The sequence below is a fragment of the Aequorivita aquimaris genome (assembly GCF_001573155.1).
Classification (GTDB): Bacteria; Bacteroidota; Bacteroidia; order Flavobacteriales; family Flavobacteriaceae; genus Aequorivita; species Aequorivita aquimaris.
The window spans coordinates 173014-230684 of sequence record NZ_JRWG01000002.1 but is presented as its reverse complement, the minus strand read 5'-3'; the positions used below and the strand labels follow the sequence as shown (position 1 = coordinate 230684).

Genomic DNA, 57671 nt, shown 5'->3' with positions numbered 1-57671 from the left:
TCCGGTAACGTTATAGCTGTTTCCTAAATCGTTGGTACCGCTTTTACCTACGGTTAAAATATAAAACCAGAAGTTTTGTACCCCAGAGTTTATGTGTACCCCGCCATTATCGCCTGAGCCGGAATACCAATTGGTTCCCAAATAAGTGTCTGGATCGCCGTAGGCATTTGGGTTGCTCATGGAGCGAAGTGCACCACCGCTTCCGCCAGCACCAATGTCATCACCCATTAGCCAATCGTTTGTGCCAGAGGCAAACTTTTCAATGGATTCCCCAAAAATATCTGAGAACGATTCATTCAAAGCTCCCGATTGGTAGCTATAAACAAGGTTTGCGGAATATTCGGTAACGCCGTGCGCAATCTCGTGGCCACAAATATCCAAGGATACCAATGGGCCGTAGTTTACGCCATCACCGTCGCCGTAAGTCATTCTGCTACCGTCCCAAAATGCATTCACATAATTTGAGGAATAGCTAACGTAGGATTTTATAATGGCTCCCGCATTGTTATAGGAATTTCTTCCGTGTTTTTGGCTGAAGTATTTGTGAGTACGCTCCGCACCAAAGTGCGCTTGAACACCTGTAGGATTGGAAGTAAAGCTAGTTGAACTGCTTGTAACGTCCACCGCATTGTTATAGTTGGTGCCGTTATTCATGTCAAAGGTCTGAATTCCGTTACCATCAGCTGTTTGACGCAAACGGTATGGGCCAGAGGCATTATCGGCCGTAAAGGACACCGTGCCGTTATAAAGGCTGGTTCCCGTTGCGGGCACATTGGCATGGTGAATACGCTTGTTTTCAAAAATGAATTGTCCCGTTTTCGCATCAATATATACATCGGCTCTGTAAAGGGGTGCCGTTGCGTAAATATCAAACTTATAGGCAAGTCGGTTGGTTTCAGAAATATTCTTCATTGCAGGGAAAATCACCAATTCACCCGTGGGCTTTTGATAATCTGCCAAAGCTGCTTCCGAAGCATTTTGCCACATATATTTTGTAGCACCCACGTGAGCCATAGCACTGTTCAAAGCTTGCGGGCCAGTAATAGAAGCTGTAACACTAAAATCATCTGCAATGGGGGAATAAAATGAATTCAGTGTCTGTACCATTCCATTTTTACTGCTCAATGTTACGGTTGCAAATTCCACTTTTACACCATTAAAATACTGCTGCATTTTTTGGTGGGTAAAGCCTAAAGGATCTTGTTCTTGTTTTAGCGTAGTGAAGGAAGTTTGTGGGGATGGATTTAAAACTTCCTTGAAAATTTGGGAGGAGTTTTGAAGCGAATAGGATTGCGAGGCATCAAAAACTACTAGACTTGGTGGTTCTTTTACGTTTCTCTTTTCATCTTTTTTGTCTTGGGCAGAAACCACCCCGGAAAACGCAAAGATGATCAACGAAAATAGAAAAACGATTTTGTTAATTTTTTTCATAATAAATAAGATTTAGTGAATAAATAGGTTTGATGTTTTGTTAAACAACTATTAAAAGAACGATAATTTTAGATAAGATGAAATTTTATTCGATGAAATGCGCTTAAAGGGTTCGTATTTGCTTTTATCCTATCTTTGGATTTATGAAAATTGTACCCCTATTATCCGTTAATGAGCTCAGCGTTTCCTTTGGAAATAAGAAAGATGTAATTGAGGTTTTGCGTAAAATTTCATTTGAAGTTTTTGAAAACGAAATCTTGGGAATCGTGGGGGAATCTGGATCGGGTAAATCGGTCACCTCTCTTTCGATTATAGGACTGTTACCAAAAAAACAGGCGAATCTTTCTGGAGAAATAATTTTTGGGAAACGCAATCTTCTGAAAGTTACGGAAAAGCAATTCCGCCAAATTAGAGGCAAGGAAATAGCAATGATTTTTCAGGAACCAATGAGTGCCTTAAACCCTTCATTAAAATGTGGTTTTCAGGTTGCTGAAATTCTTCGGCTTCATTTAAAAGTGAATGCTTCCGAAGCAAAAAAGGAAACCATATCACTATTTGAAAAGGTAAAGCTGCCAAGACCTAACGATATTTACAACAGTTATCCGCACCAAATAAGCGGCGGGCAAATGCAGCGGGTGATGATTGCCATGGCCATTGCCTGCAAACCAAAACTGCTGATTGCCGACGAACCCACCACGGCGTTGGACGTAACCGTGCAAAAGGAAATCCTCTCACTTTTGAAATCCATTCAGCAGGAAACAAAAATGGCGATGATTTTTATCTCGCACGATTTAAGCTTGGTTTCTGAAATTGCCGACAGGGTGGTGGTAATGTATAGAGGCGATATTGTTGAAACCGCAACTACCGAAGAAATTTTCAAACACCCAAAAGCGGAATATACCAAAGCGCTTTTGGCGTCACGACCGTCGCTAAGTGTTCGTTTGGCAAAACTGCCCACCATTGCCTCCATTGCCGATAAGAGCTTTGTCCCGCGGGAAGTGAAGGCTACCGAACGCGCAAAGAGACACAAACAGATTTATACCAAAGTGCCTATTTTGGAAATTTCCAATTTGGAAAAATACTATTTCAGCAATGTTGGAATCTTTGCAAAGCCCGAAATAGTAAAAGCCGTGGACAGCGTTAGTTTTTCGGTTTTTGAAGGAGAAACATTGGGGCTCGTGGGCGAATCGGGCTGCGGAAAATCTACTTTGGGAAAAACCATTCTTCAACTTGAAAAAGCAACTTCGGGAAGCATAAAATATAGGGGAAAGGAACTTACAAGGCTTTCAAAAGGTGAAATCAGAAATCTTCGGAAGGAAATACAGATAATCTTTCAGGACCCCTATTCATCGCTAAACCCGCGTTTAATGATAGGCCAGGCACTGATGGAGCCGATGGAGGTCCACGGTTTGGGAAAGACTAAAAAGGAAAGAAAGGATCGGGTGCTAGCCTTGCTTGAAAGAGTGGGATTGGATGAGAGTTATTTTTACCGCTATCCGCACGAACTTTCGGGCGGGCAACGGCAGCGGGTAGGCATTGCGCGCACGATTGTGGTGGAGCCCAAACTGGTAATTTGTGATGAATCGGTTTCCGCTTTGGACATTTCGGTGCAGGCGCAGGTGTTGAACCTGTTGAATGAATTGAAAAACGATTTCGGTTTCACCTATATATTTATTTCGCACGATTTGGCGGTGGTAAAATATATGTCGGACCAGCTTTTGGTTATGAACAAAGGAAAGATAGAGGAATTGGGCGATGCTGATGAAATTTACGAAAATCCGCAGACAGCATATTCAAAAAAACTTATTGAGGCAATCCCGAAGGGAATTTAAAGCGTCTAAAAATTAAGCAATAAAAAACCCGTTCTAACCTCACGAAGAACGGGTTTAATAATTTATCTGTGTTTATGACAGATTTGGGGCATAAACAACCATAAAAAAAGATTAGACCAATAAAAACACTTTCTTAAAAATGAAAAGCACATTTTGTACTAATTCCTTTGTGCCTTTAAAGGATCTAATTACTTTTTCCATATGAGGTTAAGTTGGTAAGATTTGGGACTGCTAATATGTGAAGGAATTTTCAATAAAGCGATAAAAAGCATTAATATTCGATGAAATGCACTAAAATTTAACATATCGAGAGTTTTACACCTTTTTTTATCATAAAAAAACCATGACAGTGCATGGTTTGATATTTTAAAATTTGAAAATGATGTTAAAATTTCATCTCTGCAATTTCTCCGTTTATTATCAAATCGCCCTCGGTGGCTTGCTGGATTTCTTCTATGGAAACTTCCGGAGCGCGTTCAAGTAAATGGAATTTTCCATCCTTGATTTCAAGTACAGCAAGATTTGTAACTATTTTTTTTACACAATTTACACCGGTAAGCGGCAAACTACACTCTTTTAGTAATTTTGATTCGCCCTCGCGGTTGGTGTGCATCATTGCTACGATAATATTCTCAGCCGAAGCTACGAGGTCCATGGCGCCGCCCATTCCCTTTACCATTTTACCGGGAATTTTCCAATTGGCAATATCACCATTTTGTGAAACTTCCATAGCCCCGAGAATGGTAAGATCTACGTGCTGTCCGCGGATCATCCCAAAACTCATAGCCGAATCGAAGAAAGATGCGCCGGGCAAGGCGGTAATGGTCTGTTTGCCGGCATTGATCAAATCTGGGTCTTCTTCGCCTTCATACGGAAAAGGGCCCATGCCGAGGATTCCGTTCTCGCTTTGGAATTCCACGCTTATGTCGTCGCGCACAAAGTTTGCAACCAGCGTAGGGATGCCGATTCCCAGATTAACGTAGTAACCGTCCTTTACTTCTTTCGCTATTCTTTGCGCTATTTGTTCTTTAGTTAAGGCCATTAGTTTCTTTTTCTAACTGTTAGTTGCTCAATTCGCTTTTCGTATTTTTCCCCTTGAAATATCCGTTGGACAAAAATTCCCGGGATATGGATTTGGTTGGGGTCCAATTCCCCAGCGGGAACCAATTCTTCCACCTCGGCAACGGTTATTTTTCCAGCACCGCACATGGCTGGGTTGAAATTTCTTGCGGTTCCCTTAAAGATGAGGTTGCCGGCTTCATCGCCCTTCCAAGCTTTTACAAAGGAAAAATCTGCCTCAAAGGCCTTTTCCATCACATACATTTTTCCGTGGAATTCACGGGTTTCCTTTCCTTCGGCCACTTCGGTTCCATAACCTGCGGGCGTGAAAAAGGCAGGAATACCACTTCGGGCGGCTTCACAGCGTTGTGCCAAAGTGCCCTGTGGAATGAGTTCAACTTCCATTTCGCCACTGAGCATTTGGCGCTCAAACTCGGCATTTTCTCCTACATACGAAGAAATCATTTTTTTTATTTGATGTTTTTTCAACAGAAGGCCAAGCCCAAAATCGTCAACCCCTGCATTGTTAGAAATACAGGTTACGTTCTGAACATTTCGCCTTACCAATTCTGAAATAATATTTTCTGGGATGCCACAGAGACCAAAGCCGCCGAGCATAAAAGTCATTCCGTCTTCAATGCCTTCACAGGCTTCGCGAACGTTTGCAACTGTCTTTTTTATCATTTTTTAAATTTTCTGAAAATTACGAAATTTCGACCTATAAAAAAACCCCACGGCGCTTCAAAACGCGTGAGGTTTTTTATAATTGAAAAAGGAACATTCTTTAAAAATCGAATTCATCCGGAATTTCCTCTACATCAGGATTTCCTTCACGCCATTTGGAACAATCAGTTTCAATGGAAAGATTTGCTGGGCGTTTAAAACTTCCTGTTGAAACATCCAAATCCTCATCGGCATAACAACTTTTCATATACATTGCCCAAATGGGTAATGCCATTGTAGCCCCTTGTCCGTAGGCAGTAGAACCAAAATGGGTTGCGCGGTCATCGCCGCCAACCCAAACGCCAGTAACCAAGTTTGGAACCATGCCCATAAACCAACCATCGCTGTTATTCTGCGTAGTTCCGGTTTTACCGGCAATAGGATTTTTGAAATCGTACGGATATCCCGTAACAGCTTTTTTATAGATTGGCGAATTAACTGCCCACGTGCCCCTTAGGCGCGCCCCAGAACCGGATTGTGTTACCCCTTCCATCAAACTTACGGTAACGTAGGCCGTTTCATTGCTGATTACGTCTTTGGTTTTGGGAACATTTTGGTAAAGCACGGTTCCATTTTTATCTTCTATTCGCTGAATTAAAATAGGTTCTACATAAACCCCTTCATTTGCGAAAGTGCTGTACGCCCCAACCATTTCATAAACCGAAACATCAGGTGTTCCCAAAGCTATGGAAGGCACTGCGGGCATATTTTCGGTATCTACGCCCATTTTTGCAACTAAGTCAATAACAGGCTCTGGTCCTACGCGATCAATTAATCGTGCCGTAATTGTATTTATTGAATTTGCCAATGCGTATTTTAGGGTTACCATTCCACCATATCCACCTCCAGCATTTTTAGGTGCCCAAGGTTTCAATAAATTATGTTTGCCAGCAGGAATGGTGTACATTGTATTTGGTAAGGTATCGCAAGGCGACATATGCATTTGGTCAATTGCGGTGGCATAGACAAATGGTTTAAAGGTAGAACCAATTTGACGCCTTCCTTTCTTTACCATATCATATTTAAAGCGTTTGTAATCAATACCTCCTACCCAGGCTTTCACTTCTCCGGTTTGGGGAGTCATTGACATCATTGCTGCCTGTAAAAAAGATTTGTGGTAACGGATGGAATCCATAGGGGTCATTACTGTATCAATCTCACCTTTCCATGAAAAAATACGCATAGGTACTTTCTTTTTAAAGCTACTAATGATTTCTTCCTCGCTTTTTCCCTGTTTTGTCATTTCGCGCCAACGGTCACTTTTGCGCATGGCTGAGTTTAATATTCCTTCCGTCTCTTTTTCCGTGATATCACGAAATGGTGCTGTTTTATTGTTTTTGTTCTGTTCGTCAAATGCTTCTTGCAGATGTGCTATATGTTTTCTTACGGCTTCTTCGGCATATTCCTGCATTTTACTATCTATGGTTACATACACCTTTAAACCATCTTGATAAATATTGTATTTGCTGCCATCGGGCTTGGGGTGTTCCTTAATCCAATCTTCCATAAAATGACGGGCATATTCACGGAAATAGGTCGCGCTTCCTTCGTCATGGCCCTGTGGTGTGAATTTTAAGCCCAAAGGAAGCGCCTGTAATGAATCCATCACTTTTTCTGAAATGAAATCATACTTTTCCATTTGGGCCAAGACCACATTTCTCCTATTCAAAACCAATTCCGGTCTTCGGTTAGGATTGTAAAGAGATGAATTTTTGAACATGCCCACCAACATTGCAGCTTCTACAGTTGTTAATTGTGAAGGTGGTTTGTCAAAATATATGTTTGCGGCGCTCTCGATACCTACGGCTTGATTTAGAAAGTCGTACTCGTTAAAGTACATTGTGATTATTTCCTCTTTTGTGTAACGGCGCTCTAGACGTGTAGCGATAATCCACTCTTTTACTTTTTGAATAACTCGCTCTAATTTGTTTGATGCCCTTTGGTCTGTAAAGAATAATTTTGCCAACTGTTGGCTTATGGTACTTGCACCCCCACGGCTGCCCAAAAATGCGACAGCGCGAATGGTTCCTCTTCCGTCAATACCCGAGTGGTCATAAAAGCGCACATCTTCTGTCGCTATCAAAGCATTCACTAAATGATCGGGCAGGGTGTCAAACGGAACGGGCGTTCTGTTTTCTTTATAAAACTTTCCAATGGTTTTTCCATCGGAAGAAATAATCTCAGTAGCAAGATTTTTTTCAGGATTTTCAAGACTGGTCTCATCGGGAAGACTTCCGAATACACCCCAGGAAGCCAAAAGGAAAAATAAAATTATAAATAGAACGAAGCCTGCAAATAGCTTCCAAAATGTTCTGATGTGGTGGCTCACATCAGCTTTGTTTTTCTTTTTCGGAGATGTCTTTTTCTTAGTTGCCATATTGTTTTTACTGTTTGGAGGCTTCTTCAATACTGAAACCTACATCTGTAATGCCTTCGAGTTTTGTAACGCCCTCCACATCGCCATTATTGCGCATAGCTTGGGCTATATCAACGGTATAAATGCCGTCCTCAAAAAACTGGACATTTTCCTTATACCAAAGTTTGTTTTCCTTTATATTGCCTATGCCCTGGCCCATCCACGAACCATCGGGTTGAGCCATTCTGTATTCCAAAGTGTCCGTGACAGTTTTTCCGTGGGGAAAGGTCATATTTACAATTAAGAAAAGGTTGTTGTATCTATACTCGTTTGTGTTGCGAATGTTCAAAAATAGATTGTATTTTTTGAGCGAATCGAGTTGGGGAAGCTTAAACTGCACAACTTCATCTGCACCCCAATGGCCATCCATAGCCTGTGATTCACTAAATACGGTGTTTGACTCGCAGGAAACGAGCATGACCACCGTCAAAAAAAGTGCCATTAATCTATTCATTTCTCTTCGGCTTCGGATTTCTGGGCTTGTTGCTGGGTTTGTTACCGGTTCTTTTGGGTGCCTTGTTTCGAGGCTTATTTTTTTGGGCGGTTCCGGCAGTGGCTTCGGCTTTTCCACGATTTTTATTGCGGCTCTTCTTTCGTCGTTTTTTACCTTTTTGCTTTGGTTGGTCAAAACGGGTCAAACTATCCTGGCCCACCACATTGCTGAAAGGTTCTTTCTCTGCCTTGGGGCTTTCAATAATAAATTCCTCCAGCGCCAAGGGCTTCTTGCCTTTTTTATTGAGTTCTATTATTTCATTGGCCTTTTCAGCCGTAAGCTCATGCCAATTTGCAAATTCATTTTCATAGGCATACCAGAGCAGTCCCTTAAAAATATCTATCTTTTGACAAGTGGCATTTCCTTTTTCGGTTTGAAGTTTGGTTTCGGTATTTGGAAATGATTCCAAGGCTTCCAAATAGGTATCCAGCTCATAATTCAAGCAGCATTTCAACTTTCCGCATTGCCCGGCAAGTTTTTGTGGATTCAACGAAAGTTGTTGATAGCGCGCCGCGGAAGTATTCACCGACCGGAAATCCGTCAACCAAGTAGAACAGCAAAGTTCGCGGCCGCAACTGCCAATACCGCCCAAACGTGCGGCTTCCTGGCGGAAACCCACTTGTTTCATTTCAATACGGGTATTGAAGGTGCGGGCAAATTCCTTTATCAATTCGCGGAAATCGACCCGTTCTTCGGCGGTATAATAAAAAATGACCTTAGAAGCATCGCCTTGAAATTCCACATCGCTGATTTTCATCTGCAGTCCGTGGCGGATGGCAATTTCGCGCGAACGCTTTTGTACATCGGCCTCTTTATTGCGAACGCCTTGCCAAATGTCTATGTCTTTTTGTGAAGCCTTGCGGTAAATTTTCGGCAGGGCTTCCACCTTTACTGGAACTTTCTTCTTTTTCATTTGTACGCGCACCAGTTCACCGGTAAGCGTAATAATGCCAATGTCGTGGCCCGGCGAAGCTTCGGTGGCAACCACATCGCCAATACTTAATGTAAGGTTTTCTGGATTTTGGAAGAATTCCTTTCTTCCGTTTTTAAAGCGCACTTCCACCGCATTGAAGGGTTCCATGTCGGCGGGAAGTTGCATATTTGAAAGCCAGTCAAACACCGTAAGTTTATTGCAGCCATCGGTTCCGCAAGTACCATTGTTCTTGCATCCCTTTGGCTGTCCGTTGGCGCCCGTGGCACAGCTGGTACAGCCCATATTTTTTATATATAAAGCCCTTTTCCAAATGAAGAGGGACGAAAATTAAACAAATAAATGAATCAGTAAAGATACCAATAATATTTTCGATTTAGGATTGACGATTTTAGATTTTTGAAGCCCCTAACCCAATCCTGCCAAAAGTCCCCACCCTAACCCTCTCCAAAGGGGATGGAATAATAACCCTGTTTCTCCCCTCCTTTGGAGGGGCGGGGGGAGGACTACTTTTTAAACTTCAACTTCTCCGAACGCCCTTTTTTAAAAATCTTATTACTGTTCGGGATGCCCTGGCGCAGGCGTTTCTGCTCTTCGTAGGGCAAGTGGATTATCTCGATACATTCTTCGGAACAACAGTTTTCCATTGCCACGGCACATTTCTCACATTGAATAAAAAGCAAGTGGCAGGCCTCGTTGGCGCAATTGGTATGCGTGTCGCAGGGTTCACCGCATTGGTGGCAGTTTGAAATTACATCATCTGTAATGCGTTCGCCACGGCGATGGTCAAAAACGAAATTTTTTCCGATGAATTTATTTTCCAAACCTAAATTTTCCACTTGGCGTGCGTATTCAATAATGCCGCCCTCAAGCTGAAATACATTTTTAAAACCCTTGTGTTTATAGTAAGCGCTGGCTTTTTCGCAACGGATGCCGCCCGTGCAGTACATTACCAGTTTTTTGTCTTCTTTGTGGTCTTTTAAATCTGCCTCGATTATATCCAATGAATCGCGAAACGTATCCACATCTGGCGTGACGGCGTTTTTGAAATGACCAATTTCGCTTTCGTAATGGTTTCGCATATCTACCAAAACCACATCGGGATCTTCAATAAGTTCGTTGAATTTTTGCGCATCCACGTGGATTCCCTTATTGGTAACGTCGAAGGTTTCGTCATTCAAGCCATCGGCAACAATCTTGTCGCGCACTTTTACTTTCAGTTTTAGAAATGACTTCAAATCTTGCTCAATGGCAATGTTCAAACGTACGTCTTTCAGAAAATAAATACCGTCAAGAAACTCCTTAAATTCCTTAAAACGCTTCGCCGGAACGGAAAGCTGGGCGTTTATGCCTTCGTGGGCTACGTAAATTCGGCCCAAAACGTCCTGCTCGTGCCAGGCAACAAAAAGATGGTTACGGAAAAGATGCGGATTGCCAATTTTGGCATATTGATAAAAAGAAAGGGTTAGCCGTTCCTCGCCGGCCTGTTCCAACAATGCTTCCCTCTCTTTTGCACTTAATTTGTTGTACAGTTGCATGCTATACTTTTTTTTAGGTGAAAAGAATTGATTTTTTAAGTTGCAAAAATACAGGTTTTAAGGAAATAGGGGAGATTAAAATCTTTTTAATAGCTAATTAGCGCCAGCCAGCAATCCTACGATCAGCTCATCCAGCACTTTGAAGGCCTAATAGCTGTCCTGGCATCAGAACCAAGCTACGCCCCAAACGAAACAGAACTGCAAATTACCAGCCTACAGGCAAAGGCACAAGACCTAAAGGACAAAAACAACCAAGTGGCCACCGCTTACACCGCCGTAAGCAACGCCCGTCTGGAAAGAAATAGAATTCTCTATCAAGAAAATACAGGCCTGGTAGATACCGCCCTAGGTGTAAAAAAATACATCAAGTCCGTGTACGGAGCCGCCAGCCCAGAGTACAATCAAATAAAAGGCATAAAATTTAAAAACTACAAAGATTGAAAACCTAACACCTCGTGCCACATAAAGCACAACGCGTTCAGCAATAGGTAGTATGCTTAATCAGCAAGGTTCCGCTTTTTAGCTACACGCTACCACTTTTATACATATGGCTTCCGCTTTAACAAGTATAGCTATCACTTTAACAAATATGCTCTCCGCTTTTTATATAATGGCGTTCGCAACAACAAATTTTGCGTTCGCCATTTATATTCTTGCGTCCGCATTAACAAATAACTGCTTGGCTTTAACACTTCTCGCGTTGGCTTTAACAAATATTGCACCCGCTTTCATATTAGTACCTTCCGCTCTCAAGAAAGTCTTGGTTCTTTCAGCAAACTTTGCTGCGCTTGTCGTAATAAGCGGTGTTGATTCTTTTTTGTTAACAAAAATCGTTTCTCCCTAGATTTTACTTTTGCCCCAAGCACAAAGAAATAGTATCTTAGCTACTTAAAAATTCCATCATAAAACATACTGAAAATGAGCACCGAAAAAGACGCAAAACTAAAAGCACTAAAGCTTACTCTCGATAAACTAGACAAAACCTACGGCAAGGGCACCGTAATGAAAATGGGCGATAGCGCCGTAGAAGATGTAGACGTAATCCCAACCGGTTCCTTAGGTCTCGATGTTGCTCTGGGCGTAGGCGGTTATCCACGAGGCAGGGTCATTGAAATTTATGGCCCAGAATCTTCCGGTAAAACCACATTAACCCTCCACGCAATGGCAGAAGCCCAAAAAAAAGGCGGCATTGCAGCCTTCATTGATGCAGAGCACGCTTTTGACAGAATCTATGCTGAAAAACTAGGGGTAGACATTGAAAACCTTATCATTTCACAACCAGACAATGGCGAGCAGGCTTTGGAAATCGCGGACAACTTAATACGAAGTGGCGCCATAGACATTGTGGTTATTGACTCCGTAGCCGCACTTACCCCAAAAAGCGAAATAGAAGGCGAAATGGGCGACAGCAAAATGGGCCTTCATGCACGTTTGATGAGCCAAGCTTTAAGAAAACTTACCGGTTCCATCAGCAAAACAAAATGTACGGTAATCTTCATCAACCAGTTGCGGGAAAAGATAGGCGTAATGTTCGGCAACCCAGAAACTACAACAGGTGGTAACGCTTTAAAATTTTACGCTTCCGTGCGTTTAGACATACGTCGTTCCACACAGATTAAAGATACCGAAAGTAACGCCACCGGTAACAAGACCCGCGTAAAAGTGGTTAAAAACAAAGTGGCGCCTCCCTTCAAACAAGCAGAATTCGACATCATGTACGGTGAAGGAATTTCAAAGGTGGGCGAAATTATCGACCTCGGCGTAGATTTCGAAATTATCAAAAAAGCAGGCTCTTGGTTCAGTTATGACGATACCAAATTGGGGCAAGGTCGCGACGCGGTTAAAAACCTACTGCTGGACAATCCAGAATTAATGGACGAGCTAGAAAAGAAAATCAAAGATGCCATTGCCGCGATAAACCAATAAAATTTTTATGTTACCTACGCAACCCTTTTGATAATGTGGTATCTACAAAATGTAGGAGCCTTGATTATTACGGTTGCCCTCTGAAATAAGAGGTATTTACAACGGAACAATAACTCACGGTACCGCATTTGACGTTAGACGAGCTCATAGAATTATGCAAAAAGCAAAATGCCACGGCGCAGGGCGAATTGTACAAACAGTACAACAGAATCCTTTTCGCCATTTGTCTTCGATATTCGCCTAACTATACTGAGGCTGAGGATAATTTGCAGGATGCTTTTATTACTATTTTTAAGAAAGTAGGGCAGTATAATGGCAAGGGTTCCTTTGAAGGCTGGATGAAACGGGTAACCGTAAACACAGTACTTCAAAAATACCGTAAACAACGAACCTTTGAAATTGTTGATGAAGGACAGATTGAAGACGAAGCTGAGGTAGAAATTGAAAGCGAGGATATTCCGTTGGATTTTTTGCTGAAAATTGTGCAGGAGCTTCCCGATAGATACCGATTGGTGTTCAGTATGTATGTAATGGACGGCTATCAGCACAAAGAAATTGCAGAAATGTTAGGAATCAGCGATGGAACGTCTAAATCAAACCTAGCACGCGCCAGAATAATCTTAAAAAATAAAATTGAAGAGTATAATGCTAAAAACGATAACACTTAAAAGCATTATTTTGAATTGTTTAGATTAAATAAGCCCCTGCGTTTGGGTAGGGGTTTTTGAAAAATTTCCCTTTAAAAAGGGTGAGAATGAAAGAAAAGAAAAACATAGACAACATTTTTAACGAAGGCTTCAAAGATTTTGAGGCCACTCCTTCGCCGCGCGTTTGGGAAAATATCCAGGCCGAGCTTAAAAAGGATAAAAAAGAACGAAAAGTTATACCCCTGTGGATAAAACTTAGCGGTGTTGCTGCGTTGCTTGCCCTTTTGTTGACCGTGGGAGATTCTCTTTATAATTCCACAGATGCAGAAATTCCTTCGATTACTGATGAAAACGTGATTAAAACCGAAAAGGAATTACAGCAGAACTCTTCTGAAATAGAAAATGATGCAAATGCAACTCAGGTAGCTTCTGAAGACAAAACGCTTCAAAATGATGCTGCAGGAGATGAAAGTGTTTCCGAGAGTGATTCATTCAAAAGTAAAAGTGAAGAAAAATCTTCAAATAAGTTCTTCAAAAATTCTTCTATAGCTTCCAATAATTCTGAAAAAGAAGCTTCAAAGGCAACAGAAAATCAAAAGAGCAATTTAATTGGGAGGGATCCTTCTAAAAATGCTCTGAACGAAGGAATAGTTTCTTCAAAAAACAATTCTGAAAAGACTGATATTGGCAAAAACGATAAAGAAGAAAAACTTATTAATAAAGACAAAATTTTCGATGCCAAAAAAGAAGCTGTCGTTCTTAATGAAAGTCCAGATAAGCTAACTTCAGAAAAAAACTTGGTGAAAACCGAGAAAGAAATAACAGAAGAGTCCAAAAACAAAAAATCAATCTTTGACGCTATTGCAGAGAAAGATGAAGAAATAGTTTCCCAAAAGAAAAAGAAAGAAAAACCAGAGCACCGCTGGAACGTAGCTCCAAATGTTGCTCCCGTATATTATAGCAGCTTGGGTAACGGTTCTTCCATTGATCCTTCCTTTGCGGACAATCCGCAAGAGGGCGATGTAAACATGAGTTATGGCGTGCAGGTAAGTTATGCCATAAGTAAGAGGTTGAGTGTACGTACTGGGGTTAATAATGTAGATTTAAGTTATAGCACTACTGGTATTGAAGTAGGTACCGGTCCAGTGGCCGTTGCATTACGTTCCGTTGATTACGGAGGGCGGGAAATTGTTGTGACAGCCTTTGATAAAGGAGCCTTGGCAAATAATGGACCCTCAAACGGTTTTGGAGATATTACTCCCAAATCTACGCAGGGAGATGCTCGATTGATACAAAATATAAATTATTACGAAGTGCCTGTAGAACTTAAATATTCAGTTATCGACAATAGGTTTGGTGTAAATGTAATAGGTGGTTTAAGCACTTTGTTTTTAGGAAATAACGAAATTTCAGTAAAGGCTGATAATTTCAATAGTGTGTTGGGAGAAGCCAATAATCTCTCCTCTGTAAGTTTTTCAACTAACGTCGGGCTGGGTCTGGACTATAAATTGTCCAAAAAATTTACGTTTAATATTGAGCCCATGTTTAAATACCAGCTCAACCCTTATACCGATTCTTCTGTAAACTTTAAACCATATTATTTAGGTGTTTACAGCGGATTGAGTTTCAAGTTTTAGGTTAGTTTTTAGTTGAATGTGTTTGATATACTTCAAACAAAATGATTGCAAAAGACCGTCCTCCGCCATAGGACGGTTTTTTTATTGCTAAATTTTACACCGTTGGTTTAAGTAATTCACTTAAAATTACTTGCCGTGTCTTGCTTTTCAATTCTTTTCTGTTTTCTAAGGTCAATGTTGCAGTAGGAATTATTTTGTGCACTTTTACGCGCATCCTGCCCGGCCCACCTTTAAAAAACGAATACGGAAAGCGTTTTTTATTGTCGTGAAAGGTCATTGGTGCAAGCGGTATTTTGTGCTCAATAGCAAGCCTGAAGGCGCCATCCTTAAATTCATCCAGTAATAATGAAAGATCCTCCGGCACTCCGCCTTCGGGGAAAATACAGACACTTAAACCCTCGTTCAAACGTATTTCTGCTCTTCGGAAAGCTTCCACACGGCTTTTAGTGTTTCCGCGGTCTACTAAAATACAAGTGCGTTTGTAAATATATCCGAATAATGGAATCTTTGCCAATTCCTTTTTGCCCACAAAAACGAAAGGATTTTTTGTGGCATAGAACATCAACATAATATCGGTCATCGAAGTGTGGTTGGCCACAAACATATAGCTCTTTCCTCTTTCATATTCCACTTCACGTTTTATTATAGTGTAACAGCCAATTCCATAAATAATAATAGCAGACCAAGCTCGGGCAACCTTGAAGAAAAAAGGATACCAGGAATTTTTCAGAATGCTTATTACCAAGAACGGAAAGAGCAGGATAGTGGCCAAGGCGACTATCAAATAAAACCAGATACGGTAAAATGCTGAAAAAATTTGTTGAATTAGCTTCATGGAGGTTCAAAAGTAATAATTTGAACGATGCGAATAAATCAAAAAAAGTACCTTTGCTGAAATTTTTTTAAACCATGTCAAGAATACTTACAGGAATACAAAGCACAGGCACTCCTCATCTCGGAAATCTTTTAGGCGCAATCGTTCCAGCCATCGAAATGGCAAATGACCCCAAGAACGATTCTTTCCTTTTTATTGCAGATATGCACTCATTAACGCAAATAAAAAATGCTGATACACTTCGCACAAATACATATAGTGTTGCCGCAACTTGGTTAGCTTTTGGGTTGGATATTGAAAGGGTGGTGTTTTATCGGCAGAGCGATGTGCCACAAACTACTGAGCTTTCGTGGTATTTGAGTTGCTTTTTTCCGTTCCAAAGATTGACGTTGGCACATTCCTTTAAAGATAAGGCAGACCGTTTGGAAGATGTAAATGCAGGGCTTTTTACCTACCCCATGCTTATGGCGGCAGATATCCTCTTGTACGATGCCGAAATAGTCCCCGTGGGGAAGGACCAAATGCAGCACATTGAAATAACGCGCGATGTAGCGTCACGTTTTCATGCGCAGATGGGTGAAACTTTTGTGATGCCCGTTGGCAAGGTTCAGGAAGAAACAATGTATATTCCCGGCACGGATGGTACTAAGATGAGCAAATCCAAAGGAAATTATATCAACATATTTTTGGATGATAAAAAACTTCGGAAGCAGATAATGGGTATTGAAACCGACAGTACGCCGATGGTAGCGCCGAAAAATCCTGATACCTGTAACGTTTTTGCACTGTATAAAATTCTTGGCACTAAAGAAGAGGTTGTGCAAATGCGAAAAAACTACGAGGCAGGAAATTACGGCTACGGCCATGCAAAACAAGCCTTATTTGAATTGATAACCGAAAAGTTTTCTGAAGAGCGCACTCGCTATCACTATTTTATGGATAATCTTCCTGAAATAGATGCGGCTTTGAGCACAGGTGCCGAAAAAGCCAGAAAAGTTGCCGATGATGTTTTGAAAAGAGTTCGGGAGAAAGTGGGTTATTAATTAAATTTTAATGTCCGGTCGAACGCTGTCGAGACCTATTCCAACGCCTATAAATAGTGAGTTCTCGACAGTGCTCGAACTGATATCTTTTTAAACCAATTGAAACAATTTGCCCGGCAACGGTCTAACAACACCTTTCAATTCCATATTCATCAAAATACTGGCGGTTTTGAACGCGGGAATGTTACATTCCAAGGCGATAATGTCCAGCAGTTCTTTTTCCTTTTCCTTTAAAAAACGAAAAATTACTTTTTCTTCTTCATCCAATTCCACAAAGAGTTGGATCTGTTTTGGTTTTTGATCTTCTTTCAACTCCCAACCCAACATATAAATTATATCTGCAGCGCTCGTGAGTAGTTGTGCTTTTTGTTGCTTTATCAAATTATTGCACCCCCGACTTTGACTATCTGTGGCTCTTCCGGGAACTGCAAACACTTCACGATTATATGAATTTGCAATATCTGCTGTTACCAAGCTTCCCCCTTTTTCAGCAGATTCTATGACAATTGTCGCTTCAGAAAGACCAGCGATAATTCGGTTTCTTTTTAAGAAATTTGCAGGAACAAACTGATCACTGCTCCAAAATTCTGTTATTAAGCCTCCATTTTCTTGAATTTTTGACAAGTATTTTTTATGTTCTTTTGGGTAAATTTGGTTGAGTCCATGCCCCAAACAGGCTATATTTTGTATATTTTCTTTTATCGCCGTTTTGTGCGCACATACGTCTACTCCAAAGGCTAAGCCAGAAACAATTATTGGGTTTAGTGGCGCAAGCGTTGAAATTAAATCCTCACAAATAGATTGTCCATAACTTGTCATTTGGCGGGCGCCAACGATACTGATTATTTTTTTATTTTTAAGGTCAATGTTTCCTTTTTTGAATATTAGTACTGGGCCATCAGTACAATGCTTTAAATTTTCAGGATAATCCTTGTCCAAAAAATAGCTGTATTCAATTTTGTTGTCCTCAATAAATTGAATTTCCTCATCAGCTTCCTCTAGTTGAATTTTTGAATTAAATCCATTTAAAGTAAATAGCCCGATGCCGTCAATTTTGGCGAGATTGCTTTTTTTCTCTTTGAAAACTGCTTCCGCAGAACCCATTTTCCGCAATAGTTTTTTTGCTGAAATGTCGCCCAGATTTGGAATTCGCTGCAAGGCAAGCGTATAGCGCAGTTCGGTTTTTGAAAGCATATTTTTGAGAATTACAATCGGGGGAGTTTCTAAAAATACGAAAATTTTGAGTTGTTGATAAATTACCAAAACAAAAATTGGATTGCCTCCAAAAAACGCTAATTTTGTTAATATGCAACTTACAACCTACATAGCCGACCTGCTCTACCGATACGAATGTGTGATTATTCCTGGTTTTGGGGCGTTTTTGACGCGATACAAATCTGCGCATATTGACGATACTTCCAACACCTTTCATCCACCCTCTAAAATTGTTTCCTTCAACAAACAGTTACAGGCCAACGATGGTTTGTTTGCAAACTATGTGGCTTCGGCAGAAAAATGCAGTTATGAAACGGCATTGCAGCAAATAAGAAGTTTCACGGCTCAAATCTCAAGAGAACTTTCGGAGGGAAAAACAATTTCTTTCAAAAATATAGGTGAGTTTTCGTTTAACGAAGAAAAATCACTTCAGTTTGAACCGTTACAGCAACAGAATTTCAGTACTTCGGCTTTTGGTCTATCTTCTTTTGTTTCACAAAAAATAAGCCGCGAGGCATACAGAGAAACTGTTGAAGCTATAGAAGAAAAGACGCCCATACATTTTACGCCTGAAAGAAGGAAGGCTAAACCCTACCTTAAATATGCGGCAATTGCGGTCATTGCACTATCAGCAATAGGTTTCGGGAGTTTGAAGCTTTATGAAAGTCAGGTTCAAAAATTTAACTATGCGGAAAGGGAAAAGGCCAATAGTCTTGTTGAAAACCAAATACAGGAAGCAACTTTTGTAATTGAAAATCCACTGCCGGTGCTTAGCCTGCAAGTTCCAAAACATACGGGATTGTACCATATTGTTGCCGGGGCGTACCGTATGGAAGCAAATGCTGAAAAGAAGGTCTCACAACTGCGTGAAAAAGGCTATTCTCCTTTAAAAATGGAGGTTAATCGCTATGGGCTGCATCAAGTTCTCTATGCGAGCTTTGATGACAAGTTGGAAGCACAACGAAAACTTTATGAAATTCAGAGATCTGAAAATGCCGATGCTTGGCTTTTGATTCAAGAGATTCAGTAAAATCTCTTTATTGTCCTGTTTTTTCTTTCTTCATTTTTCACTTCTCTATATTCCGAACTTAGGTATCTTTGCAAAAATTTTCACAGATGCAATCTAAAACACCGCAACAATCTTTGACTGTTTATACAGATATGGTTTTGCCCAGCGAGACCAATCCAATAGGAAATATGTTTGGAGGCGAACTATTGGCAAGAATGGATCGTGCGGCCAGTATAGCTGCTCGTCGCCATAGTCGTAGAATTGTAGTTACGGCTTCAGTAAACCATGTAGCGTTCAACAAAATGATACCTTTGGGGAGCGTTGTAACAGTGGAAGCAAAAGTTTCCAGGGCCTTTAGTAGTTCCATGGAGGTTTACATGGACGTTTTTATTGAAGATCGTGAAAGTGGTGAAAGAAGCCTTTCAAACGAAGCAATATATACATTTGTGGCTGTGGATGAAATGGGCAATCCAGTACGTGTTCCCGAAATTGTCCCAGAGACCGAACTGGAGAAAAAACGTTTTGAGGCGGCTCTTCGCCGTAAACAATTGAGCCTTGTACTTGCTGGAAAAATGAAGCCCAAAGATGCTACAGAGCTAAAGGCTTTATTTCAATAACTTTCATACTATTTTCATAAACTATTGATTCCGTTAGCCTTCTGAGGGGATGGTTTTATGTTAAAATGAAATATTTTCCCAAAATCATGATTGCTTTAATGCTGGTATTAAATATATTTGGAATCCTTTCATGAAATTTTCTGTTAATTTCATAAAAGGATTTTTTTAAATCTATTATCAAATCCATAGCAATTATGAAAAAAACTACAATTTTTTCTTTTCAAAGTATCTGTTTTTTGGCGTTGACACTTGTATTTTCAATGTCCTTTGCTCAAAATTCAACTGACATCAAGTTTCAGGGCGAAACCATTGTAATGCCTGAAAACATTACGAGCTTTCAATGGAGCCAAATGCCAGAATCTGCAAGGCTTAACAACGGTTATGTGGGCTGGGTTCAATTCTATGAAACGCCAACGCAGAACGTTCAAGATCTGTTTGAACAAAACAATTTGGAGCTTTTGGAGTATATTCCGCACAAAACATATCTTTTTTATTTTCCTGAAAATACTTCAATTTCATTTTTAAGAGCTAATGGGGTGCGTACAATTGTTCCTGTTGATGGAAAGGCAAAACTTTCTTATCAATTAAAAAATCCACCTTATGAGCATTGGGCTATGGATGGTGACAATATTTTGGTAACTCTTCAATATCACAAAAACGTGAGCAATAACTATGTAATCAACCAATTAGCACAACAACAGATAATTGTTAAGGAAGATCATAAAGAATACCAAACCCTAGATTTGTCGATTCCAAATAATTGTTTGGAGACAATTTCAAATTTATCTTTTGTTAAGTGGGTTGATCTTGTGGTTGCTCCAGCCGTAAAGGATGATACAAAGGGAAGAAGTCTTCACAGAGCAAATAATTTGGATACACAAACGGGAGCAGGAAGAAATTACACCGGAGAAGGTATTGGCGTAATGGTACGCGATGATGGACGTGTTGGCCCACATATAGATTTCCAAGGAAGATTAACAAACCTTACAGCTGTTTCAAATCAATCACATGGTGATGGCGTGGGTGGAATTATGGCAGGAGCCGGTAACTTGGTGCCACAATACCGCGGTATGGCAGCTGGGACCGATGTTTATGTAGTAAATTATGTAAGTGACTTTTTGGATACTCCTACATTAACTTTGATCAACGATGGAAGTGTTCAAATCACAAACTCATCATATAGTAACGGCTGTAATGCAGGATATACCAGTATAACAGAGACGGTAGATCAACAAACACTTGATATTCCCACATTATTACATGTTTTTTCCGCAGGAAATTCAAACAATAATAATTGCGGTTATGGAGCTGGTAATCAGTGGGGAAATATTACCGGTGGCCATAAGCAAGGCAAGAATGTAATAGCAACTGCAAATGTATTTTATGATGGCTCATTAGTAAATTCTAGTAGCCGTGGTCCAGCACATGATGGAAGAATTAAACCAGATATTGCAGCCAACGGTCAAAACCAAATCTCCACAAACGAAAATAATACGTACCAAACATTTGGAGGTACTTCTGGTGCTGCACCTGGTATTGCGGGTATTTCTGCACAACTTTATCAAGCCTACGGAAACATAAATGGTGGCGATTTTCCACCTTCAGCCTTAATAAAGGCAACTTTGCTTAATACGGCTAACGAAGCGGGAAATATTGGACCCGATTATAAATTTGGTTGGGGAATTGTAAATGCCTTGCAAGCTGTAAAATTGATTGAAGACGGGCGTTACCTTTCTGATCAGGTTAGCCAAGGAAATACCAATAACCATACTATTAACGTGCCTGCTGGTACTACCCAGGTACGCTTTATGGTTTATTGGAGCGATCCCGCCGCATCACCTGGAGCTGACCCAGCATTGGTTAATGATTTGGATTTATTGGTAACAGATCCTTCCAATAATGTTTTGGAGCCTTGGATACTCGACCCAACCCCAAACCCAGTAACATTGGATAATCCTGCAACAACTGGTCCTGACCATTTAAACAATGTAGAGCAAGTTTTAATCAATGCGCCAGCCGCTGGTAATTATGATATTGATATTACAGGTTTTAACGTGCCTTTTGGTCCTCAAGAATATTTTGTTGTTTATGAACTGATTTCAGAAAATGTTGTAATGACATATCCTAATGGAGGCGAACATTTTCAGCCTTTTGTTGCTGAAACAATCCATTGGGACGAAGTTAATACTACTGAAGATTTTGTATTGGAATATTCTACCGATAATGGTAGCAGCTGGACCAATATAGCAACAGTGCCAAATGATACTCATTTCTACAATTGGACTACTGCCAACGAAATAACCGGAAACGCACTAATTAGAGTTACGAGTGGTGCTTTTCAAGATGTTAGCGACGAAACATTCAACATAGCCAGAACTACCAATAGCTATAATATTGTAGAGGTTTGTCCATCTTCAGCAACCTTTGAATGGATAGCTGTTGATGGTGCGGAATCGTACGATTTTTATCTATTAGGAGAAAAATATATGGAAGTAGTTGGTACTACAAATACAAACTCCATTACCATACCTATTACCAACCCAGATGATGAAATGTGGTACGCTATAAGTGCCAAAAATGATTCTGAAGGATGGGAAGGTGAAAGAACCCGTGCTAAATTTTATGCGGGAGGAATTTTGGATTGCCAGTTAGGTGTTTCTGAAAATAGTATGGAAAATGCTGTTGCTCTCTATCCTAACCCGGCAACAAGCGAAGTATTCATTAGCATTTCAGATAAAACCTTCAGCAATTTTGATGTAACAATTGTAAATAGCTTAGGTCAAGTTTTAGAAAGAAAAACTAATGTAGATAATGCATCAAGTACTAGCTTGAATGTTTCTAACTACAGCTCAGGAATCTATTTTATAACCATTAAGGCTGGGGAAAGTACAACAACTAAAAAACTGGTTGTTCAATAATCTTAGGAAAAATTGATTTTAAAAAAGGGAGCTGCTTGGCTCCCTTTTTTTACATCCTATAAATCCAATCTGCAGGATTTATTTTTGTTTTGTTTTGATAAATATAGAATTTCAGGACCGTTCTTCCTTCAGTATGACTCTTGGCAACAGTACCTATAGCCTGTTTAGTAGAAACCTTATCGCCTTTTTTTACAGAAACGGTAGCAAGGTTACTATAAACCGAAATATAATCACCGTGCTGTATAAAAACCACTTTGTTGGCTCCTTTTATTATTTGAATAGCCATAACCTGACCTTCAAAAATGGAGCGCACCTGCTCATTATCTGCAGTAGCAATCTCTACACCGCTGCTGTTGGTAGTAACGTTCGGAAACTGCGGGTGTTGATGTGTTCCAAAACTCTTTACAACCATACCTTTCTCAACTGGCCACGGAAGTTTTCCTTTATTGTTGGTAAAGCTTGCGGCAAGGGTTTTCTCTTCTGCAGTTAGCGCAAACTCCTCTGCTTTTGCCGGTTTGGTTCTAACATTTTTAGTTGAGGTAGATGTAGTTGTATTCCCTTTAGCTTTTTCTTCGGCAAGAGCTTTTTCTCTGGCTATTCTATTTGCCTCTTCTATCGCGGCTTTTATAAGCGCATCTATCTGGCGGTCTATCTCGTCTGCCTGCTTCTGCTTGGTTCTTATTTGTGATGCAAACTTACTTTCGTCCTTTTTTAAAGTTGCAACCAATGCTTGTTGGTTCTTGCGCTCTTCAGTTAATTGTGATTTCGCCACTTCGTTTTCTGCAATCAATTTTTGTTTGGTCTTTTTCTGCTCAATCAAATCGGCATTTAATTTCTGAAGTTCTTCGGTTTTTGCCTTGATGCCCTCGCCTTGTTTTTTTCTAAATTTGGCATATTGCTTCATATATTGAACGCGTTTGTACGCCTGCAGAAAGTTCCGTGAAGACAACAAAAACATAATCCTGCTCTGCTGGTTTTTGCTTTTGTATGATTTTCTGACCATTTCAGCATAATCTGCCTTCATCACCTTAAGCTCTTCGCGCAGTGTGCTTATCTTTTCAATATTGTCATTGATGTTTCGGGTAAGTAAATTTGCTTGCTGGTTGGTTACACGAATAAGGTTTTCGCTGGCCGCAATGCGCTGGTTGAGGTCTTCAACTTGCGAAAGCACTGACTTTTCCTCCTTTTTTGTTTTGAAAAGAAGCGAGTTTATTTGTTTTATTTCCTCTAGAATAGCCTGCCGTTTTTCCTCTAGCTCCTTTTGTTTATCAATTTGGGCCGATACAGAAACCGTCGTTAAAGAGATCAATAAAAAAAGATATGTGCGAAAGTGCTTCATTTAGTTAAGTTGGATTTCTTCGTAGCCTTGTGGAATTTCAAACGGAAAACTCACGTTTGCATTCAAATCTATTTTTTTGAAATTCATTTCTATTTTCGTTTTTGAACCCTTTTCAGAAGTGTCTATTAAAATTGTTGTTGGAAAATATTGACCTTCAATTTCTTGATACTCACCGTAACGAATGCTCAATAACCTGTCAGCATTCGGTTGCGATAGGGTTTCCAAGGCAATTTTGAAATTTTCTGGATTTAAAAACAACGAATGTATAAAATTTTGGGGTTGTTGCTTAGGCTGAATTTTGAATTTATTCTGAAAAACTTCTGCTTTATATTCCGAAGGATTCAATGTGAAAATAGATTGGCCCAAAAGCATATTCTGGGCTTGCTGAAAATTGATTGGGGTACCAATCCATTCACCCAACAATGCAAAATCACCTTCAAAATAGGTGTTGCCAACGGTTTCATAGTAACTCACGCTTGTAGGTGTTATCAAAACCTTTGCAATAGTAATACCCAAAACCGAAGCTTTTATCCAAATGTTTTTATCTTTTTCCATCCGAAGGCTCACAGTAATGCTCTGTAGTTTTTCATCGGTTTCATAAACCAACTGCACACGGCCTGCCAAGGTTTTAAAATCTGGCGCGACTGCTTTATGGGCAGAAATAACTTCCTTAGCGGAAGCATCTTCGATTGTTGTTATTTTCTTGGTGCCGCCACAGGATGCAAGTACCAATAGCAGCAAAATATATAAGGGTTTCAAATTCATAGCTGTTTAATTCGGTAATATGATTGCTGTGGCTTTGTCAGCATACATTTTGGCTTTTTGGGCATTGCCTTTGGTTCGGTGTGCTAAGCTTAATTGTTCGTAAAAATCGCGTTCCATTTTTGGATCTTCCAATATAAAATCCAAACCAATTTCAAGACTTTCAATTGCAGCCTCACTTTTTTGAAGCCCATTATTTGCCACACCGTTCAATAAATATAAAAGTGCCTGTGCTGGAAAGATTTCAAGACCTTCGGAGCTCAATTTTGCAGCGGCCTCATATTTCTTGAAATCTATTTGGAACAAAAGTGTATTCTTCAAAAGATTGTAATTGTCTGGGTCTTGGACTATTCCTTTTTCATAGGCATTGAGCGCATCTTCCTTTCTGTTTTTTGCTGCGTAATAATCACCGAGTTTTTCGTAAACACGGCCATTTTCAATTGAAAATTGATTTACGATTTCAGCTAAATCTGTTTCGTATTCTGGGTTTTCATTAACAAACTGAATAAAATCACCCAACACTTTGTATTGTGTTTCTTTGTCAACTTCTTCCGAATTAAAAACGATTTTCATGGATTTTATGGCTTCCGAAGCATTGCCCTCATCGAGATAAAATTTGTAAAGCGCCAAATGTACCAATTCTGATTTTGGATTGTTTTTCAGAAGATTTTTTGCGGCTTCGAAGGCTTTTTCCTTGTTGCCCTGTTCGCTGTAAAGAAAGATGAGGTTTAAGTATTCTTTCTCGTTTTTAGGATTGTTATCTATTTTTTGTTCCAGGTTTTCAATGGCGCCTTCCGTATTGCCGGCAGCGCGGTAAATTTGGGCGCGCAGGGCATTGCGGATGTCGCTCTCGCCCCAAATTTGGTCAAGTTCGTCCAATTGCACCAAAGCCTTGTCGTATTGCTGCGTGAGTATATATAGATTGGCCAGATCCTCCTTGTAATCTTCATCAAAAGGAATTAATTTTTGCACCAACGGGATGGATTTTTCGTATTCCTTTTGCTGGTAATAGAGTTCGTAAAATTGTTCCAAAACATCCAAGCGGTCGCCCTGACTTTTCAATACTTTGTTGAAGTTTGCTTCGGCCTCGGCATATTGTTTTAAATAGGTGTGGTTTTTGCCCATTTCAAAATAGACCACCGCTTTGTTTTCTTCGGTTTTTGCCGCTTTTTCGGCTTTGTTCAGGGCGGCGAGGGCCAGTTCATAGTTTTCTATGCCCTTTTGTTTGAGCGCTTCAAAAAAGCTCTCCTGAAACGCATCGGTAACATTCTCCGGTTCGCCACTTGCGGGAGTTTCGGTTTCTTGGGCACAGAGTTGCTTCGGAAGAAGAATTCCAAAGAAAAGTAGAAGGATGTATATCAGTTTTAGCTTCAAATCTTGAGATTCCTGTCTTCGCAGGAAATTTATTTTAATTCAGAATAATCTCCAATACTCACACTGGTAAACTTGCCATCAAAAGTAGCGTAATTGCCAATCATTGCGTTGTCCAAATTGGCATTCTTTATTGTTGAATTGGTTTGAATAATGCTGTTTTTTACCGTACTGCCCTCAATTACCGTGCCCTCCCCGAGCGAAGCATAGGGACCTATTGTGCTGTTTTTCAAGACAACGCCATTGCCGATAAAGCAAGGTTCAATTATTTTTGAATTTTCTTTTGAAATATTCTCTGAGATAAGCGGTTCATTTGCTTCGGAAAGGAAGCCCAACATTTTCTGGTTGGTTTCCACGGTAACTTCTTTGTTGCCGCAGTCCATCCACTCATCAACCGTTCCGGTTTTGAAAATTTTTCCGGAAGCCATCATTCTTTTGATTCCGTCGTTGATTTGGTATTCGCCACCGTTGATGATGTTGTTGTCCAAAACATATTGCAGTTCATTTTTCAATTGCGAAATATCCTTAAAATAATAAATACCTATAACGGCTTGGTCGCTCACATATTCTTTTGGCTTTTCAACCAGTTCGATTATTTCGTTCTTTTCGTTTAGATTTACAACCCCATAGGCTTCCGGATTTGCAACTTTTTTGGTCCAGATTACAGCGTCTGCATCTTTGTCCAAATCAAAATCGGCACGTATCAACGTATCTGCGTAAGCAATCACCGCAGGGCCCGAAAGCGAATCTTTGGCGCACATAATGGCGTGGCCCGTACCTTTGGGGTCGAGCTGGCGGTAAATGGTAGGTTTGGCGCCCAAACTTGTGGCAAGTGCTTTTAAGCTGTCAACCACTTCATCGCCAAAAAAAGCGGGGTCGCCGAGGATGAAGGCAATTTCGTCAATATCTTCGTTAAGCACACCAACAATGTCTTCCACCAAACGGTGCACGATGGGTTTTCCCGCAACGGGAATCAAGGGTTTCGGGATTGTAAGTGTATGTGGGCGAAGACGTGAACCTCTTCCGGCCATTGGGACTATAATCTTCATGTTTACGATTGTCGATTAACGATTTTAGATTTTTTTTGAATTGCTATTTTTACTTTGTACCTGTTGAACCAAAACCCCCAGCACCGCGAGAAGTATCCGTCAATTCCTCAACTTCTTCCCAAACGGCACGTTCGTGTTTTGCGATTACCAATTGGGCGATGCGTTCTCCGTGCTCGATAGTGAAATCTTCATTGGAAAGGTTTACCAAAATCACCCCAATCTCCCCGCGATAATCGGCATCGATGGTTCCGGGAGAATTCAAAACAGTGATTCCTTTTTTTGCTGCCAGACCACTGCGCGGACGCACTTGGGCTTCGTAACCTATTGGCAATTCAATAAAAAGTCCCGTCTTTACAATGGCGCGTTGCAAGGGTTTTAAAGTTGAAGGCCCGTCAACGCAGGCGCGTAAATCCATTCCGGCGGAAGCTATGGTTTCGTAGGAAGGCAATGGGTGGTTTGATTTGTTGATTATTTTAATTGTCATTGAATTTATTTTCGGATGATTTTTAAAAATTCCTTCTTTTCAGAATAGAACATAATTATGGCAAACACTACTAACAACGCAGTTCCCAGCCAAATATTTCCGTTGAAAGCGTAAAAGGAAATTGCCGAAAAGCCAATGGCCAACAAAATATAACCGCATATTTTTTTTACTTGGTAAGGAACGTCATAATACTTGCGCCCGTAAAGATACGAAAGCACCATCATACTGCCATAGGCGGCAAGCGTTGCGATTGCGGAGCCCATATAACCGATAATTGGAATCAAAACATAGTTCAAAACTAAAGTTACAATGGCTGCGAAAACCGAGATATAGGCTCCGAACTTAGTACGGTCAGTAACTTTATACCATACCGAAAGGTTGTGGTAAATTCCCAAAAAAAGATTCGCCAAAAGAATGAGCGGTACAATTTTCAACGCCTCCCAATATTGGCTGTTTGGGATTAGGATTCTTTTAAAAACGTCAATATACACAACCACTACCAAAAGAATGAGGCAGCCGAAAAGCGTGAAATATTTGGTAATGGTAGCATAGGTGTTTTTCGCATTTTCGTGGCCGGAATGATTGAAAAAAAAGGGTTCAATCCCCAAACGGAAAGCCATTACGAAAAGCGTCATAAACATCCCCAGTTTATAGCAGGCTGAGTAAAGCCCCACTTGGGTTTCGGCTATATTTTCGGGGAGTAGATATTTCAGAAGAATTCTATCAAAAGCTTCGTTTACGCTGAAAGCAATTCCTGCAATCAACACGGGAATGGCGTATTTCATCATTTGTTTCCAAATAGTTTTATTGAAGCCGAAGCCTATTTTCACATAAAGTGGCAGCAATACCAAAAGTGTTACCGCACTCGCAATTAAATTTGCGATGAAAACATAAGCTACTTTGTTTTCCGGAAACCAAAGGGAGTTCCAAAAACTACTATTTACGGCAAGTTTCGGAAGCAATAAAAGAAAAAATAAGTTGAAAGCGAGATTGACAACGACGTTGAAAATTTTAACCACTGCATAGCGAATCGGTCTTTCGTTTACGCGAAACCATGCAAAGGGCAAAACCACTAAAGCATCCAAAGCTAGAATCAGTAAACCGTAGGTTACATATTCGGGTTTAAATTCGGCAACTGTGGCAATTTGGTTGGTAAATAGAAGCGTAATTCCCAAAAAAACCAATGTAGATACCGAAATTGAGGTAAGTGTGGTGGATTGTACAATTTTTTGATTATCAGCATCTTTGGTTATAAATCTGAAAAATGCTGTTTCCATTCCGTAGCTCAACAAAACATTTCCTAAAATAAGGTAAGCCATTAATGTGGAGTAAATACCGTATTCCTCGGGCAGCATAACCGTAGTGTAAAGCGGCACGAGAATAACCGCTAAAACCCGCGGCAGCACGGTGGCCAAGCCGTAAATAAATGTCTGTTTAAAAAGTTTTTTGAAAACGCTCAATGCGGTGCGGTTTTATAGCGCAAAAGTATTGAAAATAATAGTTTTGAAACCTATTTGCCTGGCTTCATATTTAAAGAAAAAGATTAGATATTTCCTCCGTGATTTTCGTGGGCCGAAATGTTTTGGCCTCCAAAAAGCACCAAAGCGTGGTTGCTTCAACGATAATTTTTCCGTCAGAAGGACGGATTATTTTGTAATGTCTTTCGCTTTTTACGCCTTCGTAACTTTCAATCCAGGTTTGCGTTTCAAGTTCTTCGTTTAAAAAGGAAGGATTTTTATAGGAAATAAAATGGTTCAGAACCACCCAAACATATTGCTCACGCTGCGCTTCGGTAGTTTTTGAAATCCAATGTGCTTCCGCGGCGTCAAGACACCACTGCAGATAAATTACATTATTTACGTGATTCAAACCATCAATAGCCGAAGCGGGAACGGTGAAGCGCTGTTTGAAAATTTCAGATTTCAAAAGCCCAAGATTAATTTCGCAATAAGAAAATAGGTAAGTATCCCGAAAATATCATTGCTTGTGGTTATAAACGGACCCGTTGCTACGGCAGGATCAATTCCTCTTTTATCCAAAAGAATGGGAATGAAAGTCCCAATTAAAGCCGCGAGAATAATTACGGTTATGATTGCAATACCGATACTGATGGATTCGAGATAAGAAGTAAAGAAAAGAAAATGGCTAATCACCAAAACAACCAAAGCGATTGCAATTCCGTTAACAAGTGCTAGCAAAGATTCTTTCAATAATCGTGTTATAATATTTCCTTTTATGGTATCGTTCGCCAAACCCTGTACCACAATGGCGCTGGACTGTACGCCAACGTTCCCAGCCGTTGCCTGAATTAGCGGTACAAAAATTATGATTTTTGGAAAAGTGGTCATCATTGATTGAAAACCAGTTATAATACTAGCAGCGCCCAAACCGCCCAACATTCCGATCATCAGCCAAGGTAAGCGGGCTTTTGTAAGTTTAAAAATACTATCATCCGCCTCAACGTCTTGCGAAATACCAGCAGCCATTTGGTAATCTTTTTCGGCTTCTTCCTTTATGAAATCTACAATATCGTCAATGGTAACTCTTCCTACTAAAATTCCCTCGTCATCAACAACCGGAATTGCTTCCAAGTCGTATTTCTGCATAATTCGCGCCACGTCCTCGGCTTTGGTATGTACATTTACGTAATCTACTTTTGGAATGTAAATTTCGCTAATATGTGCTTTGCTGGGTGCCGTAAGTAGGTCTTTCAGCGAAAGCCTGCCCTTTAGTTTCCCTTCTTTATCGGTAACGTAAATGGAATGTACGCGGGTAACGTTTTCAGCCTGTCGGCGCATTTCACGTACGCAACCGGCCACGGTCCAGGTTTCTTTTACGCGAACCAATTCCTTCGCCATCAACCCTCCGGCCGTATCCTCATCATAACGTAACAGGTCAACAATATCTGCGGCGTGGTCTTCGTCTTCAATGTGGCCAATTACTTGCTTTTGAACATCGTCATCTAGCTCGGCGATTATATCTGCCGCGTCATCGGTATCCATTTCGTCCAGCTCGTCGGCAATTTCGGAAGGAGAGAGATTATCGAGAATGCGTTCCCGGAAATCATCATCCAACTCCATTAACGCCTCACTGGTAATTTCACTATCGAGAAGTTTGACCAAATATGTGGCTTCTTCGTGGTTCAGTTCCTGTAACAGTTCGGCCACATCGGCAAAGTGAAAATCGTGTAACAGCCCTTTTAGCGCATCGCCATCATTATTGGCAATGTACTGCTCAATCTGTTCTATAAACTCTTCAGTCAGTTCAAATTGCATCGTTTTCCAGTTTTTGTGTAAGGGCTATAAATTGCGGAACGGAAAGTTGTTCCGGGCGTTGGTCAAAGATAGCATCTTCTTTTATTTTATCGGAAAGATTGAAGGATTTTAAACTGTTACGGAGTGTTTTTCTGCGTTGCTGAAAAGCGGTCTTTACAACTTTATAAAGCATTTTTTCATCACATGGAAGCGAAATATTTTCTTTTCTCCGAAGCCGAAGCACACCGCTATCCACCTTTGGCGGCGGATTGAATACAGAAGGCGGAACGGTAAAAAGATATTCCGCGTCATAAAATGCCTGCGCCAAAACCGAAAGGATGCCATAGGCTTTGCTGCCTTCCTTTTCACAGATGCGCTGCGCCACTTCTTTTTGAAACATGCCCGTAAATTCGGGGATCTGTTCTTTCCATTCCAGCATTTTGAAGACGATTTGTGTTGAAATATTATACGGAAAATTCCCCGTAATGGCGAATTGTTCGGCTCCGAAAAGTTGCGAAAGGTCGAATTTCAAGAAATCTGCTTCAACTATTTTGAGATTTTTTTCGGGATAGTTCGCCTCCAAATAGGCGATAGATTCCGTGTCGAGGTCCATCGCGATTACTTCTATGTCCTTTTGAATTAAATATTTTGTGAGCACGCCCATGCCGGGGCCTATTTCCAAAACGTTTTTATAGCCTTCAAGCGTCAAGGTATCGCCAATTTTTTCGGCAATGGCTTCGTCTTTTAGAAAATGCTGGCCTAAGTGTTTTTTGGCGCGAACTCCACCCGTTTCCATATTTCCTTTTGACTTATTTGGGTTTTCTCTTTTCATTTAAAAAAACTGCAATTTTGTTTAACTGCAAAGTACACAAAGGTTTTCACAGAGGACGCAGAGCGATTTAGCTTTTTTTGAAAAGTTGGTTATGGGCTTCACCAACAATTTCAAGTTCGGTGCGGAAGGCTACGAATTTTCCCTCAAAGGGTTTGCTCTGCGCTCGGAGCTCTGCGGCGTTTTCGGCATAGTATTTTTGCAGTGTTTCCTTGCTGTCGGTTGTATATTGGACCGAATAGGTAATCCCGCCCATTTCTTCATTAACCACAACCCGGGTCATCAATGCCTTGCTGAATTTTCCGGTGGCGAGCATGGCTGGAATGTGTTCGGTTTTCATCCAATCAAGCCAACGGTCGTGGATGGTTTCTTCTATGTTTATGGTTACGTTGTAGATGTACATGTTTTTTAAAATTCTAATTTTTAAATTCCAAACTCCAAAGGTATTTTAAAAATTTTCGTCTCTGTTTTTGGAATTTGGAATTTGAAATTTGAATTTTGGTGCTTTTTAGTTTATCGCATCTCCGCGCAGTGCCCTATATTTTTTCCTCGCTTCCACAAAGTAAATGCTGTCCGCAAAGTTGAAAATTATGGCTTCGTACTGCGCCTTTGCCTTATCGGGCTGATCTAGCTTTTCTTCGTAAATCTTCGCCAAGCGGAAATGGGCATCGTCGGCTAAAATATCGTCGTTGTAAAACTCGATTATTTTAAGGTAGTTGGCTTCGGCTTTTGCATATTCTCCGGACTTTTCATAAATCTCGCCTTGCTTTAAAAGTGCTTCATCCTCTATTTTTTCGCCTTTGTGGTTCGTTAAAATATCATTTAATGCGGTAATTGCTTCCGCATCTTTATCCTGAAATTCCAGCAAATCTGCCCGTGCATATTTCTTTAAAGCGGTTTGGGTTGAATCTTCCAAAGAATTGTCGCGAATCAATAAACTGAGTTGCATGGCATCGTTCGCCATTAATTGGGAAGTGGATTTTTTCAATACATCAAGCTGCACCTGTGCCCATTCAAAATCGCCCTTAAAATAGCTGGTGCGGGCCACCTTGAAACGAGCTTCCTGCGCCAGCACGTCGTTCTGTACTTTTTTCTGGATTTGGGAGTAATAAATCAGCGCTTCGTTGAATCTTTCATCAAAGACCAAAATATCGGCAAGCTCCATTTTAACCCGTGCTTCCTGATATACGGTTAAATCTTGTTTTGCCAAGGTTTTTAGGTTCTCGATAGCAACTTCTTTTTTATTATTCTGAAATGCCAAAAAATGATTGTAGTCTATTTGCAATAAATACGTTTCGCGGTTTCTTCCGAATTCATCCAACAGGTTTTCAAATTTTTTTTCCACTTCTGCATATTCTTTGGGGGTGGCGGTCTTTACCTCCATTTTCATCAAAATTTGATTGCCCTGCAACTTGTTTTGGGGTGTGAAGGAATTGTCGATTATGAAGTTTACTATTTCCCTTCCTGTTTCATAATCTTCATCTGCGATGGCAATGTAGGCGAGTTCGGTAATTCCGCCAAGGTCTTCGCCTATGCGCTTGTAGATGGCTTTTTCTTGTGTAAATGCTTTTTTGTATTCTTTTTGTTGAATAAATAACCAGCTAAGCAATTCATTATAAAGAATATCGGGGTTTTGCTGGGAACGTTGTAATAATGTTTTTTTGAGAAGCAAATTGGCTTCGTTATTTGGATCTTCAGTGGTGTAAAGGCTAAAATAACGCTGTGCGGCTCCTTTGAAGGCGTTGTTCTTTTCAACTAGCCCAAGATAACTTTCAAACATTTTTTCCAGCTTTCCCTGTTCGCCGTAAATCTGTGCAAGTTGCATGTTGAAATCCAATTTATCGCTGAGCGACATCGCTTTTTCATATGCGGTAACGGCTTCTTCCAAAAGACTATATTTTTCAAAAGTGCTGCCTATGTTATAGGAAAAATTAGGGTTTGCCTCAATCGCCTCAATAGCTTTGTTATAGTTTAAAGATGCAAGCTCGGGCTGGTTTTGAAGTGAATAGTTATATCCTAATTCTATATATAGCTGAGGAAAATTTCTGCCGTTGTCCAATTTTTCTTTTATGAGGCGCTCAGCTTCGATGAAGTTTTCAAGTTGCTGGTTGCTTTGCACCATTCCCATAAAATAATCGAGGCGATAGGGGCTTTCTTTGCTCAATTTTTCATAGATGCGTAAGGATTTTTCAAACTGCCCTTGTTCAAAATAATTTTTTGCCAAAGCATCGCTCTGCGCATGGCTTGCCGCGACAGCAAAAAGGAATAGTATAAAAAGAATTTTACGCATGCCGTAAATATAAACAAATGACCCGATAGCCGTAAGGTTCAAAGTAGATTTATCAAAAATAGCGCCGTAACCGCAATGCACGATACTTTTTTAATGTAGCATTTTTAAATGAAAAAAGGGACCGCGATTAAGCCAGTCCCCTCTTTTCAACATTAAACAATCTCCTCTTATTGTTTAATGAATTTGTATGTGGCCGATTGGCCATTTATGGCTAATTTCAATACATAAACTCCTGGTCTAAGTGATGCAACGTTTAGTGTTGCGTCATTTTGATTAGGGGAATCTTCCAATACTTTTTGACCGAGTATGGAATAAATTGAGAGGTGTTCAATTACATTTTTGGATGAAAAGTTCAGAATCTCTTTTGTAGGATTTGGATAAAATTTGAAATCTTCAAAACTGTTTTCACCTACTGAAAGATCAGACTTTGCGTCATAATAAAGCCCATAGCCGTAAGAACCTCCCCCGCTTGTTCCGGCAAAAGCCATACAGGGTAATTGGTCGTTTGTTTCGGCAATAACAGAGGCAAAGCCATCAAAAACATTCAATCCACTGTCGCCCACTCCTTCAAAGGGACCAAAACCAGTGCCGTCGTATTGGAAAGATCGATTTAAATCATCTTCAGAATCATCAATATCATCGCGTACATATGCAGTTTCAATGGTTTCTGTACCTACTTTGCTCATCCACGTATCTATATGCGCAATGCTTGCGTCACTTCCCGCACCGATATAGTTTATGGGTGCGTAGGCAGCGCCATTTTCGCGCCGATATGCTTGGCCTGTGTATGAATCTGAACTTCCTGCGGCACGCGAAGAGGTGATTACTAATACTTCATCTGAAGCAAAATCTTTTCTTGCTGCTCTTATTGTTGGGTTCAAACTTTCTGTTGAAGCTCCAGTGGCAAGAGTTTCATTTGCGTCCCACGATGCGGGATCATTGTAGTTTGAATTTGCTGCAGCATATAAATTTCCTGAAGTTGCTCCTGTGAAGGTAGTGTAACAGCCACCGTTTAATCCATAAGTGAATTCTACTTGTTGGCCGCAAAGTCCGACAGATATTTCGTCTACCCAACCAAAACCATAACTTCCAGCAGTACTTCTTGCAGAAAACACTTCAGTACAACTGGTGGTTTTTTCATAAGTTGCAAAAACTCTTTGGGCATTGGTGTTTCCCGGAAAATTGCGATCTACACCAAAATCGGTCACGTCGCTGGCAATTACCTGGGCATCAAAAGCACCAGTTGCCATATTCCAACGCCACACTTGGAAATTTTCGGAATCAGTAACTAAATAGGCCAACAAATACTCATCACCAGCACCATCCATGCTGATAATCTGCATTTTTCGCATTGCGGCTGTTACGCCTACTTTTTTCCATTCATCAAAGGTTTGGCCGTAATTGGTTGAACGATAGATATATATTGAGTCAAATGTTCCGCCAAAGTCGATAAGATTTTCGTAAGCACCGATGTAGATATCACCACTTCCGGTAACGTCCATGTCCACACCATCAATAAAGTCATTCCGTAAAAAGTGGTCTGTGCCCCAATCTTCTGGAATTTCTGGCAGCCCATCTCTTTCTAATAATTGTGTAGGGTAGGAAATTCCATTGTAGGGAAGATTTTCTACTGTTTCGGGCAATCTGTTGGTTACTATCGGCTTGTAGAGAGCCGCTACATTGGGGTCAATTTCCTGCCAAGCATTTTTAATTGCCATACGGTTGGCATTTATTTCTGCAGCCGTTCCATTTTGTTCAAGAACTTTAGCTTGCTCGTACAAAGCTTCTAGTTCTGGTGTTCTTTCAGAAATAATAATATTGTTCCCGCTAAAGTCTGATTGTGCTATCCCTGTGATGATACAAAGTGAGCACATTAAAAAAGTAATTACATTTTTCATGATTACGTGTTTTTTTAATTAATACTTGTTTATTTCACTTTATAATCGAGGAGTTTACTAATGAGCGATTTAAAAACTTAGGACAAATCTATGGCAATGTTTCAGCACGGCTTATAATTATTGTACCAAACCCTATAACAGATGTAACATTCATAAAAAAAGCCGAAAACCCAGTAGTTTTCGGCTTTATTTCTATTAAAAATAGGGCTTTTTATCCCAGTTTCTCAATGTTTAGATCTTCAATAGCGTCCCAAGTTTCGTCCAAATCCATATTGGTTCCGTTTGCTTCCAGATAGAAGCGGTTGCCTTCCATAAGTTGGATCTTACTTTTATTGTTGCCAGTTCGATATTCCTCAATGGCTTTTTTGCCATTTTTGGTAACAGTTCTTCGAGAGCCGTTTTCGTCTTCTTCTTCAAAATCTTGCGACATTACCATCCGAATACCCATTGTTGCTGCTGCCCCTACTTGGCCAGCGCCATCTATAATACTTATGGAAAATTTTTTCGATTTGTCTTCATTGGCATAGGTGGCTTCAATAGATGAAATGTTCATCATGCCCGCTTGACCTGCCTTGTAGCTTATACGGTTCATGCCTTCTACTTCTTCCGGAAGCCAAGATTTTAATTCTTCATTTGTTAATGGCGTAGTTTCTTGAAGGTCTTTTATATCTTCCTGCATATTGGTCATTTCCTGAACTGCATTGGTAGAATTGGAAACAGCATCCTTGGTTTCCTTAATTTTTTTGCTCACGGGATTATCCTTACAGCTTATCAAAACCGAAAAAACAAATAAGGCCAGTACATACTTTTTCATAATTGAAAATTTTAGTTAGTAAATAATTTGTTGAATTATAGCACTAATATAATCAATATCAGTAAAATAAGCATCGATTAAAAAGAAGAAGATGTTTTAAGGACTACATTTTTGAAGCCACTTTTTCAAGCTCTGCGTACCAATTTTCACCAAATTTTCGGATAAGAGCATTTTTTACAAATTTATAAACCGGTACTTGCAGCTCTTTTCCCAAAGTACACGCATCATCGCAAATAGGCCATCTGTGGTAGTTTACGGCTGCAAATTCACTGTAGTCCTGAACGCGAACGGGGTAGAGATGGCAGGAAATAGGTTTTCTGAAATCAATGGATCCTGCATTAAAAGCATCTTCTATGCCGCAGCTGGCTATGCCTTTATCGGTAAAGGTAACGTAAGCACACTCCCGGCCATCTACTAATGGGGTTTCCAGTTCATCAAGATCGGTCTTTATGTGGGTGCCCTGTTTCTCGATAGCTGCAATGCCTTCGGGACGGAGGAAGGGTTTTACTTTTGGGTAGATTTCCTTTAGAATAGTTACTTCCTCTTCGGTTACAGGCGCACCCGCCTCGCCTTCAATACAGCAAGCTCCCTTGCAGGCATTGAGATTGCACACAAAATCTTTTGCTATAATGTCTTCAGAAACAATTGTTTTTCCCAGTTGAAACATGCGGCAAAACTATGAAATTCCACGATACGAGCGCAAAATTCCAATTAAAAAAACAGCGATCATTCTCTTTCGGAAAACTAAGCTCGGAATAATTTCAAAAGTTGGAACAATAAACTTAATTTTGCCCCCTCAAACAGAAAGAATGGTTTTAAACTTTAAGGAAATAGTAACTGCCACTATGGTGCTTTTTGCGGTAATCGATATTATAGGAAGTATTCCCATTATTATCGGGCTTCGCGAAAAGGCGGGCCATATCAATTCTGGTAAGGCTTCAATTATTGCCGCGATAGTGATGATTGTTTTTCTCTTTTTGGGAGAAAGTATTTTGAAGTTAATAGGCGTGAACGTTAACGAATTTGCAGTTGCGGGTTCCTTGATTCTATTCTTTATTGCTTTGGAAATGATCCTGGGCGTCACCCTTTTTAAGGAAGGCGACACCAGTCCCGATGTGGCATCCATCTTTCCTTTGGCATTTCCGTTATTGGCCGGTCCGGGTAGTTTAACAACCTTGCTTTCGCTTCGCGCGGAATATGCCATTCAAAATATAATCGTGGCAATTTTGGTGAACATAATAATCATTTTTGTGGTGCTGAAAACTTCTGGGAGATTGCAGCGTTTTTTGGGAAAGAACGGAATTGCAGTGATTCAAAAAATATTTGGCGTAATTTTGTTGGCCATTGCGGTGAAACTTTTCACCTCAAATATTCAGGAATTATTTAATTAAAGTATCATGAAGATTTTTATTTACATATTGATGGCATTAGCCGCGGGACTTATAATTTTCAACGCTACTAAATTGGATTTTGACAATTTATTTGCGGGCGAAAGTGGCGTGGCGTCCATTAGCATTCTGGCTGGACTTTGCGCAATTTTGCTTTTGGGAATTTTACTTGTCTCTAAAATGATTGCCGCTCAGGTCAAAAAATAACTTCTTATTTTTTATCCAAATGATTAACGGCCTCCAGTTCCAAAACTTTTAGGAGCATTGGGTCGTTTTCGTTAAGGATGATCTCATACTCATTGGGGCCGAAAAGTTGCTGGGCGATGTTTGCCTTGAGGGTTCGCTTTAAATCTTCGGTGTAGTTTGAAAGATCTATCTGGGCTTCGTTGAATTTTGCATATTCAATAAATTCTGTTGAAAGCTTTTCGTCCACGATAAAGTTTTTTCTGAAATCTTCAAATTTCACTCCTTTAAACATATCGCGATTTTTTTCGAGGTATTCAAAGATGAAATAGCTCATAAACCCGCTTCGCGAAACATATTGAAGAGTTTCATTTTCCACGCTCGTATCTTTTGGAACAAATACGTCTGGTATAATTCCACCGCCGCCATATACTACTTTGCCTTTTGGGGTTTTGTATTTTAGGGAGTCTGCAACCTTTATGCTGTCTGCGTGTATCAGTTCTCCGTTACGGTATCGCTTTTCGTAATCGCTATAATACGTATCATTGCCGTTGCCATACGGTCGCTGGATGGAACGGCCGGTTGGAGTGTAATAGCGAGCAATTGTTAAGCGTACGGCACTGCCATCGCCAAGCGACATTTCGCGCTGCACCAGTCCTTTTCCGAAAGATCGGCGGCCAATTATGGTTCCCTTATCATTATCTTGAAGTGCGCCGGCGACAATCTCACTGGCCGAAGCGGAGTTTTCATTGATGAGAACATAGAGCTTGCCATGCTCAAAATCACCCCGACGCGTGGCGTAGGTTTTGTTGATATCACCACTTTTATTTTTAGTGATAAGTACTAGTTTGTCTTTTTCCAAAAATTCATCCACAACCCGTTCGGCAGTTGAAATGTAACCTCCTGGATTGTTGCGAAGATCCAAGACCAATTTTTTGATGCCTTGATCCTTGAGATTGTCCAGCGCGGTTTCAAACTCCTTAAACGTTGTTTCGGAAAAGCGATTGATTTTTATATATCCCAAATCATCTGCCAATTTATAGGAAGCGTCCACACTTACGAGTGGTACTTGTTTTCTTCTCACTTTAAGCTCCAATACCTTATTTTCGCTGGGGCGATAAACGTCTAGAGCAACTTTGCTGTTTATTGTACCTTTTAAATAATTTGAGATGCTATCGCGATTTACCAATTCGCCAAAAAGTTTTTTGCCGTCGGCATAAAGAATTCGGTCACCTCCCTTAATGCCCGCTTTTTCCGCAGGTCCTCCTTCTATGGAACGGATTACGGCAATGGTATCTTTATAAATATAGAAACTTACGCCAATGCCGGTAAAGGCTCCGCGCATATCATCGGCATTGTGCTGGTATTCGCTTTTGGGAATATATACGGAATGCGGATCCAGGTTTTCGAGTATGCCGTTTACGGTAACATCCACGATGCTGTCCGTATTTACCTTGTCTACATATTCGTAGTCAATATAGTCTATAAGCCTGTTGAGCTTGTCCTTTTTGGAGCTTGTGGCAAAGATCTTTTCGGTATCGTCGTTAAAATTGAGTTTTGACCCAATAAAAACACCTGCGGCCAGCGCCAGTCCAATCCACAAAGGCAAGTATTTTTTTTGATTTCCCATTTATTCTAAATCCAAATCTGTAATGTGCTGTATGCTTACGCCTGCTTTTTCAAGAAAGGCAATGCCGGAGTTGTCTTTATATTCGTTTAAATAAACCATTCTTTTTATACCGGCTTGGTGTATTAATTTGCTACACTCCTTGCAGGGCGACATCGTAATGTAAAGCGTGGCTCCCTGGCAGGCTTGGGTACTTGAAGCTACTTTTAAAATCGCATTTGCTTCTGCGTGAAGTACGTACCATTTGGTAAAACCTTCCTCGTCTTCGCAAATATTCTCAAAACCTGTGGGAGTACCGTTATAACCATCGCTGATTATCATTTTATCCTTTACAATAAGCGCGCCAACCTGTCTTCGCTTGCAATAGGAAAGTTTGCTCCATTCTTGGGCCATTCGCAGATAGGCAATGTCATACTTGCGTTGTTTGCTGTCCTTCATACAATTAAATAAGTAGCGAAATTACTGGGAAGTTACGCCACTGCCAAAAAAAATGTTGTTAAGTTATTGCCAAAGAAGGATAAGAGTGGATGCGTTTAGAAATTTAAGGGTATTTCTGAAACTGCTTTTCCGCGAAACTTGCTAATTCTTTAAAAAATCCAATTGTCAATTAGCATCGGGATTATCATCCCTATCACCAATGAAGAAACCACCAAAACCCAATCTCTTTTGTTGAAACGGAAAATGGTTTGAAAGATAAAGGCGATAATTAAAATGATGATAACAACTATAATTTGGGCTGCTTCAATCCCTAGAGCAAATTCAAGCAATGGCAAAAACCCATTGCCGCTGTCCAAAGCAGTGAAGAAGGAGGCAAACCCCAAGCCGTGTATCAATCCAAAAAAGATGGTGACAATATAGAAAATGCCCATTTTCTCCATTTTCTTTTCCTTGCCGGCGGTAAAAAGATTGAAAAGCGCCGTAACTAAAATGGTAACGGGAATCAGAAATTCTATAAGCCTGCCCGAAACACTTACCACATTGTAGCTGGCCAATAGCAGCGAAAGCGTGTGGCCAATTGTGAACATGGTAACCAAAATCAATAATCTTTTCCACGAGGAAAAAGTATAGGCGGCACACAGTACAATAAGAAATAAAATGTGATCATAGGCCTTCCAATCAAGCACGTGGTGAAGCCCAAGGTTAAAATACAACCAGAAATCAGACATTGGGGATATTGGGTTTTCAGGGTTTGCCCAAATATAGTGATTGTGGGGAAGATTTCATATATTTAATTAAATTTCTAAATATTTCAATTATGAAGGAAGTCACGCTACTATTTTTAACAATTTTTGCAGTGCTTCAATCGTTTGCGCAAAATCCTGATCCCGAACTTTTTAAAACGTGGAATCTTTACAAAATGGAATTTGATTTTGGAGGCCCACTTTACATTGAAGATATTGACCCTCCAATACACCCCACATTAACTATTTTTGAAGATTTATCTTTTGAGGGTTATGGAGCCTGCAATTCCTTTTCAGGGAATTTTCTATACGATGAAATATTAGATAAATTGAGACCGTATAATTATTCTGATACTACGGAAGACTGTGAAACAGAATTTCACGATGATTTTGAGTTGTATTATTTTGAATACTTTTCGTTGAATCAAGCACATTTCTATGGTATAGAAATTTCTTCTTCAGACAATCTCCAACATTTGTATTTTGGGCAGGGTCAGTTAGGATATTGGCTGGACTTTATTGCTGGAGAGCCACTATCCATTAAAGACAATAATTCCGAAAAATTCAAGCTCTACCCAAACCCAGCTTCCGATCAACTGTTTATAAAATCCGAAGATGCACAAATTATAAAAACAATAGTTTATTCAGTATCGGGGAAAAGAATTATGGACATTGTGCCAGCCAATGAAAGTATCAATATAGCCGTCTTGGCTAAGGGGATGTACTTTCTCGAAATAACCACTTCAGAAGGTAAAAGTGTGGAAAAATTTATAAAAAAATAAAACCCCAATATTTCTGTTGAGGTTTTTATTTGTACTCGAGGTGGGAATCGAACCCACACTCCCGAAAGAACTGGATTTTGAATCCAGCGCGTCTACCAATTCCGCCACTCGAGCAAACGGGAGGCAAAAATAAACAATTATTTATAATTTACTTAAAAATTTATCCAGCTATTTTTTTAAAAATCACTAACTATTAATTTTTACCTTTGTTACCTAAATAACCCAAAACCACAAATTATGTCAACCGCTGTTCCGGAACCAAAGATTTTTGCCTGTAAACAAAGTGAAGCGCTCGCGCAGGACATTGCAGATGCTTTCGGAATACCTTTGGGAAAGGTAATAACATCTCATTATAGCGATGGTGAATTTCAGCCTTCCTTTGAAGAATCCGTTCGCGGAAGTCGCGTCTTTTTAATTGGTTCCACCTTTCCGAACAGCGACCATTTAATGGAGCTTTTACTGATGATAGACGCCGCAAAGCGCGCTTCGGCAAGACATATTACAGCCGTATTGCCTTACTTTGGTTGGGCGCGCCAAGATAGAAAAGACAAGCCCCGTGTGCCGATCGCCGCAAAATTGGTCGCCAAAATGCTGGAAACCGCAGGAGCTACGAGAATTATTACAATGGATTTGCACGCAGACCAAATTCAAGGTTTTTTCGAAAAACCGGTGGACCACCTTTTCGCATCTACAATATTTTTGCCTTATTTGAGAAGTTTGAATCTTGAAAACCTGACAATCGCTTCCCCAGATATGGGCGGTTCAAAACGTGCCTATGCCTATTCAAAATTTTTGGAAAGCGATGTGGTAATTTGCTACAAGCAGCGTGAAAAGGCGAATGTTATCTCACACATGGAACTCATTGGCGACGTAAAGGGTAAAAACGTTGTTTTGGTTGACGATATGGTCGATACTGCCGGCACCCTCACCACCGCTGCCGATTTGATGATGGAGCGCGGTGCTTTGAGCGTTCGTGCGGTCTGTACGCATCCGTTGCTTTCTGGAAATGCTTACGAGCGAATTGAAAAATCGCAAATGCTCGAACTGATCGTTTCAGATTCCATTCCTACCAAACCGAGCAAGAAAATTAGGGTTATAAGTTGCGCAAAATTGTTTGCAGATGTTATGTTGAGCGTAAATGCCAACAAGTCCATTAGCGGTAAGTTTTTAATGTAAACTTCTTCACACGGAAAAAATCAAATTTCCTAAACGGATAATCCAAAATAAAATTTATCTTTGCACTCCCTAAAAAACAGCTTTTTAGGGAGTTTTTTAATAAATAAACAATTCAAACAAAATGAAATCTATTACAATTAAAGGATCACAAAGAGAAAGCGTGGGCAAAAAGGCAACGAAAGCCCTACGTAATGCTGGAATGGTTCCTTGCGTAGTTTACGGAGGGGATGAGCCAATTAGCTTTTCAGCAGAGGAAATTGCATTTAAAGACTTGGTTTACACTCCAGACGTACACACAGTTGTAATCAACCTGGGAGGCACAAAGATTAACGCCATCCTTCAGGATATACAATTTCACCCAGTGACTGACCGTATTCTTCACATCGATTTTTATCAAATTTTTGATGACAAGGAAGTAACTATGGAAATTCCGGTGCGTACCGTTGGTAACTCTCGCGGTGTTCGTAACGGTGGGGTTTTGCGTATTGTTACACGTAAACTTCGTGTGAAGGCTTTGCCAGAAAATCTACCGGATTTTATTGAGGCAGACATTACCGAAATGCGTATTGGTAACAAAATGTACACAAAGTCACTTAAAACTGACAATTACAAAATCATGCACCCAGATAACACTGTTATCTGTCAGGTTAGAACTTCACGTACCGCCATTGTGGACGAAGTTGAAGAAGAAGATGAAACTGCTGAAGGTGCAGAAGGAGAAGAAGTTCCAGCTACAGAAACCGATGATGTTGCTGCAGTAAAGGAATAAATTTCTTTTTAAGAAGATTACCCAAAAGCATCCCGTTAATTCGGGGTGCTTTTTTTATTTTTACCGAAGATTGACAGTAGTATGTTTTCATTTTTCAAAAAACTTTTTTCGGCAAAAACTGTCGATACTATTTCAGAAGAAACAGATCCAATGAAGAAATTCCTTATTGTGGGCCTTGGCAATATTGGCCCAAAATACGCAAACACCCGCCACAACATCGGTTTTAAAGTGGTTGATTTTTATGCCGAAAAGAATTCACTTTCGTGGGAAACGGCAAAATTGGGCGACGTTACTTCGCATAAAGTAAAAGGAAGAACGCTCATATTTCTGAAGCCGAGCACGTATATGAATTTAAGCGGAAAGGCCGTAAATTACTGGCTTGAAAAAGAAAAAATCCCTTTGGAAAATATGCTGGTGATTACGGACGATTTAAATTTGGCCTTTGGAACCATTCGCATAAAAACCAAAGGCAGCGACGGTGGGCACAACGGGTTGAAGGATATTCAGAATACGCTGCAAACCACCAATTACAACCGTTTCCGTTTCGGGATAAGCGATGCTTTCTCAAAAGGGAGACAGGTAGATTACGTTTTGGGCGAATGGGAAGCCGAAGAGGAAAAACAACTGCCCGAGAGGCTGGAGTTAAGCTGTAAAATTATTGAATCCTTTGCCCTCGCAGGGATGAATATTACGATGAACACATATAACGGCAAATAATTTTGAAGAAATATCCATCAGCTTCCGCATATAAAAATTCCCGCCAAAGTGTGGTCACTATCGGTACTTTTGATGGCGTGCATATTGGCCACAAAGCCATTTTGAAGCGTTTGGTAGAAACCGCAAAAAAGGAAAATCTGGATTCCGTGGTGCTGACTTTTTTCCCACATCCGCGGATGGTGCTTCAACAAAATGTGGATATAAAATTGATAAACACCATCGAAGAGCGCACCGAACTGCTCGAAAACACAGGGCTGGACCATTTGGTTATCCATCCGTTTACCCACGCTTTTTCACGATTGACCGCTTTGGAATACGTGCGCGATATTTTGGTAAATAGTTTAAAGGCGAAAAAAATCATCATCGGTTACGACCACCGCTTCGGAAGAAACCGAAATGCCGATATTGAGGATTTAAAGGAATTCGGAAAAACCTATAATTTTGAAGTGGAGGAAATTTCAGCAAAGGAAATTGACGATGTTGCTGTAAGTTCCACTAAAATAAGAAAGGCTTTGAACGAAGGCGATATTGAAACCGCTAACAGTTATTTGGGGTATGACTTTATGATTTCAGGCGAAGTGGTTAAGGGAAAAGCCATTGGCCGAACTATAAATTACCCTACGGCAAATTTGAAATTGAAGGAAAAATACAAACTCGTTCCCAAAAACGGCGTTTATATTGTAGAATCCACAATTGAAGGCGAAAAAAAATTTGGAATAACAAGCATCGGCACCAACCCCACCGTTGGCGGAACCGAAAAAACCATCGAAACGCATTTTCTCAATTTCAACAAAGACCTTTATGGAAAGGAAATAACCATTGCGTTTTTAAAATACATCCGCGACGAGGAAACGTTTGATTCGGTGGAAATTCTAAAGCGGGAAATTGAAAAGGACGAAACGTTCGCAAAGCAATTTTTAGAGGGCCGTGGATAAATTTCTTTTCAAACAAATTGACAATATTGGTTTGGTCCTATTTAGGGCCGTTTTCGGTCTTTTAATAACCATCGAGGCTTTTGGGGCAATTGCCACGGGGTGGGTGCGGCGTACACTGGTAGAACCGCCTTTCACTTTCAACTTTATCGGGTTTGACTTTTTGCAGCATTTGCAAGGTCCCGGAATGTATTATTACTTCATGATAATGGGCATTTTCGGAATTTTTGTGATGCTTGGTTTTAAGTATAGGTTCAGCATGATAGCCTATGCGCTAATGTGGACCTGCGTATATTTAATGCAGAAAAGCAGCTATAACAACCATTATTACCTAATGATGCTGCTGTGCTGGATTATGGCCTTTCTTCCCGCCAACCGATGGTTTTCAGTGGATGCAAACCTAAATCCTGAAATTAAATCGCCGTCCATGCCGCGCTGGATGCTGTTGATTTTGATTTTGCAGGTATGGATAGTTTATACCTACGCCTCCATCGCAAAACTATACCCCGATTGGCTCGATGCCTCCATGCCGGCACTGTTGATGGCCGGGAAAAAAAATTATTGGCTCATTGGCGAATTTTTGCAGCAAAACTGGGTGCATTGGGCCATTGCTTATACGGGTATTTTTTTCGATTTGCTCATAGTGCCGTTAATGCTGTGGAAACGTACGCGCTTATTGGGTTTTATAATTTCCGTGTTTTTTCATCTTTTCAACTCAATCGTCTTTCAGATTGGCATTTTTCCGTATATGTCCATTGCGTTCGCACTGTTTTTCTTTTCTCCGGAAATACTCAAAAAACGATTTCTCCCGAAGAAAAAATTATATACGGGCAATGCGGTAATCGTGCCGAAATACAAAAACCTGTTGCTTGCGGTTTTTGGGATTTATTTCGCCTTTCAAATAGGTTTACCGCTGCGGCATTGGTTCTTTAAGGACGATGTGCTTTGGACCGAAGAAGGCCACAGGCTTAGCTGGCGGATGATGCTCCGTTCCAAAAGCGGAAGTCTTACAGTGTGGGTAAAAAATAAGCCTGATGGTGAAAAGAGACGGTACAATTATAGTGAGCTTTTGGGTCCCAAGCAACAAGGCTCCGTCGCTACAAAGCCAGATGTTATGTGGCAACTTGCCCAAAAAATAAAAGCAGTGGAAGCTAAAAAAGGGAATGATGTGGCTGTGTATATGGAAGCTTCCGTTCGCGTAAATCACGGTAAATACCACCCCTTTACCGATCCAACCGTAGATTTGGCCGCCGAGCCATGGCATCCCTTTAAGCATAGTGAATGGATTTTGCCCTCGCCGGAGGATTATATTGAAAAGCCAAAACCAAACTCAAACTAAATTTCATTATCTTTAAATAAAAAAGGAATCATGGATATTCAATTGGAAAAATACAAATTGGTTGAATGGTTAATCCAACAGAATAGTGAAGAAGTTATTGAGAAATTGAAGAATTTCAAGGAATCATTTTCTAAAGATACTGACTGGAATTATGATATTTCTGAAACCGAAAAGCTTTTTGTTGAGGCTGGATTAAAAGATATTAAGGAAGGAAATGTTTTTACAAATGAAGAAGTTATTCTTGAGATTAATGAAAAGTATGGCCTGTAAAAATGGAAATAGTTTGGTCAAAACTTGCGCTTATTACGTATAAAGAAATTTTTGAAAATCTTCAATTTCGGTGGACGAAAAAAGAAATGAGAAAATTCAGGGATTTGACCCAAAGTCTGCTGCAGAAAATTGCAACTCAACAAATAACGTGTCCTGTAGTAAATGAAAAACTAAGTATCCGAAAAGCTGTCGTGCATAAAAATGTTTCGTTTTATTATCGCGAAGATATTTCTGTCCAAAAAATTTACATCATTACCTTTTTCAATAATAGAATGAATCCCAAAACCTTAAATAAACTTTTAAGGGAATAGATTTTAATCATAAAATAAGACCCCAAAGTGTTTGAAAACCTTTGGGGTCTGTTGTAACTTAGCGGCTTCAAAAATCAGAACATGCTACAAGTAACCGACATCCGCGAAAACAAAGAAAAGTACATAAAAGCACTGGCCAAACGCGGCATAGATGCTGCTTCCGTTTTGGAGGAAGTTTTAAATGTGGATGAAGAACGCCGCGCTTCGCAAGCGCAGCTGGATGAGGTTTTGGCACAGAGCAATTCCTATTCAAAGGAAATCGGGAAACTTTTTCAAAGTGGCGAAGTCCAAAAAGCAAACGAACTAAAAGAGAAAACAGTTGAATTGAAGGAGTCCTCAAAACAACTGAACGAGCAAATGCTTGCCGCTGCCGAAAAATTGCAGCAATTATTATATACGCTTCCAAACATTCCGAATGATTTGGTGCCTGCCGGAACCGATGAAAACGACAACGAAGAAGTTTTCAAGGAAGGCGAAATTCCAAAACTTGTTGATGGCGCGCTGCCGCATTGGGAACTTGCCAAAAAATACGATTTGATTGATTTTGAACTCGGCGTAAAAATTACGGGCGCAGGTTTTCCCGTCTATAAAGGGAAGGGGGCGCGTCTGCAACGGGCGTTGATTGCTTACTTTTTGGATAAAAACACAAAAGCCGGTTATACCGAATATCAAGTGCCGCATTTGGTGAACGAAGCTTCGGGCTATGGCACCGGCCAACTTCCTGACAAGGAAGGGCAGATGTACCACGTGGGCATAGACGACCTTTACTTAATTCCAACGGCTGAGGTTCCCGTAACAAATATGTTCCGTGGCGATTTGCTTAATCATTCGGAATTGCCAATTACCTGCACGGGCTATACACCTTGTTTCCGCCGCGAGGCCGGAAGCTACGGCGCACACGTTCGCGGCCTCAACCGTTTGCACCAATTTGATAAGGTGGAAATCGTCCGCATCGAGCATCCTGATAATTCCTACCAAGCTTTGGACGGAATGGTGGAGCACGTAAAAGGAATTCTTCGCGAATTGAAATTACCATACCGAATTCTTCGTCTTTGTGGCGGCGATTTGGGCTTTACATCGGCATTGACATATGATTTTGAAGTGTTTTCAACCGCGCAGGACCGTTGGCTGGAAATTTCCTCAGTTTCAAATTTTGAAACCTTTCAAGCCAATAGATTGAAACTTCGCTTTAAAGATAAAGACGGTAAAAACAAACTCGCGCACACCTTAAATGGAAGCGCTTTGGCATTGCCGCGCGTTCTGGCGGGCATTCTTGAAAACTACCAAACCGAAGATGGAATAAAAATCCCCGAGGTTTTGGTGCCATATTGTGGGTTTGATTTTATAAAATAATTTATTTACCACGAATTCACGAATAATTTTTAAAATATTCGTGAATTCGTGGTAGTATTTCTTCACAGAGGACAGTTTTTCACGGCTTGGGAAATCATTTTAAATCTTTAAAATATTCTGGTTATAGTTTTCATTTTTTGTAAACTTTTTTACTCGCCAAGTCCACTAAAAAGTATATAATATCCTTATTATAAGACTGTTAGAAAAGATGATTTCAATTTTTTTGTAAACTTTTTATTTTTTATGTTGAAAACTTTGTTAAAAAAGACAAAACAATTCACCTGGAATAACCTTTTAATTTCTTCATATTTGTTAGTCCCGAGTATCAATAAATTTTAATCTAAAAACAAAGGACTTATGAGTGCAATTGAACCAATTTTACAGGAAAACAAAAACAGATTCGTAATATTTCCTATTCAACACCACGACATTTGGGACTGGTATAAAAAAAGCGAAGCCAGTTTTTGGACAGCCGAGGAAATTGATTTGCACCAAGACCTTACCGATTGGAATTCAAAACTGAATGATGACGAGCGTTATTTCATAAAACATATTCTTGCCTTTTTCGCCGCGTCGGATGGCATTGTAAATGAAAATCTAGCTGAAAATTTCGTAAACGAAGTTCAGTACAGCGAAGCAAAATTTTTCTATGGCTTCCAGATTATGATGGAGAACATCCACAGTGAAACCTATTCTCTTTTGATTGATACGTACGTAAAGGATGAAAAGGAAAAAGACCAACTTTTCAACGCCATTGAAACTTTTCCAGCAATTAAAAAGAAAGCCGATTGGGCTTTGAAATGGATTGAGAGTGATTCATTCGCCGAGCGTTTGATAGCTTTTGCAGCAGTGGAGGGAATTTTCTTTTCAGGGGCTTTCTGCTCTATTTTCTGGTTGAAAAAACGCGGCTTGATGCCAGGGCTTACCTTTTCAAACGAATTGATTTCGCGCGACGAAGGCGTTCATTGCGACTTTGCCGTTCATCTTCACAACCACCACTTGGTGAACAAAGTTTCTAAAGAGCGCATCCGCGAGATAATTGTGGACGCCTTGAATATTGAGCGCGAGTTTATTACCGAATCACTTCCCGTAAGTTTGATAGGGATGAACGCCAAATTGATGACCCAATACCTTGAATTTGTAACCGACAGGCTTTTGGTGGAATTGGAATGCGAAAAGGAATACAACGTTACCAACCCATTTGATTTTATGGATATGATTTCGCTTCAAGGGAAAACCAATTTCTTCGAAAAACGCGTAGGCGAATACCAAAAAGCTGGGGTTACCAACAAAGACAAGGAATCAAACAAAATCAGTTTCGACGCGGAGTTTTAGATTATTGATACTCGGTAGATACTAAGTGGATACTATAGATTCTAAATTGATTCTATTGTAACTTCCCAACAAACAACAGCATCAACAGTATCAACAGTATCAACAGCATCAATAGAACCATTTCAAAATGAGTTATAGGAATTTACAGATTTGGCAGCTTGCTCGATTGCTTGTTATTGATGTACATAATATGTCTTTAAATCTTCCTGCATTTGAAAAATTTGAAGTTGGGAGCCAAATTAGACGGTCTGTAAAATCTGTAAAATCAAATATTGTAGAAGGATATGGTAGAAGAAGATATAAGCAAGAATACATTCGGTTTATGGTTTTTGCGCTTTCTTCAAATGATGAAACAATAGATCATTTGGAAACACTATATGAAACGAAGTCCTTAAAAAATGAAGAGTTGTATCAAGATTTACACAAAAGAACAAAGCAATTAGGAATTAAAATCAACAACTTTTTGCAAAGTATAGAAAAGAATCACAATAAGTTCGATGATTTGAATGATTCTATGGATACTAAGTAGATACTAAGTGGATACTATAGATAATAAATTGATTCTATTGTAAACACCAACAGCATCTACAGTATCAATAGTATCAACAGCAACAACAGAATCAATAGTATCCATAGCAAAAACAGTATCAAAAGTATCTAACCACAAAAATTAAGAATTATGAATGTAGTAAAAAGAGACGGCCGGAAAGAGCCCATAATGTTTGATAAAATTACGGCTCGCGTGCGCAAACTGTGCTACGGTTTAAACGAATTGGTAGATCCCGTAAAAGTAGCAATGCGTGTAATTGAAGGGCTTTACGACGGTGTAACAACCAGCGAGCTGGATAATTTGGCTGCGGAAATTGCCGCAACAATGACCACTTCGCACCCGGATTACGCACGTTTGGCGGCTCGAATCTCTGTTTCCAATCTACATAAAAACACCAAAAAATCATTTTCGGAAGTGATGACGGATCTTTACGAATACGTAAATCCGCGTACCGGAAAAAAAGCGCCATTGTTGAGCGATGAGGTTTTTGAGGTGATAAAAAACAACGCTGAGGAACTTGATTCAACCATCATTTATAACCGTGATTTTGGGTACGATTATTTCGGTTTTAAAACTTTGGAACGCTCCTATTTGCTGAAATTGAACGGAAAGATTGCAGAACGTCCGCAGCATATGTTGATGCGTGTTTCCGTAGGAATTCATATGAACGATTTGGCAGCAGTGAAGGAAACCTATGAGTTGATGTCGAAGAAATATTTCACCCACGCAACCCCAACACTTTTCAACAGTGGAACTCCGAAACCGCAGATGTCATCCTGTTTTCTGCTTACAATGAAGGACGACAGCATCGATGGAATTTACGATACGTTGAAACAGACCGCAAAGATTTCACAATCTGCTGGCGGAATTGGTCTTTCAATCCACAACGTGCGTGCAACGGGCTCTTATATTTCCGGTACCAATGGAACTTCAAACGGAATTGTGCCGATGCTTCGCGTTTTTAACGATACCGCGCGGTACGTGGACCAAGGCGGCGGAAAGCGAAAGGGAAGTTTTGCAATTTATGTAGAACCGTGGCACGCCGATATTTTTGACTTTTTGGATTTGAAGAAAAACCACGGAAAAGAGGAAATGCGCGCCCGCGATCTTTTTTACGCCATGTGGATTCCAGATTTGTTTATGCAACGCGTTCAGGACGATGCCGAATGGACATTGATGTGCCCGAACGAATGCCCCGGACTATATGATTGCCATAGTGAGGATTTTGAAGCACTTTACCATAAATATGAAGCTGATAACAAGGGCAGAAAAACCGTAAAGGCCCGTGAGCTTTGGGAAAAAATCCTGGAATCGCAAATTGAGACCGGCACGCCGTATATGCTCTACAAAGATGCCGCAAACCGAAAGAGCAACCAGAAGAATTTGGGAACCATTCGTTCTTCAAATTTATGTACCGAAATTATGGAATATACTTCCAAAGATGAGGTGGCAGTTTGCAATTTGGCCTCCATCGCCCTACCCATGTTTGTGAAGAATGGCGAATTTGACCATAAAGAACTTTTCAAAGTAACCAAACGTGTAACCAAAAACTTGAATCGCGTAATTGACCGAAATTACTATCCGGTTATTGAAGCGCAAAACTCCAATTTCCGGCACCGTCCGGTTGGGTTGGGAATTCAAGGTTTGGCAGATGCCTTTATCATGCTTCGTTTGCCGTTTACCAGTGATGAAGCCAAAAAATTGAACCAAGAAATTTTTGAAACGCTATATTTTGCAGCCGTTACTGCTTCTATGGAAGAAGCAAAGGCAGACGGTCCCTACGAAAGTTATAAAGGTTCGCCCATTTCCGAAGGATTATTTCAGCATAATTTATGGGGAATAAAGGACGAAGAGTTAAGCGGCCGTTGGGATTGGGGCAAACTGCGCAAAGACGTAAAGAAGCACGGCGTTCGCAACTCGCTCTTGGTAGCGCCAATGCCAACAGCTTCCACGTCGCAGATTCTTGGAAATAACGAGGCGTTTGAGCCATACACTTCAAATATTTACACCCGTCGCGTACTTTCGGGAGAATTTATTGTGGTAAACCAGCATCTTTTAAAGGACTTGGTGGAACTTGGTTTGTGGAATGAGGATTTAAAGGAAGAAATTATGCGTGCCAATGGTTCAATCCAAGATGTGGAAATAATTCCGCAGGAACTGAAGGAACTTTATAAAACCGTGTGGGAACTTTCCATGAAAGATATTATTGATATGAGCCGCCACCGTGGTTATTTCATTGACCAAAGCCAGTCTTTAAATCTTTTTATGGAAAACGCAAATATGGCAAAACTAACCTCGATGCATTTTTATGCTTGGAAAAGCGGTTTAAAAACTGGAATGTATTACTTACGGACCAAAAGTGCAGTGGATGCCATTAAATTCACACTTAAAAAGGAAGAGAAAAAGGAAACCGTTGGTGCCGAAGTTGAGGCAAATGTAGTAGAAGATGTATCAACAAAGCCAATGACACCGCAGGAATTGCGCGAAATGCTGGCACAATCCAAAAACGCTCCGGATGATGATTGCTTGATGTGCGGATCGTAAATTTTGGAATAACTTTATAAATGAAAAAGCCCTTGCTCAATTGAGCAAGGGCTTTTTCGATTTAAGAAGAAATTATTTATCCTTCGTCGGAAGGTAGGGACATTCTGGTATATTCCAGCACGAGGGCACTGAGCCAATCCCAGTTAATTGATTTGTACGGATATTTCGCCATAAACTCGGCATTGTCGCCAAATAGTAATTCATAATTTTCCTCAAAATCACTTTTTGGCAGCCAAAATATTTTATCGCCCTTCTGAACGTAGTACGATTTCACAACACCGCCACCAATGGTTGGGCCGGGACCCATTTTAAAACCTTTTGATTCTTTGGCAAATGGATCGTGGTAAACCGAAATTATTTGGCTGAATTCCGGATTTATCAGTTGCATCAAAAATTCCTTTTCGTCTTTTTTGTTTTTTAGGGAAACTTTTTGGTTCACAAAATAAATCTGGTCATTGCTGGTCAATTTTTTTGCGCTGTTTCTTCTTCCCATCCCATAATTGCTGAACTTTTGGGAAACCTTTCCGAATTTTTCCCATCCGCTGGCGTAAAGGTAAGCCTCGGCAATCTGCGATGCATCGTAGGTTTCTTTTTTGTCGGTAATACTGTCCTTGAAGACCATTTGGGCAATCTGCCCTTTTTTGGTTACAATGCCTTTGCAGTAGCCCTTGTGTTCGGAACCGTCCTTCATAATCACGGTCGATACTTTTTTAGTGGCAGGTTGGTCAAAACCTTCGTTGAAATAATAGGTTTTTAACATGTCCTTTTCCTCGTCGCTATATTTAACCTTGTCCTGCGCAAAGCCAAAGCCGCAGGCCATTAATAGTACGATTGATAAAAATTTTAGTTTCATAATGTTGAGATTAATTGGTTGCTGAAACAATATTCCAACATTAATTTGAAACGGAGAATTATTTTGGTGAAAAATCGGTTCCGAAAGCATCAAAATACGGCAGATGCCCTATAAAGTTTAGCGTTACTTCAAATTTTAAAAAGAAAAAGGAGCCCGATTCGGACTCCTTTTTGCTAAAGGTGTTCTAGAATTTACTACGCTTTCTTATAACTGGTGTAATATTCTTCCATCAAGTTCATCAAGGCCGTTACCAGATCTTTAGTTTCAAGCAATAGGCTGAAATACAAAGTGGTGTTTTTAGGGCTTGACTCCTCGGTGCGGGTTCGGGCTATTTGCTTTTCAATTTTATTTGAAAGGCTTGCGAAGATTTCGTCTTTCTTCTCAAGTACATTCCCGATGCGCTGGAATTCCTTTTTGTGGAAGATGTCTTCAATTTCATTTAAAAGCTCTTCCAAATGGTTGTCTATTTCCTGAAGATCCTTTATTTGGTTGAAACGAAGCGCCTTGTGATTGTTGTTCACGTGCTTGTAGCTCGCCTTTGAAATAAATTCCAGCGACTGTACAACATCGGTTAGATAGCCGAGGATGATAATGTAGAAATTGCTTCCGCGAACGCTGGTCTCGTCCAGATTCTTGATAAAGTAGAAAATATTATCACGCAGTTCCTCTACTTCGTCATTCAGTTTATTTACACCTTTTTTGCTCTTTTTCAGTTTTTTGGTGTCCTGTTTGGCAAGGCCGCGCAACATATCGGTATAAATTTTATTTGAACGTGAGACAACATTACTGATATTTTCGGCACTTTCCTGGATAATTCCCTGAACGGTTTTGCTTTCGGTCTTTTTCAGTCCGCTTTTGTCCAGTTTCAATTTCACCTTATTTTTATGTGAAAGATAATTTCGAACCAACAAAAGGATGGCCAATAGCAGCAATACGGCAATCATGGCGCCCCTTCCAATATAGATTAGGTATGCCAGCGTGCCGGCAGCCGTAAAGGCCACAAATGCGGTAAAGAACCATCCGCCTATTACATTCATAACCCCTGCCACGCGATAAACGGCACTTTCGCGGCCCCAAGCCCTATCGGCAAGGGACGTACCCATGGCTACCATAAAGGTTACATAGGTGGTGGAAAGCGGCAGTTTCATTGACGTCGCCGTAGCGATCAAAATACCCGCAACCATAAGGTTTATGGACGCACGGATCATGTCAAAGGCAGGAAGTTCGTAGGTTTTGTGCTTTGGAAGATTTACTACCGGTTTTTCAAAACGCTTATCTATTTTGGTTTGAAGCGATTTCGGAATAATAAATTCAAAATAAGTTGCAACCTGTGTACTCGACTTTACCAAAAAGCGCGAAAGCATATTGGGACTGAACTTTTCGTGCCCTTCGCCTTGGCGGGCTAGGTCTATCTCGGTATCAGAAACGGTACGTGCTTTTTTGGAAAACCAAAGGGTAAGTACCATAATACCACCCGCAATAAATAGAAGCAAGGGTTCTGCGGGCACCTGATCTGCCAGACTGTGCATGTTGTAATCTGAAGCCGCCACCCCGGAAGCTGCCCAATCTATGTAGCTATGGTAGGCCGCCATCGGTACGCCTATAAAGTTTACCAAATCGTTCCCCGCAAACGCAAGGGCAAGACTGAAAGTACCTACAGCAATTACGATTATGAGAATATTCTTCTTGAAAATCATCATAAAAAGCTGTGAGAAAACCGTCCAGAATATGAAGCTACCGCCGATAAGCAACCACGTGTCGCTTTCAATAATGTTTTTAAAACTTCCGTAAAATGGCGTACCCTTTAATCCTTTTACGAGGATGAAATAACTAATACAGGTAAGGGCCAAACCACCAAAAATAGCCCCGAAATATTTCATTTTTCGCTCAACGTGGAAGGTAAATACTAGCCTCGACAGGTATTGAACTACTGCCCCCACGGTAAAAGCAATCACAACCGAAAGTAGAATTCCTGTTATAATTTCTACCGCTTTTTCGGTGTTGATGTATTTTGTGATGGCTGAAATGGTTTCCGCATCGTTATGGCCTATTTTTATCAACGCCATAATAACGGCAGCTCCCAGCAGTTCAAAAACGATGGAGACCGTGGTAGATGTGGGCAATCCAATAGTATTAAAGAAATCCAGCAGTAAGATATCGGTAATCATTACTGCCATGAAAATAATCATTATTTCATCGAAGTAAAATTCTCCGGGGACAAAGATGCCCTTTCGCGCCACTTCCATCATTCCACTGGAGAAAACGGCACCAATGAAAATACCTAAACTGGCTATTATTAAAATAGTCCTAAAGGAAAGTGCTTTAGAGCCAATGGCTGAGTTTAAGAAGTTTACGGCATCATTACTAACGCCAACCACTAGATCTGCAATTGCAAGCGCGGCAAGTGCAACAATCATTAATAAATAAATATTATCCATTCTAGTTTTAATTAAGTTGGTGCAAATTTCCCATATAAAATAGGATTGATTGTTACCAAATTGTTATCTGTATTTTTCTTAAAAATGAAGGTCAAAACCCAGCCTGTATTCCAAAGAGCTGCTTTCACCCGCAATGGTTGAATATGATAAATCTGTTTGAATTTTTAATTTATGGCCCACTATATATTTAGACCCTCCCAAAGTATATTGATTTTGTGTGTCATTGGAAGAAAATGTATTGTCTGGCAAAATAGTGGTAAAACGTCCGGAAATTTCCCAATTGTTTTTAAAAACATAGCCTCCTTGAAAATTGAGCCCTTGCCCCGTATAAACCTCCTGCTCTGTAATAGAACCATCACTATTGATTACTAGAGGGTTTTCAGCATCGCGATAACTATATTCTCCCATTAATGAAAACCCGTTATATTTAAACATAGCATCCACAAAAATGGTACTTATATTGGTTTCGTAAAAACCGATATCATTGCGCATATAGCTGCCTTGATTGCTTCGGGTTTTTACGGCATTATTGTTAAAATCATAAGTGGCGCCAATGGCAAGTTTTGGAGTTTTTTCTCTATAAATATCTCCGCCAATGTAATCACCTTTTTTGGTAAATTCGCCAAAAGGCAATAGCTCTACGCGGGTTGTATATTGAAACCCTCCAATATTTCCGGTTGTAATATTTCTACCTTCTCCCTGTGAAACGGCAAACATTTCGCGAATTAGGAAATTTTCAGAAGCCTTAAAACTATGGTGCAATTGTACTCCAAGATCCCTGTCAATATTGAATAACCTGTTAAGTCTGGAACGGTCTATAAGCTGAAGATTACCGGAAGATATTACACGTTCCCTGTTCCCGGGAAGTTTTGTCTGTCCTGCCCATAGCTCCAGATTTTTGTAGAACTCCCACATTATTACTGCGTCATAAATGATTCGAGGAGCATTGCCAGTGAATTCTGAAGCTCCTGCCACATCAAAATTTGAAAGACCTAATTCAATTTTATAGCGCAGCTTTGGAGAATAAGCAAATCCATCAAATTTTAATCTAGCACGGCGGATGATAAAGCTTTGTTCCGGTTTTCCATATTTATCGCCATCGTGATCCCAGGAAGAATTGGCCCGTACTTGAATTCGTGGCGCAAAACGGACGCTCCACGTACTGTCTTTGCCCACAACGTTAAGCATGCCGTCACCAAATTTTGGAACGCTTATTTGTGAATGGACCGCGGAAACACATAAAAATAGAAAACCAAAAAAGAAAATATTCTTTAGGTACATTTTAAAATCGATTATAGTTTTTGTCGCTGCAAAGGACTAAATTTTAAACTAATTGTATGTTTCCGTAATGTTAAGCAACGTTTCTTTAGTTTCTTATAAATTTAATAAAAAAGGGCTGTCCATAACGAACAGCCCCATTTGAAAATCTAGTCGACAAAAACTAAACGATTTCAAAAATTGCCCAATATAATAGGCAATTACAAAGAAAATCTATCGATCATAACTTAGTGTGAAGATAGCTTTACCAAATCATTAAGATATTGATTCGAAACAAAGGATTGT

At 40.2% G+C, this 57671-nt stretch carries 52 protein-coding genes and 1 tRNA gene (1 of these 53 running past the window's edge); 23 read left to right on the top strand and 30 right to left on the bottom strand.

Going from position 1 to position 57671, the window contains the following annotated elements; all coding sequences use genetic code 11:
* On the bottom strand, positions 1 to 1431 hold the beginning of the coding sequence (locus LS48_RS03775; protein ID WP_062620113.1) for a M4 family metallopeptidase. The gene continues 1614 nt to the left of window position 1, outside the view; only the first 1431 of its 3045 coding nucleotides appear in the window; its start codon is at positions 1429 to 1431; its stop codon lies off the left edge, out of view.
* A 143-nt stretch (positions 1432 to 1574) separates the two neighbouring features.
* Between LS48_RS03775 and LS48_RS03770 the strand changes: the two genes are divergently transcribed.
* Positions 1575 to 3263 (top strand): ABC transporter ATP-binding protein, encoded by a 1689-nt coding sequence (locus LS48_RS03770; protein WP_062620111.1) that lies wholly within the window; start codon positions 1575 to 1577, stop codon positions 3261 to 3263.
* 385 nt (positions 3264 to 3648) lie between these two features.
* On the opposite strand, the gene LS48_RS03765 is transcribed toward LS48_RS03770, so the two are convergent.
* From LS48_RS03765 to trhO, 6 genes are all read right to left on the bottom strand, one after another.
* Positions 3649 to 4305, bottom strand: coding sequence for a CoA transferase subunit B (locus tag LS48_RS03765; RefSeq protein WP_062620110.1), 657 nt, complete (start codon positions 4303 to 4305; stop codon positions 3649 to 3651).
* Positions 4305 to 5006, bottom strand: coding sequence for a CoA transferase subunit A (locus LS48_RS03760; RefSeq protein ID WP_045078850.1), 702 nt, complete (start codon positions 5004 to 5006; stop codon positions 4305 to 4307). Before LS48_RS03760 ends, LS48_RS03765 begins: the two co-directional genes overlap by 1 nt.
* Positions 5007 to 5106: 100 nt before the next feature.
* Positions 5107 to 7422 (bottom strand): penicillin-binding protein 1A, encoded by a 2316-nt coding sequence (locus LS48_RS03755; protein WP_062620108.1) that lies wholly within the window; start codon positions 7420 to 7422, stop codon positions 5107 to 5109.
* A 7-nt stretch (positions 7423 to 7429) separates the two neighbouring features.
* Positions 7430 to 7915, bottom strand: a complete 486-nt coding sequence (locus tag LS48_RS03750; RefSeq protein ID WP_045078852.1) for a gliding motility lipoprotein GldH — start codon at positions 7913 to 7915, stop codon at positions 7430 to 7432.
* Complete coding sequence (locus LS48_RS03745; RefSeq protein WP_062620106.1) at positions 7908 to 9170, bottom strand: PSP1 domain-containing protein; 1263 nt, start codon at positions 9168 to 9170, stop codon at positions 7908 to 7910. The genes LS48_RS03750 and LS48_RS03745 overlap by 8 nt, the downstream gene beginning before the upstream one ends.
* A gap of 221 nt (positions 9171 to 9391) precedes the next feature.
* A complete protein-coding gene (gene trhO, locus LS48_RS03740) occupies positions 9392 to 10423 on the bottom strand; it encodes an oxygen-dependent tRNA uridine(34) hydroxylase TrhO (RefSeq protein ID WP_045078853.1) in 1032 nt (343 codons plus the stop codon).
* Positions 10424 to 10678: 255 nt separating this feature from the next.
* Here trhO and LS48_RS15480 point away from each other — a divergent pair, with 255 nt between their 5' ends.
* The 4 genes from LS48_RS15480 (at position 10679) to LS48_RS03715 (ending at position 14633) form a co-directional block, all read left to right on the top strand.
* Positions 10679 to 10864, top strand: a complete 186-nt coding sequence (locus LS48_RS15480) for a hypothetical protein (RefSeq protein ID WP_193392786.1) — start codon at positions 10679 to 10681, stop codon at positions 10862 to 10864.
* Positions 10865 to 11341: 477 nt separating this feature from the next.
* Positions 11342 to 12349: a recombinase RecA gene (gene recA / locus LS48_RS03725; protein ID WP_062620101.1), complete on the top strand. Its 1008-nt coding sequence runs from the start codon at positions 11342 to 11344 to the stop codon at positions 12347 to 12349.
* Between the two features lie 128 nt (positions 12350 to 12477).
* On the top strand, positions 12478 to 13017 hold the full coding sequence (locus LS48_RS03720; RefSeq protein WP_062620099.1) for an RNA polymerase sigma factor: 540 nt from the start codon (positions 12478 to 12480) through the stop codon (positions 13015 to 13017).
* An 86-nt stretch (positions 13018 to 13103) separates the two neighbouring features.
* On the top strand, positions 13104 to 14633 hold the full coding sequence (locus LS48_RS03715; protein ID WP_062620097.1) for an outer membrane beta-barrel protein: 1530 nt from the start codon (positions 13104 to 13106) through the stop codon (positions 14631 to 14633).
* Between the two features lie 94 nt (positions 14634 to 14727).
* On the opposite strand, the gene LS48_RS03710 is transcribed toward LS48_RS03715, so the two are convergent.
* Positions 14728 to 15468 carry a lysophospholipid acyltransferase family protein gene (locus tag LS48_RS03710; RefSeq protein ID WP_062620095.1) on the bottom strand — a complete coding sequence of 247 codons (741 nt, stop codon included), beginning with the start codon at positions 15466 to 15468 and terminating at the stop codon, positions 14728 to 14730.
* A 74-nt stretch (positions 15469 to 15542) separates the two neighbouring features.
* Between LS48_RS03710 and trpS the strand changes: the two genes are divergently transcribed.
* The gene (gene trpS, locus LS48_RS03705) at positions 15543 to 16511 is read left to right on the top strand and encodes a tryptophan--tRNA ligase (RefSeq protein ID WP_062620093.1); all 969 of its coding nucleotides are present in this window, start codon (positions 15543 to 15545) and stop codon (positions 16509 to 16511) included.
* Positions 16512 to 16601: 90 nt separating this feature from the next.
* On the opposite strand, the gene dprA is transcribed toward trpS, so the two are convergent.
* Entirely contained in the window at positions 16602 to 17705 is a 1104-nt protein-coding gene (gene dprA / locus LS48_RS03700; protein ID WP_062620672.1) for a DNA-processing protein DprA, read from the bottom strand.
* Between the two features lie 112 nt (positions 17706 to 17817).
* Here dprA and LS48_RS03695 point away from each other — a divergent pair, with 112 nt between their 5' ends.
* From LS48_RS03695 to LS48_RS03685, 3 genes are all read left to right on the top strand, one after another.
* On the top strand, positions 17818 to 18756 hold the full coding sequence (locus LS48_RS03695) for an HU domain-containing protein (RefSeq protein WP_062620671.1): 939 nt from the start codon (positions 17818 to 17820) through the stop codon (positions 18754 to 18756).
* 86 nt (positions 18757 to 18842) lie between these two features.
* Positions 18843 to 19352, top strand: a complete 510-nt coding sequence (locus tag LS48_RS03690; protein WP_062620091.1) for an acyl-CoA thioesterase — start codon at positions 18843 to 18845, stop codon at positions 19350 to 19352.
* Between the two features lie 194 nt (positions 19353 to 19546).
* The gene (locus LS48_RS03685) at positions 19547 to 22270 is read left to right on the top strand and encodes a S8 family serine peptidase (protein ID WP_062620088.1); all 2724 of its coding nucleotides are present in this window, start codon (positions 19547 to 19549) and stop codon (positions 22268 to 22270) included.
* 49 nt (positions 22271 to 22319) lie between these two features.
* On the opposite strand, the gene LS48_RS03680 is transcribed toward LS48_RS03685, so the two are convergent.
* From LS48_RS03680 to LS48_RS03615, 14 genes are all read right to left on the bottom strand, one after another.
* Complete coding sequence (locus LS48_RS03680) at positions 22320 to 23609, bottom strand: murein hydrolase activator EnvC family protein (protein WP_062620085.1); 1290 nt, start codon at positions 23607 to 23609, stop codon at positions 22320 to 22322.
* Complete coding sequence (gene lolB1, locus LS48_RS03675; protein WP_162266492.1) at positions 23610 to 24368, bottom strand: lipoprotein insertase outer membrane protein LolB1; 759 nt, start codon at positions 24366 to 24368, stop codon at positions 23610 to 23612.
* Between the two features lie 12 nt (positions 24369 to 24380).
* Positions 24381 to 25745: a tetratricopeptide repeat protein gene (locus LS48_RS03670; RefSeq protein WP_062620078.1), complete on the bottom strand. Its 1365-nt coding sequence runs from the start codon at positions 25743 to 25745 to the stop codon at positions 24381 to 24383.
* A gap of 29 nt (positions 25746 to 25774) precedes the next feature.
* Positions 25775 to 26791 (bottom strand): sugar phosphate nucleotidyltransferase, encoded by a 1017-nt coding sequence (locus tag LS48_RS03665; protein WP_062620076.1) that lies wholly within the window; start codon positions 26789 to 26791, stop codon positions 25775 to 25777.
* 49 nt (positions 26792 to 26840) lie between these two features.
* Positions 26841 to 27275 (bottom strand): dUTP diphosphatase, encoded by a 435-nt coding sequence (gene dut, locus LS48_RS03660; protein ID WP_045078868.1) that lies wholly within the window; start codon positions 27273 to 27275, stop codon positions 26841 to 26843.
* 5 nt (positions 27276 to 27280) lie between these two features.
* Complete coding sequence (locus LS48_RS03655) at positions 27281 to 28735, bottom strand: oligosaccharide flippase family protein (protein WP_062620073.1); 1455 nt, start codon at positions 28733 to 28735, stop codon at positions 27281 to 27283.
* A gap of 70 nt (positions 28736 to 28805) precedes the next feature.
* Entirely contained in the window at positions 28806 to 29201 is a 396-nt protein-coding gene (locus LS48_RS03650) for an acyl-CoA thioesterase (RefSeq protein WP_062620071.1), read from the bottom strand.
* On the bottom strand, positions 29198 to 30550 hold the full coding sequence (mgtE, locus tag LS48_RS03645) for a magnesium transporter (protein WP_062620068.1): 1353 nt from the start codon (positions 30548 to 30550) through the stop codon (positions 29198 to 29200). The genes LS48_RS03650 and mgtE overlap by 4 nt, the downstream gene beginning before the upstream one ends.
* Complete coding sequence (rsmA, locus tag LS48_RS03640) at positions 30540 to 31361, bottom strand: 16S rRNA (adenine(1518)-N(6)/adenine(1519)-N(6))-dimethyltransferase RsmA (RefSeq protein ID WP_062620066.1); 822 nt, start codon at positions 31359 to 31361, stop codon at positions 30540 to 30542. The genes mgtE and rsmA overlap by 11 nt, the downstream gene beginning before the upstream one ends.
* A gap of 67 nt (positions 31362 to 31428) precedes the next feature.
* Entirely contained in the window at positions 31429 to 31761 is a 333-nt protein-coding gene (locus LS48_RS03635; RefSeq protein WP_062620064.1) for a DUF4286 family protein, read from the bottom strand.
* 105 nt (positions 31762 to 31866) lie between these two features.
* Complete coding sequence (locus tag LS48_RS03630; protein WP_317038830.1) at positions 31867 to 33729, bottom strand: tetratricopeptide repeat protein; 1863 nt, start codon at positions 33727 to 33729, stop codon at positions 31867 to 31869.
* Positions 33730 to 33815: 86 nt separating this feature from the next.
* A complete protein-coding gene (locus tag LS48_RS03625; RefSeq protein ID WP_062620062.1) occupies positions 33816 to 35546 on the bottom strand; it encodes a T9SS type A sorting domain-containing protein in 1731 nt (576 codons plus the stop codon).
* A 211-nt stretch (positions 35547 to 35757) separates the two neighbouring features.
* Positions 35758 to 36360 (bottom strand): hypothetical protein, encoded by a 603-nt coding sequence (locus tag LS48_RS03620; protein ID WP_062620060.1) that lies wholly within the window; start codon positions 36358 to 36360, stop codon positions 35758 to 35760.
* Positions 36361 to 36463: 103 nt separating this feature from the next.
* Complete coding sequence (locus LS48_RS03615) at positions 36464 to 37027, bottom strand: DUF3109 family protein (RefSeq protein ID WP_062620058.1); 564 nt, start codon at positions 37025 to 37027, stop codon at positions 36464 to 36466.
* A gap of 142 nt (positions 37028 to 37169) precedes the next feature.
* Here LS48_RS03615 and LS48_RS03610 point away from each other — a divergent pair, with 142 nt between their 5' ends.
* Both LS48_RS03610 and LS48_RS03605 read left to right on the top strand, forming a co-directional pair.
* Entirely contained in the window at positions 37170 to 37751 is a 582-nt protein-coding gene (locus LS48_RS03610) for a MarC family protein (RefSeq protein ID WP_045079305.1), read from the top strand.
* 6 nt (positions 37752 to 37757) lie between these two features.
* On the top strand, positions 37758 to 37955 hold the full coding sequence (locus LS48_RS03605; RefSeq protein WP_045078877.1) for a hypothetical protein: 198 nt from the start codon (positions 37758 to 37760) through the stop codon (positions 37953 to 37955).
* A 4-nt stretch (positions 37956 to 37959) separates the two neighbouring features.
* Here the strand turns inward: LS48_RS03605 and LS48_RS03600 are convergent, their stop codons facing one another.
* From LS48_RS03600 to LS48_RS03590, 3 genes are all read right to left on the bottom strand, one after another.
* Complete coding sequence (locus tag LS48_RS03600; RefSeq protein WP_062620056.1) at positions 37960 to 39561, bottom strand: S41 family peptidase; 1602 nt, start codon at positions 39559 to 39561, stop codon at positions 37960 to 37962.
* Positions 39562 to 39996, bottom strand: a complete 435-nt coding sequence (locus LS48_RS03595; protein WP_062620054.1) for a deoxycytidylate deaminase — start codon at positions 39994 to 39996, stop codon at positions 39562 to 39564. It abuts the gene before it with no gap.
* Between the two features lie 149 nt (positions 39997 to 40145).
* Entirely contained in the window at positions 40146 to 40724 is a 579-nt protein-coding gene (locus LS48_RS03590; RefSeq protein WP_062620052.1) for a HupE/UreJ family protein, read from the bottom strand.
* An 89-nt stretch (positions 40725 to 40813) separates the two neighbouring features.
* Between LS48_RS03590 and LS48_RS03585 the strand changes: the two genes are divergently transcribed.
* Positions 40814 to 41521 (top strand): T9SS type A sorting domain-containing protein, encoded by a 708-nt coding sequence (locus tag LS48_RS03585; RefSeq protein ID WP_131807688.1) that lies wholly within the window; start codon positions 40814 to 40816, stop codon positions 41519 to 41521.
* Between the two features lie 32 nt (positions 41522 to 41553).
* Here the strand turns inward: LS48_RS03585 and LS48_RS03580 are convergent.
* Positions 41554 to 41635 (bottom strand) — tRNA-Leu (locus tag LS48_RS03580).
* Positions 41636 to 41758: 123 nt separating this feature from the next.
* On the opposite strand from LS48_RS03580, the gene LS48_RS03575 reads away from it, so the two are divergent.
* The 11 genes from LS48_RS03575 to LS48_RS03525 all read left to right on the top strand — a co-directional run bounded on the left by LS48_RS03575 (position 41759) and on the right by LS48_RS03525 (position 52817).
* A complete protein-coding gene (locus tag LS48_RS03575; RefSeq protein WP_062620048.1) occupies positions 41759 to 42697 on the top strand; it encodes a ribose-phosphate pyrophosphokinase in 939 nt (312 codons plus the stop codon).
* Between the two features lie 121 nt (positions 42698 to 42818).
* Entirely contained in the window at positions 42819 to 43466 is a 648-nt protein-coding gene (locus LS48_RS03570) for a 50S ribosomal protein L25/general stress protein Ctc (protein ID WP_062620046.1), read from the top strand.
* An 81-nt stretch (positions 43467 to 43547) separates the two neighbouring features.
* Complete coding sequence (gene pth / locus LS48_RS03565) at positions 43548 to 44183, top strand: aminoacyl-tRNA hydrolase (RefSeq protein WP_062620044.1); 636 nt, start codon at positions 43548 to 43550, stop codon at positions 44181 to 44183.
* Between the two features lie 2 nt (positions 44184 to 44185).
* The gene (locus LS48_RS03560) at positions 44186 to 45118 is read left to right on the top strand and encodes a bifunctional riboflavin kinase/FAD synthetase (protein ID WP_062620042.1); all 933 of its coding nucleotides are present in this window, start codon (positions 44186 to 44188) and stop codon (positions 45116 to 45118) included.
* A complete protein-coding gene (locus LS48_RS03555) occupies positions 45111 to 46454 on the top strand; it encodes an HTTM domain-containing protein (RefSeq protein ID WP_062620040.1) in 1344 nt (447 codons plus the stop codon). Before LS48_RS03560 ends, LS48_RS03555 begins: the two co-directional genes overlap by 8 nt.
* A 30-nt stretch (positions 46455 to 46484) precedes the next feature.
* The gene (locus tag LS48_RS03550) at positions 46485 to 46724 is read left to right on the top strand and encodes a hypothetical protein (protein WP_062620038.1); all 240 of its coding nucleotides are present in this window, start codon (positions 46485 to 46487) and stop codon (positions 46722 to 46724) included.
* A gap of 86 nt (positions 46725 to 46810) precedes the next feature.
* Positions 46811 to 47035, top strand: a complete 225-nt coding sequence (locus LS48_RS03545) for a hypothetical protein (protein ID WP_204376464.1) — start codon at positions 46811 to 46813, stop codon at positions 47033 to 47035.
* An 81-nt stretch (positions 47036 to 47116) separates the two neighbouring features.
* A complete protein-coding gene (gene serS, locus LS48_RS03540) occupies positions 47117 to 48388 on the top strand; it encodes a serine--tRNA ligase (protein ID WP_062620036.1) in 1272 nt (423 codons plus the stop codon).
* Between the two features lie 357 nt (positions 48389 to 48745).
* Complete coding sequence (locus LS48_RS03535) at positions 48746 to 49723, top strand: ribonucleotide-diphosphate reductase subunit beta (protein ID WP_062620035.1); 978 nt, start codon at positions 48746 to 48748, stop codon at positions 49721 to 49723.
* Between the two features lie 127 nt (positions 49724 to 49850).
* Positions 49851 to 50252: a four helix bundle protein gene (locus LS48_RS03530; RefSeq protein ID WP_062620034.1), complete on the top strand. Its 402-nt coding sequence runs from the start codon at positions 49851 to 49853 to the stop codon at positions 50250 to 50252.
* Positions 50253 to 50402: 150 nt separating this feature from the next.
* Positions 50403 to 52817: a ribonucleoside-diphosphate reductase subunit alpha gene (locus LS48_RS03525; protein WP_062620033.1), complete on the top strand. Its 2415-nt coding sequence runs from the start codon at positions 50403 to 50405 to the stop codon at positions 52815 to 52817.
* 76 nt (positions 52818 to 52893) lie between these two features.
* Here the strand turns inward: LS48_RS03525 and LS48_RS03520 are convergent, their stop codons facing one another.
* The 3 genes from LS48_RS03520 to LS48_RS03510 all read right to left on the bottom strand — a co-directional run bounded on the left by LS48_RS03520 (position 52894) and on the right by LS48_RS03510 (position 57389).
* Complete coding sequence (locus LS48_RS03520) at positions 52894 to 53670, bottom strand: hypothetical protein (RefSeq protein ID WP_062620668.1); 777 nt, start codon at positions 53668 to 53670, stop codon at positions 52894 to 52896.
* Between the two features lie 194 nt (positions 53671 to 53864).
* A complete protein-coding gene (locus LS48_RS03515) occupies positions 53865 to 56108 on the bottom strand; it encodes an inorganic phosphate transporter (RefSeq protein WP_045078892.1) in 2244 nt (747 codons plus the stop codon).
* 78 nt (positions 56109 to 56186) lie between these two features.
* A complete protein-coding gene (locus LS48_RS03510) occupies positions 56187 to 57389 on the bottom strand; it encodes a porin (protein ID WP_062620031.1) in 1203 nt (400 codons plus the stop codon).
* Positions 57390 to 57671 lie beyond the last annotated feature (282 nt).

Excerpts from the sequence above, each read along its gene's own strand:
- LS48_RS03665 (WP_062620076.1), bottom strand. The coding sequence starts at position 26,791 with ATGAAGATTATAGTCCCAATGGCCGGAAGAGGTTCACGTCTTCGCCCA.
- LS48_RS03750 (WP_045078852.1), bottom strand. The coding sequence starts at position 7,915 with ATGAATAGATTAATGGCACTTTTTTTGACGGTGGTCATGCTCGTTTCC.
- trhO (WP_045078853.1), bottom strand. The coding sequence starts at position 10,423 with ATGCAACTGTACAACAAATTAAGTGCAAAAGAGAGGGAAGCATTGTTG.
- LS48_RS03595 (WP_062620054.1), bottom strand. The coding sequence starts at position 39,996 with ATGAAGGACAGCAAACAACGCAAGTATGACATTGCCTATCTGCGAATG.
- pth (WP_062620044.1), top strand. The coding sequence starts at position 43,548 with ATGTTTTCATTTTTCAAAAAACTTTTTTCGGCAAAAACTGTCGATACT.
- LS48_RS03585 (WP_131807688.1), top strand. The coding sequence starts at position 40,814 with ATGAAGGAAGTCACGCTACTATTTTTAACAATTTTTGCAGTGCTTCAA.
- LS48_RS03695 (WP_062620671.1), top strand. The coding sequence starts at position 17,818 with ATGCAACTTACAACCTACATAGCCGACCTGCTCTACCGATACGAATGT.
- LS48_RS03685 (WP_062620088.1), top strand. The coding sequence starts at position 19,547 with ATGAAAAAAACTACAATTTTTTCTTTTCAAAGTATCTGTTTTTTGGCG.
- LS48_RS03575 (WP_062620048.1), top strand. The coding sequence starts at position 41,759 with ATGTCAACCGCTGTTCCGGAACCAAAGATTTTTGCCTGTAAACAAAGT.
- LS48_RS03715 (WP_062620097.1), top strand. The coding sequence starts at position 13,104 with ATGAAAGAAAAGAAAAACATAGACAACATTTTTAACGAAGGCTTCAAA.
- mgtE (WP_062620068.1), bottom strand. The coding sequence starts at position 30,550 with ATGCAATTTGAACTGACTGAAGAGTTTATAGAACAGATTGAGCAGTAC.
- LS48_RS03530 (WP_062620034.1), top strand. The coding sequence starts at position 49,851 with ATGAGTTATAGGAATTTACAGATTTGGCAGCTTGCTCGATTGCTTGTT.
- LS48_RS03710 (WP_062620095.1), bottom strand. The coding sequence starts at position 15,468 with ATGAAGCTAATTCAACAAATTTTTTCAGCATTTTACCGTATCTGGTTT.
- LS48_RS03550 (WP_062620038.1), top strand. The coding sequence starts at position 46,485 with ATGGATATTCAATTGGAAAAATACAAATTGGTTGAATGGTTAATCCAA.
- LS48_RS03525 (WP_062620033.1), top strand. The coding sequence starts at position 50,403 with ATGAATGTAGTAAAAAGAGACGGCCGGAAAGAGCCCATAATGTTTGAT.
- LS48_RS03545 (WP_204376464.1), top strand. The coding sequence starts at position 46,811 with ATGAGAAAATTCAGGGATTTGACCCAAAGTCTGCTGCAGAAAATTGCA.
- LS48_RS03535 (WP_062620035.1), top strand. The coding sequence starts at position 48,746 with ATGAGTGCAATTGAACCAATTTTACAGGAAAACAAAAACAGATTCGTA.
- LS48_RS03760 (WP_045078850.1), bottom strand. The coding sequence starts at position 5,006 with ATGATAAAAAAGACAGTTGCAAACGTTCGCGAAGCCTGTGAAGGCATT.
- LS48_RS03765 (WP_062620110.1), bottom strand. The coding sequence starts at position 4,305 with ATGGCCTTAACTAAAGAACAAATAGCGCAAAGAATAGCGAAAGAAGTA.
- dut (WP_045078868.1), bottom strand. The coding sequence starts at position 27,275 with ATGACAATTAAAATAATCAACAAATCAAACCACCCATTGCCTTCCTAC.
- LS48_RS03615 (WP_062620058.1), bottom strand. The coding sequence starts at position 37,027 with ATGTTTCAACTGGGAAAAACAATTGTTTCTGAAGACATTATAGCAAAA.
- LS48_RS03610 (WP_045079305.1), top strand. The coding sequence starts at position 37,170 with ATGGTTTTAAACTTTAAGGAAATAGTAACTGCCACTATGGTGCTTTTT.
- LS48_RS03510 (WP_062620031.1), bottom strand. The coding sequence starts at position 57,389 with ATGTACCTAAAGAATATTTTCTTTTTTGGTTTTCTATTTTTATGTGTT.
- serS (WP_062620036.1), top strand. The coding sequence starts at position 47,117 with ATGCTACAAGTAACCGACATCCGCGAAAACAAAGAAAAGTACATAAAA.
- LS48_RS03520 (WP_062620668.1), bottom strand. The coding sequence starts at position 53,670 with ATGAAACTAAAATTTTTATCAATCGTACTATTAATGGCCTGCGGCTTT.
- LS48_RS03515 (WP_045078892.1), bottom strand. The coding sequence starts at position 56,108 with ATGGATAATATTTATTTATTAATGATTGTTGCACTTGCCGCGCTTGCA.
- trpS (WP_062620093.1), top strand. The coding sequence starts at position 15,543 with ATGTCAAGAATACTTACAGGAATACAAAGCACAGGCACTCCTCATCTC.
- recA (WP_062620101.1), top strand. The coding sequence starts at position 11,342 with ATGAGCACCGAAAAAGACGCAAAACTAAAAGCACTAAAGCTTACTCTC.
- LS48_RS03600 (WP_062620056.1), bottom strand. The coding sequence starts at position 39,561 with ATGGGAAATCAAAAAAAATACTTGCCTTTGTGGATTGGACTGGCGCTG.
- LS48_RS03625 (WP_062620062.1), bottom strand. The coding sequence starts at position 35,546 with ATGAAAAATGTAATTACTTTTTTAATGTGCTCACTTTGTATCATCACA.
- LS48_RS03635 (WP_062620064.1), bottom strand. The coding sequence starts at position 31,761 with ATGTACATCTACAACGTAACCATAAACATAGAAGAAACCATCCACGAC.
- LS48_RS03745 (WP_062620106.1), bottom strand. The coding sequence starts at position 9,170 with ATGGGCTGTACCAGCTGTGCCACGGGCGCCAACGGACAGCCAAAGGGA.
- LS48_RS03620 (WP_062620060.1), bottom strand. The coding sequence starts at position 36,360 with ATGAAAAAGTATGTACTGGCCTTATTTGTTTTTTCGGTTTTGATAAGC.
- LS48_RS03605 (WP_045078877.1), top strand. The coding sequence starts at position 37,758 with ATGAAGATTTTTATTTACATATTGATGGCATTAGCCGCGGGACTTATA.
- LS48_RS03770 (WP_062620111.1), top strand. The coding sequence starts at position 1,575 with ATGAAAATTGTACCCCTATTATCCGTTAATGAGCTCAGCGTTTCCTTT.
- LS48_RS03690 (WP_062620091.1), top strand. The coding sequence starts at position 18,843 with ATGCAATCTAAAACACCGCAACAATCTTTGACTGTTTATACAGATATG.
- LS48_RS03570 (WP_062620046.1), top strand. The coding sequence starts at position 42,819 with ATGAAATCTATTACAATTAAAGGATCACAAAGAGAAAGCGTGGGCAAA.
- LS48_RS03755 (WP_062620108.1), bottom strand. The coding sequence starts at position 7,422 with ATGGCAACTAAGAAAAAGACATCTCCGAAAAAGAAAAACAAAGCTGAT.
- LS48_RS03680 (WP_062620085.1), bottom strand. The coding sequence starts at position 23,609 with ATGAAGCACTTTCGCACATATCTTTTTTTATTGATCTCTTTAACGACG.
- LS48_RS03590 (WP_062620052.1), bottom strand. The coding sequence starts at position 40,724 with ATGTCTGATTTCTGGTTGTATTTTAACCTTGGGCTTCACCACGTGCTT.
- rsmA (WP_062620066.1), bottom strand. The coding sequence starts at position 31,361 with ATGAAAAGAGAAAACCCAAATAAGTCAAAAGGAAATATGGAAACGGGT.
- dprA (WP_062620672.1), bottom strand. The coding sequence starts at position 17,705 with ATGCTTTCAAAAACCGAACTGCGCTATACGCTTGCCTTGCAGCGAATT.